This is a genomic window from Streptomyces sp. NPDC056061, assembly GCF_042266885.1.
In the GTDB taxonomy this organism is placed as follows: Bacteria; Actinomycetota; Actinomycetes; order Streptomycetales; family Streptomycetaceae; genus Streptomyces.
The window spans coordinates 267,223-324,893 of the sequence record NZ_JBHJWQ010000003.1 but is presented as its reverse complement, the minus strand read 5'-3'; the positions used below and the strand labels follow the sequence as shown (position 1 = coordinate 324,893).

The following is a 57,671-nucleotide window of genomic DNA, read 5'->3' as shown; positions in this document are numbered from 1 at the left end:
CGGCACAGAGGGCGGTACCGACGGCGAGCGGCAGCCACAACGGAGCACGCTGGAGCGCGGCCCCCCGCAGCGCCGAGACGACGAAGAAGACGGCCGGCTGTACGGAGAGCAGCAGGGCCGTGCCCACGGCGTCGAGCCCGGCGGCGTCCTGGAACCAGGACGACAGCACGGTCAGCGGCCCGAACGCGGCGAAGTAGTAGCCGAACGCCACCGCGACCACCGCGAGGAACCGAGGATGGCGGAAGAGTGCCAGGTCGACGAGCGGATCGGGCACACGGCGCTCGCACACCACGAAGGCGACCCCACCCGCGCACGCGACCAGCACCGCCGTCAACGGCTCCGGCCCCGCACCGTGTTCACCGAAGAGCAGCGCGGCGACCACCAGGGCCGTGAGGCCGGTGGCGAGCAGGGCGGCTCCGACGAGATCCACGCGGCGCCCGTCGCGCTCCGGGTCACGGGGCAGGAAGCGCACGGCCAGCACCACGCCGAGCACGCCCGGCGGGACGGCCAGCAGAAAGATCGACCGCCACCCCAGCGCTTCGGCCAGCAGCCCGCCCGACACGTTGCCGACCGCCGCCGCGAGCCCGGCCACCGCACCCCAGACCGCGAAGGCCCGATGCTGCTCCCGGCCGCTGTAGGAGGCCCGGATGAGCGGCAGCGTGGTCGCGAACATCGCCGCCCCGCCGACGCCCTGGGCGCCCCGGAACGCGATCAGCGCCCCGACGTCCGGCGCGAGTCCACAGGCGAGCGAGGAGAGCGTGAAGAGGACGAACCCGGCGACGAAGACCCGGCGCCGCCCCAGCACGTCACCGACCGCACCGGCGACGACGAGCAGCGCGGCAAGCGCGAGGGTGTACAGGTCGACGACCCATTGCAGGGCGGCGAAATCGGTGTGCAGCCCGTCGGCGACGGCGGGGATGGCCACCGTCACGATCGTGGCGTAGGCGAGCAGCAGAAAGGTGGCGAGACAGGAGACGACAAGGGGCAGCCGATGACGTGGATTCACGGGCACTCCTCGGACGAAAGGTCCTCGCAGTAGCTGTCCAGGTCCCGGCCCACGGTGTAGTTCACGGCGGGCAGCACCTCCACGCCCCGGGTGTTCCAGAACGGGACCTCACCGATCTTGTCGGCCTTCAGCGCGAACGACATGGTCAGCACGAGATCCGGCCGGCGTTCGAGGATCGCCTCCTTGGAAGGCAGTTGATCGGAGATCTTCGGCAGCTTCTTGATCCGGTCCGCATAGGCCGAGTACGAGTTGTCGAGATAGCCGACGCCCACGATCCGGTCCTCCAGCCCGAACTCGATCACCAGCTCGGCGAGCGCCTGCCCGATGACCACCACCCGCCCCGGACTCTTCTCGACGGTCTGCGTGAGCTTCTTGCCCTCGTCGTCGACGACATCGAGGGTGACCGGGTAGTGGCCGGACGGCGCCGCCGCGCCGGTGCGCGCGGGGGCGGGTTCCGCCGGGGCCGAGCAACCACAGAGCAACAGAGCCGCACCGACGGCGAGCGCGGTGCAGACGCGTATCGGGGAGACGTTCACGATGTCCTTTCGAGCCGGGCGTGGCGACGGCCACGGGCCCATGCTGAAAGGGACAAGAGCAAAAAACGTACGGAGCGCGGTCCCCCGAAATGTGGAGCGAACGCGCACCGCGCCCATTACACCCACCGCACCTACCCGTGCCTATCGGTGCCCACGTGCCTATCGGTGCCCACGTGCCTACCGGTGCCCACTGGTGCCGGCCGCGCCCACGGCCGCCGCGGGGCCTGGATCGATCCACGGCACGGGCAACCACACACGCACCTCTGCCACGAGGCATCCGCGCCCGCGCACGCCCTGCACGGCGTCCGGGCACCGCGCGCCCCTATGCAGCGTCCACGCCCCGCGCGGCCACGTCGGACGCGCCCAGGCCCCGCGCGCCCACCCCGCTCCGCCCCGCCCCGCTCCGTCCCACCCGGTACTGCCGCGGGGTCCGCCCGAACCGCTTCTTGAAGGCGTAGCAGAAGTTGCTGGGGCTGGAGTAGCCGACCCGCAGCGCGATCGCGGCCACGCTGAGGTCGGTCTCCATCAGCAGCAACGAGGCCCGGCGCAGGCACTCGTTGCGGTGATGGCTGAAGATCGTGTCCCCGTAGAGCTGCTTGAACCCGTGACTGAGCCGCTTGGGGTTCATCCGCAGGGCACGGGCCAGGGTCTCGCCGGTGTGCTGCTCGTGCAGGTTCTCCATCAACATCGCCGGGACCGTCCGGATGCGCTCGATCTCGTACTCCGCGAGCGGCAGTTGGGCCGGTTCACACGGAACGTCGTCGCGGGACACGATCCGAGCGAGGATCTCCATGACCTTCGCTTCGAAGTAGAGCGCCCGGAAACGGACGGGCAGCGTGCACACGAACAGGTCCCCGAAGGCGGCGGCGAGTTCGGGCGGGGCCTGACGGCCGAGATAGTGCGCGTCCCGTACGGCGGTCGGCATCCCCTCGACGCTCTCCTGCCAGGCCCCGGCCCCGACACTCCCGAAGAACGCCGCCGTCGCCGACCGCTCAGCGGCGACCGACACCCCCCGGTAGTGTTGCCCGGCCGGTCGCGTCAGCCGCCCGGCCGAGGCCCGCGAATGCGAGATGGACAACTGCCCCGCCCCGAAGACCGAGGCCCCCGTGCCCGCCTCTTCGAGCAGCATCAGGCCGTCGACGCAGTACTCCAACTCGAAGTACTCACCGCAGAGGTCGAAGTCGAGGACCAGCTCGTCGTGGAACGTCACGTCGTACAGGGTCAATGTGACCCCTTCGAGCAACTCGTACACCGTGATGTGCCCGTCCCCCACCTCGGGCCGCACCTCGTGCGCCACCGCCCCGCCCCCGAGCTCCCGCCGCACGGCGATGGCCGCGTAGAACTCGCGGTACTGCGGCTCCAGATCCGCGAACCCCCGCGCGGAAGCAACCGAAAACCGGCCCGCCATGCCTCACCCCCGGTCCACGAGGAAACGATCACCCTGCACAAGTAAGGGTACCCTTACTCGTGAGTGGCGCTACTGGCAGAGCCCTCCCGAATCGCCTCCGAACGACCCCGGACACCCCCGGACACCCCCGGACACCCCCGAGCGCCTCCGAGCGCCTCCGAAAAGCGGTCCGTCCGCGCGCTCGACCGCCCGGCGTGCTCGTGGCGCAGACACGATCACCGCTGCAACAGCGGCAGTGGGCGAAGACGCGCTCCGGGTGGGCGCGCAGTGCCCGCCGACTCCGCGGCCGGCCGCGGCGACACCCCGAGCCAGGTATCCGATCACTCTGCGAGCCAGTGCTGCGGGAGGTAGGTACGGATACTCAGGGCCGGTCCGAGTGATCGCGCGGACATCACGCTGAGCACCCGGCCAGTAACGTCTGCGTCACACACGCTCAACGAGAACAGCAAACACATCGCCAGGATCGTTGCCGGACATTCGGGCTCGATCACTACAGAGGCTCCACGGTGAAATACGCCCCAATTCGCATTGTCGCCCCCGTGCTCGTCATAGCATTCATGACAGGCTGCGGAGGAAGCGACGAAAATTCCCGTACCCCCCGAGGGAGTTCTGGCGTGAATATGCAAGAGGCGGCAGGTAAAGCCGACGCCCTGATCGGGACGACGCTCTCCTCCGTGAGTCCCCCGCTGGAATGGACACACGACGAGTTCGACAGCGGGATGTGCAAGGAAACTCCGGAACTGGGCGACGTCACCCGACGCGCAGCGGTCATGACCGAGGTTTCCGAAGAGCGCCGGGGGGCGCTGCTCGGCTACATCGAGCGGGCGTGGAAGAAGTCGGGTTACACCATCACCAAGGTCAACCCGGACAAGGACTTCCCCGCCATCTACGCCGACGCCGGTGACGGCGTACTGAAGATGATTTTGACCGTGGGCCACAAGGGCCAGTTCTTCCTGGACGTGCAAACGGCCTGCGTGGAAAAGTCGAAGGTGGCACCCCCGGCCACAGCGGCCAAGGGCACTGACTACTACGGGAAGAAAATCCCTGTCCCCCAGGTGAAGTCCATATTCTGGTCGTCCCGGGAACCGGCTCCTGCGCAATAGGACAGAAAGAACCCTTCGTGCTCCCGACCGGGCGCCGCTCCTCTCCGGATGCGGCGCTTCGGGCGAATCAGCCGACCAGGAACGGGCGGCGCGTGTACGGGGAACCCTTCGAGCGGCCCATGTCCTCGGCAGGGCATGGGCCACCGCCACGCTTGCCCGACACCGGGCGGCGCGGACGGTCGACCCACCAAGGCAAGGTCCTCGTCCACAGGCCCGCCTCGCGCGCCCGTGCGCGTCAGCACCTCCGCGCGGCGGTCCCCGGCAATCCGCACTCGACCGCACCGAGGCCGCACCGAGGGGTGATGGCAGCGGGTCGGGCGGCAACGACGGCACAACGGGTGTCCTCGTAACCGCCCGACCGGTCCGACGACCCACGCGGAAGTGGTGCCGTCAGCCTCTGCCGTCATGACATAGGCCGGATTCGAACCTGCAACCTTCTGAATCCGTAGCATCGGGCAGGCCGTTGGGCGGGGACTCCGCCTTCCCTCCGACTCATCGCTGATGGGCGCGATCAACAGCCTCTGTGTGCCGTCGTTGCCGTCAGCGCTGAGCGGTGGCGCCGGCCGACGCCGACTCGCAGCGTGCGCTCACGCTTCGGCTTCCCAAGCCGAAAGCTCCCCACGCCGTCGTCGCTGGCACGGGGCAACGCAACGGCCACCACGCTCCGATCAGCAACCGGCCTGCGGCTCCACGCCTCGCTATTCCTGTCAGGAGGTGAGGATCGAGATGCCGTCTCCGAGCAGTTTCAGCCCGAGGACGAGGAACAGGACCGCCATCACGGCGACATTGTGCTGAGCTGCCCAGTCCTTCCAGTTGCCGAGCGTGGTCCTGGCTCGCTCTCCCCCGAGCAGGAAAACCACCAGCGGGGCCAGCAGGCCGAGGGTGGCGATCACGACGAAGATCGCCAGAGATGCGATCTGCTGCCCTACCGGCAGGCCGGCCGAGCCGATCGCGGCCCCCGCGGCGATGGTCAGCGGGGCGTTCTTGGCGTTGAGCGCGGCCAGAGCCAGTCCGAGTGCGAAGATCTTGACCGGTGTGAGGCGGTCGATCGCGCTCATCCACTTCGGCAGCTGGGCCTGCGAGGGATCCTTCGGGCGTCGGTGCCACTGCCGGGCGCCGAAGAGGACGAGGAACAGGCCCAGGGCGAGCTTGAGTGCTCCCACCCAGGTGGCCGGATTCTTGTGCGCGGAGGCGCCTGCGGGGGAAGCGATCGCCAGCATCACCGCGCCCAGTGCCGAGAGTCCCACGATCCAGCCGATGGTGAAGAGGACTCCGTTCAGACGTCCCCGGGGCGTGGCGAGTATGAGGATGACGGCGATGATCGGGAGCGGGCTGACCGCGACGCCGGCCGCGAAACCCAGTACGTCGCCGAGAACAGCGCTCATGATTGCCTCCGGGTGGCGATCCGGTGGAGCGGGCTTGGCGGAAGCGGGTGATCCGGCCGTCGGTGCGGCGCAACGGGTTGCTCTGTGATCGGCTGCGCGTTGTCTTCACGGCTGTGGGGAAGTGGCTTCCCGAATAATGGCGACGACGGCGTACCCGGCACGTCCCACCTTTTCCATCTTCCTGTGCCTGGCCGAATCTGTCCTCGGGAGCATCTCGGGACGCGAGGGCCCGGGACCGGTCTGCCGTGCCTGGAGACCGCCTCTCCTTCTCACCACTGTGGCGGAGACGCGGCACGGAACCTAAGCGTCCCTGGTGGGGCGCATGAAGTGGTCAGGATGGACACGCTGGTGTCGGAGCTTCCCGGGAACCCGTCCCAGGTGAACGCATCGGCCAGAGCTGAAGGTGCGAGGCTGCACATCCACAGTGAGGATTGACGTGTGAGGGCGATGGCACCTCATGTCCGGGTGCTTGGCGACCCTCGCACCGATCCGTGGCAGGAGAGTTTCACGATGACTGCGAGGACAGGCGCAACCCAATCGGCTCACCTCGAACGCCCGGGCAGGTCGGATGGGGTCTGCAACGAGTTCACCGTCTTCACCAAGATCAAGCCGGGCCATGCGGATGCGCTGCGCAAGGATCTCGCCATGCTGTCCGACGCGGCGGACGACGAGCAGGTCCATGCGGCGTTGCGCCAGATCGGCACCCTGCACGACGCACGGCACGTGATCTTCGACAACGACACCCGGTTCATGTTCGCCAGCGTTTTCGACGGCTCCTGGGACAACTACATCGACGACTTCGCCCAGACGGTGGTCGGGGCCCGCTTCGACAAGGTTTTCTCGCACAGCGAAGGGTTCCCCGGCGTCAAGGATCCAGAGGTGAAGAACTGGTTCGTCGCCCACCAGGAGCCCGCGGGGGTCTTCGTCAGCGCCTATCCCGACCTGACCGTTCAGCAGATCTACAAGGACCACCGCGTGGACGACGCGTTCCAGGAGGTGCTGGACACCCCCCAGTTCCGGGCGGCACTGGAGAACCCGGCCAACGCGGAGTTGGTGGCCACGCCGGCCTTCCAGAAGCTGTTGGAGGAAGCCTCCGCCTAGAACCCGAACGCAACGAACCCTCAGGGCCGACTCCACCAGCGCAGGACCGCGTCGGCTGGTGGGAGTCGGTCATTGCGGGGCTGCTCTGGCAGAGATCGACATGGAGGAACAAACGATCATGAACGCGGCGGACAGCAGCAGTGCGGCCGATGTGCGCGTCGAGATTGACGACGTCCAGAGCGGGGCCCTGCGTCCACGGCCCGTCCCCTACCAGGGCAAGTACGTATTTCTGCGCGTCGATGACCGCCATGCCGGGCGCGCGCTGCTGCGGCGGCTGCTCCCATTGACCTCAGCTGGGCTGCCTGACGCGGACCGCAGCCAAGATGCCTGGGTGGCGGTGGCCTTCACCTATCAGGGACTGAGGGCCCTGGGCGTGCCGCAGGAGTCGCTGGCCAGCTTTCCGCAGGCGTTCCGTGAGGGCATGGCCGCCCGGGCGGAGCTGATCGGCGACGTGGGTGAGAGTGCGCCGGCCAACTGGGAGGCACCGTTCGGAACGGGCGATGTCCACATCGCGTTGAGCGCCCTCTCTTCCGATGCGGCGCAGATGGACAGGGAGCTGGAGCGGGCCCGTGCCGCTTACGAGGACATGTCCGGTGTCCAGGTGATCTGGCAGCAGGTGGTGCACCAGCTCCCGACCGGGCGCACCACCTTCGGTTTCCGTGACGGCATCAGCCATCCGAACATCGAGGGCGTCGGGCTGCCCGGCTCCAACCCGCAGGAAGTCCCCATCAAGGCCGGTGAGTTCATCCTCGGCTACCCCGACGAAACCGGCAGTCTGCCGCCCATGCCCAGTCCTGATGTGCTGGGGCGCAACGGGACCTACGCGGCAGTTCGCAAGATTCACACCAACGTGGCCGCCTGGCGCCGGTACCTGCGCGCGAACAGCTCCAGCGCCGAGGAGGAGGCGCTCCTGGCGGCGAAGATGGTCGGACGTTGGCCCAGCGGAGCACCTCTGACGCTGACGCCGGAGCACGACGATCCGGAGCTGGCGGCCGATCCGCACCGCGTCAACAACTTCCTCTACCGGGAGCACGACGACCGGGGATACCGGTGTCCCGCAGGTGCGCACATCCGGCGTGCCAACCCCCGCGATTCCACCATCATCGGCGACGCACGTATGCACCGCCTCATCCGCCGCGGCACCACCTACGGGCCGCCGCTGCCCGAGGGCGTGCTGGAGGACGACGGCGCCGACCGCGGCCTGGTCGGCGTCTTCCTCGGAGCCCACCTGGAACGACAGTTCGAGTTCATCAAGGCCGAATGGGTCAACGACGGCAACTTCATCGGCTACCCCGGTGAAAAGGACCCGGTAGCCGGACATCACGGCGGAACCGGCAGCATCACCATTCCGGAGAAGCCGGTCAGGCGTCGCCTGCAGAACCTGCCCAGCTTCGTGGTCACCCGTGGTGGTGAGTACTGCTTCGTACCAGGGCTGCGCGCTTTGCGCTGGCTCGCCGAACTGGAGGGCTGACAGCAATTCCAAGACCCTGAAGTGCGATCACGGTCTCCGAGAAGGAGAGGTCGAAGTCATGACAGCACAGTTCGTCCGCTACACACCGGACATCGAAGACGACGATCCACACTTCGACAAGAACCTGCAGACGGTGATCGGGAAGACCGAGAACTACATCGCCGAGTCGGTCAAGGCAGGCGGCACCGGACAGGCCCTCCGTGACGCCCACGCCAAGGGCTACGGGCTGGTCCGAGGGGAAGTGGAGATCCTGGACGGGCTTCCCCCCGAGTACGCCCAGGGCATCTACGCGACCCCGGGAACCCACGACGCGCTCATCCGCTTCTCCAACGGCTCGCCCCACGCCGGAGCCGACGCACGCCTGGGCGCCGCCACCGGACTGGCCCTGAAGATGTTCGACATCCCCGGCCCGACCCTGCTGGAAGACGAACCGGACACGGGCACCTTCGACTACGCCAACATCAACGGACCGATCTTCTTCTGCAACACAGTTGAGCACTACCTGTTCATCCAGGAACTGTTCCTGAACGCGCCGGCCTACTTCTCCCAGGGCCGACCCGGCACACATCGCTTCTACACCGAGTTCGTGACCGGAAAGGGAACCCTGGACCAGGACAACTGGGCGTGGGACGAGTTCCTGGCCTTCCTGCGCCTGGCAAAGACTCCTGCGGCAAACGTGCTGCTGTCGAGCTACTGGACGATGGGCGCGGTCCGGCACGGGGACTACATCGCCAAGGTGCGCATCACCCCCGACCCGTCCTCCGCCGCCGCGGTGGTCCGGCGCACCATCGACCCGGCCTCGGCAGCGGAGGTCTTCCGCCCGGCCCTGCAAGCCGAGTTGCAAGAGCGGCCCTACGCCTTCGACATCCAGGTCCAGCTCTGCACCGACCTGGAACGGATGCCGGTGGAGGACACCACCGTGGAGTGGCCCGAGCAGCTCTCGCCGTCCTTCACTGTGGCCAAGCTGCGCCTGCCGCAGCAGGACATCTCCGGCCCGGAAAACCTGGAGAAGATGGACGCACTGTCCTTCACACCCTGGCGGGTCACCGCCGAGCACGCGCCCCTGGGCAACATCATGCGGGCCCGCAAAGAGGTCTACCGGCACTCCTCCCTCCTGCGCCACAAGCTCAACCAGCAGCCACGCACAGAACCGTGCAGCGCCGACGAAGCGCTTGGCTCGGCCCACTGATGTGACGGTAAGCGCCCACCTTGGTCACCATCCCCCCGAGACCCCACCAACACAGTTGGAAAGCGTGTTGTGAGGGAGCTCGGCCATCCTCCGGCTGACCGGTGATGGTCGTGATCAACGGCCGCTGTGTGCCGTCGATGCGATCAGGGTTGCCGTCACCGAAACCTGAAGAGGTCAGCCGAGATAGGGCCGATCACGGTGCTCCAGGAAGTGACGGATCCGGAGCCGCTGCGTGTGGTGCATCGGCAGTTGATCGATCTCCTCCGGCTGGACGAACCGCAGCTCCGTGGATTCGTCCGAGATCGCGAGTCGGCCGCCGACCACGCGGGCGGTGAAGCAGACGTTGAACTGTCTGCGCACCTCACCGTCCGAGTAGGCAATGATGTGGCGAGGGTCGGTATACGTGCCCACGAGCCCGGTGATCTCTACATCCAGACCCGTTTCCTCCTTCACCTCGCGGACGGCCGCTCCCGGGAGTGAGTCGGTCATCTCCATGCCGCCGCCAGGTAGCGCCCAAAGATCGTTATCCTCGCGGCGCTGAAGGAGCACGCGCCCTTCGGCGTCGGTAACCACGGCGGACGCGGCGACCACCAAGCTGTTCGGCTCAGGTGCCGCCGGGTCGTCGTAGTACTCAGTCCGTGCCATCTCGTCCTCACCACGAAGTACGGCACGCCGATCGAGCCGGGGAACCTGACTCGGATGTTCGCCCTGCGGGCCCGTCGTGCCGGTCTCCGAGTGATTCCGCTCCGGAACACCAGGCACACGTGCAGCTCGCTCCTGGTGGCCCTCAAGATCCACCCGAAGGTGGCACAGCGCATCCTTCGCCATTCGCAGATCGCCATGACGACGGAGGTCTATGCCGAGGCGAGCGAGGAAGAGGTACGTACCGCGATCGGCAGGCTGTCCGACGCCATGGACGGCGCCACCGGCTGACGACGGCTGCCGGAGCGGTTGTGTACTTCGCTGCTGTACATCCCGACAACGCAAGAGGCCCGGACTTTCGTCCGAGCCTCTCACCTGTGTGCACTCGGCAGGATTCGAACCTGCAACCTTCTGATCCGTAGTCAGATGCTCTATCCGTTAAGCTACGAGTGCTTGTGCTTCCCGGTTTTTTCTTCCCGGTCGGCGTTGCGGGAACAACATTACATGACCTGCGGCGTAGCGCGAAATCCATTAGCCAAACCACCTCTGACCTGCACAAACGCCTCGTCGGCGGCGTGTGGCGTTTGCGGCCGGGGCTGCGCGGGACCGCTTCCGAACCACCACCGGACCGCATCCGTCCGGATGAGCCGCGGGCCCGGGCACGTGCCGGGGGACCGGCGGCGGGTACGCCGCGGAATGCGAGGGCTGGTACGCGCGGAAACGACTGTGGCCCGTACACGACTGAAGCCCCGTGCCGGTGGCACGGGGCTTCAGTCGTACAGCGGAGGCGGAGGGATTTGAACCCTCGATGGGCTTTAAGACCCAAACCGCATTAGCAGTGCGGCGCCATAGACCGGACTAGGCGACGCCTCCAGCACACCTCGCGCGGACGCGAACGGTGCGTGCAGATGATGACACAGTCGAGCGTCGTGTCACCAATCGCTGCCTACGGTACTAGGCAGCCGGGCGCGAGGGCAAAGTGCTTGGGGTGCGCAACGCCGTGGCGTGACGCGCGTTGGTGAGGGGGGAGGGAGGCACCGGCCTTCCGTTCCCCGATCTTCCGTTCGTTCCGCCCGATCCCGTCCTCGCCCCGAAGCACGCACGACTTCGCCGGAGGGCACAAGCACAGGAGCCCGCATGCTGCGCCGCCTCGCTCTCACCGCCGTCACATCCTTCGCCGTGCTGTCCGCCGCGACCCCTGGCGCCGCGGCCGCCGACGGACCGCACCCCTTCCCGCTTCCGTGGCCGCTGCACCTGACGCAGGGCGGCGATGACGCCCGCACCCGGCTGACGGTGGTGGCGGCGGATGTCGGGAATCCCTCGGCCGAGGGAACCTTCGAGCTGAAGTGCGAGCCCGCGAGCGGCAGCCACCCGGCGGCGGGGCGGGCCTGCGACCGGCTGGAGGAGTTGGCGGGCGAAGGAACGGACCCGTTCGCTCCGGTGCCGCGGGGCACGATGTGCACCCTGCAGTACGGGGGACCGGCCACCGCCCGGGTCACCGGCACCTGGCAGGGGCGGCACGTCGACGCGGCCTTCAGCCGGGCGGACGGCTGCGAGCTCTCCCGCTGGAACACGCTGCGGCCGGTACTCCCGGACGTCCGGTGAAACCGCCCGCCCGGCCGGCGGCACCCCGCCTCGTAACCGCCGTCCCGTCGCCGCCGTCCGGGCCTCCCGCGCGGTGTCGGCGGGCCGGCACGCCACGTCACGTACACCGAACCTTGGTGAGAGCTCCCCCGCATCCGCCACCCCCTACCCCTCCCCTGCCTTTAGACTCCTTCCGTGACAGCCCGCGGCCCGAGGGGCAAGATGGGGCCCGCTGTCAGCAAGGTGCGGTAATCAGGGAGGAAGCGTCGTCGTGAGCAGCAGGCCGTCCCGAGGCACTGCTCGCCTCGCAGCCATACTCGATGCCCTGCCCGACGGGCTGCTGCTCGTCAACTGCAACGGCACGGTCGTCAACGCGAACACCATCGCCCTGGAATTGTTCGAGACGCCGGGCACCGCGCTGGTCGGGCGCGGGCTTCTCGATCTGCTGCCGGAGTTCGACTCCCGGCTGATTCCCGGGTCGATGCGCCGGCCCGAGTCCGCCACCGACACGCGCGGCCGCACGAAGCCGACCAGGATGACCGCCCGCCGCACCGACGGCACCGAGTACCCGGCCGAGGTCAGCAGTGCCGGGCTGGAGGACGGTCACGCCGCGTACAAGGACTCCCCGGGCGGCTACGGCGGCGGCTACACCGGCGACGAACTCCTGATGATCGTCGTGCGGGACCTGTCGGGAACCGTCGACACCGAGGCCGAACTCGCCCGTTCGCAGCGGCAGACGGAGATGATCCTGCGGGCCGCCGCCGAGGGCGTCGTCGGCACGGACACCGATGGCCGGGTCGTCCTGGTCAACCCCGCCGCCGCGCAGATCCTCGGCTTCCGCGCCAGCGACCTGGGCGGCCGGGAGCTGCACACCCTGATCCTGCACTCGCGTGCGGACGAATCTCCTTTCCCGTACGAGGAGTCGCCGCTCGCCGACACCCTCAGGTCCGGGCGCAAGCACCGCGTCCGGGGCCAGGTCCTGTGGTCCAAGAGCGGGGCGCAGGTTCCGGTCGACCTGACCACCGCACCGGTCCGGGACGGGGACCAGTTGGTCGGCGCGGTCATGACGTTCACCGACCGCAGGCCCCACGAGGAACTTGAGGAACGACACAGGGCCGAGGTCGACGAACTGACCGCGAAGCACGACTCCGAAGTCACCGGTCTGGCGGAACGGCACGAGACGGAACTGGCCGACCGCGCCGAGCGGTACACGACCGCACTGGAGCAGCAGGGCGAGCGGCTGACGGCGCTGGCCGCCCGGCACACCCAGCTCACCGCCGTGCTCGGCGAGTCGTTGCGCGGCCCGCTGGAGGAACTGCGCGGCGAACTCTCCACGCTCGCCGCCGACCCGGCAGGCCAGTTGTGGCCCGAGGCCAACCAGATCCTGCACCACCTGGCCGCGGGTTATGCCCGGATGACCACGCTCGTCGACAACGTGCTCGGCTACCAGCGTCTGGACGCCGGCACGGAGGAGCTGACCAAGACGAACGTGCTGCTCGACTCGGTCGTCGCGGCCGGTGTCGACGCGGCCGTCGAGCTGATCGGTCCGGGGCGCGCCCAGTTCGCGGTGCACGCCCCGCCGATCGAGGCGGAGGTGGACGCGGCCCGGCTGGTGATCGCGCTCGCCCATCTGGTCGCGGATGTCGCCGGGGTCGACTCGACCGGCAAGGCCCGGCTGGTGCCGGGCGGCGGCCACGTCGACTCGACGGTCGTCGTCGCGGCGGCGCAGCGCGGTGAGGTCGTGCGGATCGAGGTGCGCGGACCGTTCGCCGGGGGCGACCCGGTGCACGAGCCGATCGTGCGCGGGATCGTCCGTGCGCACGGCGGCGTGCTGCAGACGCACGAGGTGCCGGGCATGAGCGGCAGCGCGTACGTACTCGAAGTGCCGTTGGGCGCGGGCTCGGGAACGGTGACGCCGGAGACGGCCGAGCCGGAGTCCGCACCCGTACCGATGTCGGCCGCGGGGCCGGAGTCCGGAGCGGATTCCGTACCGACGCCGGGTCCGGCGACCGGTCCGGGCGTGCCGGGCAGCGGTCGGCGACGGGCCCGCCGGGCCTCCACGGACGCGTTCCTGGAAAGCCCTGTGGGCGGTACCGGCGCGGGTACGGGTTCCGATGCCGGTTCCGGCGTCGGTTCCGGTTCCGGTGACACGGCCGGCGGCACGGTGCCCGGACCGACCGGGCGGCGGCGGGCACGCCACGCGCCCGGGGCCGAGGGGGCTCCGGAGACCCAGGGCGGTCGGGGCGGCCCGCACGACAGGATTCCCGCCCAGCAGGGCGAGGGTTCGGGGCGCAGGCGGGGGCGGCCGAGCCCGGCCGAGTCCGGTCTGCACGCACTCCCCGCGCAACTGCCGTCGCTGTCCCAGCAGGGGCCGGGACAGCAGGCACCGGGACAGCAGGCACCGGGACAGGGGCCGGGGCAGCAGAGCGCGGAACAGTCGGGTACGGAGCAGCAGGGGTCGCGGCAGGCGCTGGCGCTGCCCGCCGCACCGACTCCGGCTCCGGCTCCGGCTCCGGCTCCTTCGGAGGGTGCGGTGGTGACCGCGGCCGAGGGCGCGCAGGGGGGCGGCGACCGTCCGCAGCGCGGGCTGACCGTGCCGCCGCAGGGTGTTCCGGCCGGAGCACCGGTGCCCGTTCCCGTTCCGACGGGTGGCGCGCACCTGCCGGGCCAGGGGAGCCCCAACGGCGAGAGCCCGTCGGCCCTGGCGCTGCCTTCCGCGCCCTCCGCCAATACTCCGGTCGGCAGCGGAACGCGGACCGGTGACGACGCCGCTCCGGCGCCGCAGCCGACCGGGCGCCGGGCGCGACGAGCCCTGGCGGCCGCGCAGGAGCGGTCCGCCCAGGCCGAGTCGGCCGGGCCCCGCACGGCGTTCGCCCTGCCGCCCGCGGATGCGGATCGAGGCGCCTCCGCGCCTGCCGGGGCGGACGCCTCGCTCCCCGGCCGCCACGACGCCGCGCACCTGGCACCGGGCGACGACCACACCCCGCCCCAGCCGCACCCCGTGCCGACCGGACGGCGTCGGGCACGTCACGGCGACGCCCTCCAGCAGCCCGAGCAGGGCACCGGTCCCGGGAGCCCGGCCGCGGGCCACGCCCCGGAGCAGCAGATCGGGCGGCAGGACATCCTGCCGGAACACGACACCTCGGGTCGCGGCACGGCCCTGCCGTCCGCCCCGTCCGGGCGAGCCGTCGGCGGGCCGGGCAACCGACCCGCCGCCCACCCCGACGATCCGGACCGCCCCGCGGTCGGGCACACCACCCACGCCATGGGCTCCACGCCGGTGGCGGACGTCACCGAGGCCCCCGCGCCGGCGGGGAATCACGGCCTCGTGCCCGGTGGTCCGGACGGGCGACGGCAGCCGCTGCCCGCGGAAGCGCCGATGGCCGGTGTCTCGCCCGACTCGACGCAGGGGCGCGCGTTCAGCGTGCGGACGCTCGGCCAGGGCGTGCCGTTCGCCCAGCACATCGCGCAACAGCCGAACCAGACACCCGGCGGCGCCGGGCGGCGCCGCAAGCTCGCCGCCCCGCCGGAGGAGGAGCGCACCCCGCAGCCCGCGCCCCCGCAGCCGGCCGCGACACCGGCGCCGCCGGTGCCGTCCGGTCCGGGTGGTGCGTCGGCAGCGGTCGCGGCGTCGGCCCAGGGCGGCCACGCGCCGCACGGCGCGCACGGACAGTTGCTCCAAGCCCCGGAGGCCGAGGGGCGCGCGTACGCCATAGGCGCGCCCGACGAGGGTGCCGAGGGACCGGAACCGCTGGACGGACCGGGCGGAGCGGTCGAGGTCGCCAACCGTCCCTCGCCGCAGCCGGTCGACGACGAGCTGCCCCCGGAGCCGCTGGACAACCCGCGTCGGCTGCTCGTCTGGCCGGCCCCCGACGTCTCCACCCAGCAGGCGCTGAGCGACCGCGGCTACCGCCCGGTGATCGTGCACTCGCGCGAGGAGGTGGACGCCCAGATCGCGGCGTTCCCCGCCGCGCTGTTCGTCGACCCGCTCACCGGGCCGATCACCCGCAAGGCACTCCAGTCGCTGCGTCAGGCGGCGGTGGCAGCCGAGGTCCCGGTGCTGGTGACGGCCGGCCTGGGCCAGGCGTCGCGGGAGGCGGCGTACGGTGCCGACCCGGCCGTGCTCCTCAAGGCCCTCGCCCCGCGCGACAGCGAACAGCATCCGCCGCGGGTACTGCTGATCGAGGAGCACGAGGAGATCGCCCTGGCGTTGACGGAGACGCTGGAACGCCGCGGCATGCAGGTGGCGCGGGCCGCCACGGACAACGAGGCGGTGGCGCTCGCCGGCCGGATGCGGCCCAATCTGGTGGTGATGGACCTGATGCAGGTACGTCGCCGCCGGGCCGGGATCGTCGACTGGCTGCGCGCCAACGGCCAGTTGAACCGGACTCCGCTGGTCGTCTACACGTCCGCCGACATGACCGGATCGGACCTGCCGAAGCTCAGCACGGGCGAGACCGCTCTCTTCCTGGCCGAGCGTTCCACGAGCGACGAGGTGCAGTCGCGGATCATCGACCTGCTCGCGAAGATCGGCACCAACTGATCAGCACCGGCTGATCAGCACCGGCTGATCAGCACCGGCTGATCAGCACCGGCTGATCAGCACCGGCTGATCAGCACCGGCTGGTCGACGTCAACTGATTCGCGCCAACTGGTCCGCGCGGGCGGCACGCTTCCCCGCGTACCGCCGTATCGCCCGCGTTCCCGCGGACCGCCGTACCGTCCGCGTCACGGCCGGCTCGTCCCGTCGGTACGGGGGTGCGATCGCACCCCCGTACCGACGGTTCCGCCGTGGCACGCGACCGGCGGGTCAGAGGCGGGTGATGTCCAACTCGCCCTCCGCGTACCGCTTGCGGATCACCTTCTTGTCGAACTTGCCGACGCTCGTCTTCGGCACCGCCTCGATCACGGTCCAGCGTTCGGGCAACTGCCACTTGGCGATGCCGGACTCGGTGAGGAATTCCCGGAGCGCCGCGTAGTCGGCGGCGGCGCCGTCCTTGAGCACGACCGTCGCGAGCGGGCGCTCGCCCCACCTGTCGTCGGGGACGGCAACGACCGCCGCTTCGGCCACGTCCGGGTGCGCCATGAGCACATTTTCCAACGAAACGCTCGAAATCCACTCGCCCCCGGACTTGATGACGTCCTTCGCCCGGTCGGTGAGGGTGAGGAAACCGTCCTCGCTGATCACCCCGACGTCACCGGTCTTCAGCCAGCCGTCCTCGCTGAACTTGTCCTCGGGGCGCAGGGCCTCGCCGCCCGATCCCCCGTAGTACGCCGCGGCGATCCAGGGACCGCGCACCTCCAGCTCACCCGCCGAGGCGTTGTCCCACGGCAGGTGCTCACCGCCGGGGCCGACCAGCCGCGCCTCGACGCCGGCCGGGAAACGGCCCTGGGTGACGCGGTAGGGCCATTCCTGCTCCTCGGTCAGACCGGCGGGCGGGTTGGCCATGGTGCCGAGCGGCGAGGTCTCCGTCATGCCCCAGGCGTGGCAGAGACGCACGCCGAGCTTGTCGTACGCCTCCATGAGGGACGGGGGACAGGCGGCGCCGCCGATGGTGACACGGGCCATGGAGGTGAGGTCGCGCGGGTTGGCGAGCACCTCGGCGAGCAGTCCCTGCCAGATGGTGGGGACGGCGGCGGCATGGGTCGGCCGCTCGCGTTCGATCATGTCGGCGAGCGGTGCGGGCTGCAGGAACCGGTCCGGCATGAGCATGTTGACGCCGGACATGAACGTCGCGTGCGGCAGCCCCCACGCGTTCACGTGGAATTGGGGCACCACCACCAGCGTGGTGTCCTTCTCGGTGAGGCCCATCGACTCGGCCATGTTGACCTGCATGGAGTGCAGGTAGATGGAGCGGTGGGAGTAGACGACGCCCTTGGGCTCGCCGGTGGTGCCGGAGGTGTAGCACATGGCGGCGGCCTGGCGTTCGTCGAGCTCGGGCCAGTCGTAGGTGGTCGGTCGGCCGCCGATCAGTTCCTCGTACTCGTGCACCCGGGGCCGCGCGCCGTCGAGGAGCGAGCGGTCGCCGGGCCCGGTGACGATCACGTGCTCGATCGACCGCATGCGGGGGAGAACCGGCGCGAGCAGCGGCAGCAGGGAGCCGTTGACGATGACGACCTTGTCGTCGGCGTGCTCGGTGATCCAGATCAGCTGCTCGGCGGGGAGCCGCAGGTTGAGCGTGTGGAGGACCGCGCCCATCGACGGGATCGCGAGATACGCCTCGACGTGCTCCGCGTTGTTCCACATCAGGGTGCTTATCCGCTGGTCACCGTCGATGCCGAGTTCGTCGCGCAGGGCGTTCGCCAGCTGGGTGGCCCGCCGGCCGATCTCGGCGAAACTGCGCCGCTGCGGCTCGGGCTCGCCGGTCCAGGTCGTGACCTGGGACTTCCCGTGGATGGTCATCCCGTGTTCGAGAATGCGGGTGACGGTCAGCGGTACGTCCTGCATGGTGCTCAGCACGGCGTCCTCCCGGTGGGCGCTACGCGGCAGTAGGGTTCCGCTGATTCTGCGCGCATACCACTCGGTATGTCACTAGTTCGGGGCCACGAAATTCCAGGTCACGGGTTTTCATGGTCTGCCGACGACCGGGACATACGTGGTCACGGGACATGGGCGGCATGGGAGGTCCGTCACCGGACCGGGGTCAGCTCGGGGTCCTCCCTGAGCTTGCCGAGTGCCCGCGACACCGCGCTCTTCACCGTGCCGACGGACACCCCGAGCACCTCGGCCGTCTGGGCCTCGCTCAGGTCCTCGTAGTACCTCAGGACGACCATGGCCCGCTGCCGGTCCGGGAGCTTCAGCACAGCGCGCCACATCGCGTCGTGCAGCGTCTGGCGTTCGGCCGGATCGGGGGTGCCGAGCGACTCCTGCTCCGGCAGTTCGTCGCAGGCGAACTCGTCGACCTTGCGCTTGCGCCACTGCGAGGTCCGGGTGTTGAGCAGCGCCCGGCGGACATAGCCGTCCAGCGCCCGGTGGTCCTCGATCCGCTCCCAGGCGACATACGTCTTGGTGAGCGCGGTCTGCAGGAGGTCCTCTGCATCGCTCGGATTCGCCGTGAGCGAGCGGGCAGCACGCAGCAGGACGGGGCCCCGTGCGCGTACGAACGAGGCGAACGACGGATACGGCGCGTACTGGGGACGCGAGGCGTGCGGCGCCTGCGCGGTGTGCGCCGCCTGCGCGGCGCGCGGTGTGTGTACGGTGCGCGGCGTGTGCACGGCAGACGAGCCGTGCGGGACGTGTCCGGTGCCGGCGGCTCCCCCGGTGATGCCTGTGCAGACTGGCGTGGTCATGGCTCCACGCTAGAAGCGGGCGTCGCTCCGGGGATCGGCCCCAGGTCCCGAAACGGCGTCCGTCTCAGGGTGTAGGGGTGGGGCCCGCCCCACCTACTGGAGGTGGAGCCGTCGGGACGGGGGCTCAGGGTCACCGCGGGCACGGTGAGGGGTCGCGACGACCGGCCGGAAACGGACGGGCGGATACCGGTGTCCGCCGGGCGCGGACGGTCGGCCGCCGTCATCCGTCGGCGCCCAGGACCAGACCCGAGGTGGGGACGCCGGTGCCCGCCGTGACCAGGACGGTGGCCGCGCCGGGGACCTGGTTCACCGACGAGCCCCGGATCTGCCGAACGGCCTCGGCGATGCCGTTCATCCCGTGCAGATACGCCTCCCCGAGCTGACCGCCGTGCGTGTTCAGCGGAAGCGCGTCGGCGGCGACGAAGTCGGCCGCCTCCCCCGGGGCGCAGAAGCCGAACTCCTCCAGTTGCATCAGCACGAACGGCGTGAAGTGGTCGTAGAGGATGCCCACGTCGATGTCGGCCGGGGAGAGTCCGGAGCTCCGCCAGAGTTGTCGGGCGACCACCGCCGTCTCCGGCAGGCCGGTCAGACCGTCGCGGTAGAAGCTGGTCATCTGCTCCTGCGCCCGGCCCGCCCCCTGGGCTGCGGCGACGATCAAGGCGGGCGGCCGTCTCAGGTCCCGGGCCCGCTCGGTGCTGGTGACGACGATCGCCTGCCCGCCATCGGTCTCCTGGCAGCAGTCGAGCAGCCGCAGGGGTTCGACGATCCACCTCGACGCGGCGTGGTCGGCCAGGGTGATCGGCTTTCCGTAGAAGTACGCGGCGGGGTTCCGGGCGGCGTGCCGCCGGTCGGTGACCGCCACATGCCCGAAGGCGTCCGGGGTCAGCCCGTAGGTGTGCAGGTAGCGCTGGGCGGCCATGGCGACCCAGGAGGCCGGGGTGAGCAGCCCGAAGGGGAGGTTCCAGCCGAGTGCGGTGCCCTCCGCGGTGGGCTCGCGCTGCTGCACCCCGGAGCCGAACCTGCGTCCGGATCGCTCGTTGAACGCCCGGTAGCAGACCACCACGTCGGCCACCCCGCTCGCCACGGCCATCGCCGCCTGCTGCACGGTGGCGCAGGCCGCCCCGCCCCCGTAGTGCACGCGGGAGAAGAACGACAACTCACCGATCCCGGCGGCCTGGGCGACGGTGATCTCCGGGCTGGTGTCCATGGTGAACGTGACCATGCCGTCCACGTCGGCGGGGGTCAGCCCGGCATCGTCGAGAGCGGCCCGCACCGCCTCGACGGCCAGCTTGAGTTCGCTGCGCCCGGAGTCCTTGGAGAACTCGGTCGCCCCGATGCCCACGACCGCCGCCCTGCCGCCGAGCGAGTCGGCCCTGCGCAGACTCATGCCGCCCCCTCCGGTGCCGAGGGAAGGGCCCCTGCGGCCGGGGTCCGCGCCCCGCCGACGATCACGGCCACGGTTCCGGTGACGTGCCTGCCGAGGCCGTTGGTCCCGACGATCGACACCTCGGCCGTCCCGTCGTCACCGACCGTGGTGACCGTGCCGCCGAGCACCATGGTGTCCCCGGGGTAGTTGGGCGCGCCCAACCTGATGGCTACTTTGCGCAGCACGGTGGACGGGCCGAGGCGATCGGTGACGTACCTGCCGACCAGGCCGTTGGTCGTCAGGATGTTCATGAAGATGTCCGGGGCCCCGTTCTCCCGGGCGAGCTCCGCGTCGTGGTGCACGTCCTGGTAGTCGCGGGAGGCGATGGCGCCCGCCACGATCAGGGTGCGGGTCACCTCGATCTCCAGCGGCTCCAGTACGTCACCGGCCTGCATCCCTCCCCCGGCCTTCACCGCTGCACCGGCCTTCACCGCTGCACCGGCCTTCATCCCTCCGCCCGCCTTCATCCCTCCGCCCGCCTTCGTCTCTCCACCAGCCCCCGGGTCTCCACCAGCCCCCGGTTCTCCACCGGCTCTCGTCCCCTCACCGGCTTTCATTTCTTCGCCGCTTCTCACTCCGCCCCCTCCTCCGTCGCTGCCGCGCGTACCGGTTCCTCCGCCGGCGCCAGCAGTTCACCGAGTTCCTGAAGCACCTCGCTGCCGCAGCCCAGATGGGCATCGAGCTGCCGGCCCCAGAGAAAGTGCCGGTGCACGGGATGGTCGAGATCGGCCCCCGTCCCGCCGTGCAGATGCTGTCCGGCGTGCACCACCCGTTTGCCCGCCTCCGACGCCCACCACGCTGCGGTGAGCGCCTGGCGCCGGTACGGCAGGCCCGTGTCACGGCGCCACGCGGCCTCGTACGCCGTGACCCGTATCGCCTCGGTGTCCATATGGGCGTCGGCGGCGCGCATCAGCACCGCCTGCTTGGTGGAGAGCGGGCGCCCGAACTGCTCGCGGGTGTTCGTGTGGGCGACGGCCAGGGCCAGCGAACCGGCGCACACGCCGGCCTGCAGCCCGGCGAACGCGATCCGGCTCACGGCCAGGACCTCCTCGTACGCCCGCACATCCTCGCGCGCCCGCACCGCCTCGTACGCCGGGGTCGCTTCCGCCCGTCCTTCCTCGTGCGCCCCCGCACCACCGAGTCGCTCTCCGGGTGCCCCGTTCAGGACGAGTCGCGCCGCCGACCACGGCGCCGTGGTCTCCACAGGCTCCGTCGCCACACCCGGTCCGTCGGTCCGTACGATCCACAGCCGGTGCTCCGCGTCCGCGACCAGGACCAGGGACGCGTCCCGCAACCACGGCACGTACGGCACCGAGCCGCTCACCCGGCCCTCGCCGTCCGCCCGGATCCCGCCGCGCGCGGGGAACGCCCCGGCCGCGACCTCCGTACCGTCCCGCAGTGCGGGCAACAGCCGCTCCCGCTGTTCGTCCGTGCCGTGCTCGGCGACGGCGAGCAGCCCGTACACACAGCTCGACGCGAACGGCACCTGAGCCGTCACCCGGCCCTGTTCCTCCAGCAGGAGCACCAGGCCCAGCAGCCCGACCTCCTCCACCGCCGCGGTCAGTCCGGCCGTGCACAGTTCCTTCCACAGTTCGGGGTCGGTGCCCGTACCGGCCGCGACCAGGCGTTCGTGCGTCGACAGGTCGCGGAAGATCCGCGCCGCCAGCCCTTGCGCCGCCGTCTGCTCCTCCGCGGGGGTGAAGTCCATGTCAGCCCTCACCTCCACGAAAGACGGGGAGCACCAACTCGGGGTCCGTACGGAGGAATTCGAGCCGCACCGGCATTCCGATCCGCACCTTGCCGTACGGCACACCGACCACGTTGCTGACCATCCGCACCCCCTCGGCGAGTTCGATCAGCGCCACCGCGTACGGCCCGCCCTCCCCGGAGGCGCTGAAGGCGGGGAAGGGCGGGTGGTGCATCACCACATGACTGAAGACGGTGCCCTCGCCGGTCGCCTCGATCGTGTCCCATTCCTGGCAGCCGCAGGCGTTGCAGCCGGGCAGCCAGGGGAAGCGCGGCTTCCGGCACCCGGCGCACCGCTGGATCAGCAGCCTGTGCTCGGCGACGCCCTGCCAGAACCCAGCGTTGTCGCGGTTGACCACCGGCCTCGGACGCGGACGCGGACCACCGAAGTCCGCCCCCGCCCCGCCCACTCGCGCCTGCTCCTGCTCCCGGCCCCGATCCCGCGCCTGCTCCTGCTCCTGCTTTCGTGGCCGCTCCCGTTCCGCCTGTTCCGCCCGCCCTCGTTCCTTACGTGCCCGTTCCTTACGTCCCCGTTCCCTGTGTTCCCGTTCCCCCGTCCGCTGCTCCGCCGTGGGCCGTCCCACCGCCGCCGGTGCGTACTTCAGGATCCGGAACCGGTGCGTCCCGGCCAGCTCCCCCCGTACGCGTACGTTCATCCGCGTCGTCACGAAGTGGCCCGTCCCCAACCGGGTCGTCTTCCGTTCCGAGACCGACTCGATCAGCGCGTCGAACGTGATCCGGTCGCCGGGCCGGAGCGGCCTCAGGTACTCCTGCTCGCAATCGGTCGCGACCACGGAGGTGTACCCCGCGCCGTCGAGCAGGCCGAACAGCTCGTCATACGCCGCGGAACGGCCGGTGTGCCCCGACAGGCCGCCCATCGTCCACGCCTGGAGCATGGTCTGCGGGGCGATCGCCTCCGGGCCGGTGTAGGCGGGGTTGGTGTCGCCCATCGCCTCGCACCAGTGCCTGATCATCGGTTCGTTGACCGGATCCTTGCCGATGCCCGCGGACGAGGCGGGCCGCCCCTCGTACTCCTTGAGCCGCGTGCACAGCGCGTCCTCTTCCTCCGGCCCCTGCTTCTCCTGCCGCGTACGGGTCACCGCTTGCCCCTCTTCATGCCGAGCCGCATGGTCGCGACGATCTCCCGCTGAACCTCGCTCACCCCGCCCCCGAAGGTGTTGATCTGCGCGGCCCTGTTCATCCGCTCCAGTTCCCCGTCCCCCAGACAGCCGGGCGACCCGCCCCGCAGGGTGCCGGCCTCCCCGACGACCTCCTGGCAGATCCGGTACACCTCGACGGCGCTCTCGGTCCCCGCGAACTTCACGCCGCTCGCCTCACCGGGCGCCAGCGAACCCGCGCCGACATCCCCCACCAGCCGCCAGTTGAGCAGCCGGGTCGCCGCCAGCCGCGCGTACGCCTCGGCCAGCCGGGCCCGCACCCACGGCTCGTCGGCCGGGCGCCGGCCCGTCACCGGATCGGGGGTGCGGGCGAGGGCGAGGGCCGCACCGTAGAAGTCCTCGGCCTGCATCCCGATCGCGGCGAGGGCCACTCGTTCGTGGTTCAGCTGGTTGGTGATCAGTCCCCAGCCGCCGTTCTCCGCACCGACCAGATGCCCGGCGGGCACCCGTATCCCGTCGTAGTAGGTGGCCGTCGTGGTCAGCCCGCCCACGGTCTCGATCGGCGTCCAGGAGAAGCCCGGGGCGTCCGTCGGCACCAGGATGATCGAGATGCCCCGGTGTTTCGGCGCCTCCGGGTCGGTACGGCAGGCCAGCCAGATCCAGTCCGCCTTCTGCGCGTTGCTGGTGAAGATCTTCTGCCCGTCGATCACCCAGGAGTCGCCGTCCCGTACGGCCCTGGTGCGCAGGGCCGCGAGATCCGTACCGGCCTCCGGCTCGCTGTAGCCGATGGCGAAGACGAGCTCGCCGCTGAGGATCCGGGGCAGGAAGTACGCCTTCTGCTCCTCGGTGCCGTACTTCATCAGCGTCGGGCCGACGGTGTTGAGGGTGACCATCGAGACGGGCGCCCCCGCCCGGTACGCCTCGTCGAAGAAGACGAACTGCTCGTCGGGGCCGCGCCCCTGGCCGCCGTACTCGACGGGCCAGCCCAGCCCGAGCATGCCGTCCGCGCCGATCCGCCGCAGCAACCGCCCCTGTTCGCCGGGCTCGTCGGCGCCTGGACCCGTCGAGGCGCCCTCGCGTGGCATCAACATGGCGAAATAGGCACGGAGTTCGGCGCGCAACTGCCGCTGCCGCTCCGTCGGGGCGAGGTGCACGACGGCTGCCTCCCGGGCACGGGTGTACGGATCGGGGTCGGGTACGGGTGCACAGACTCGGGTCCAGGGTCCAGGGTCCAGGGTCCAGGGTCCGGGGTCCGGGGTCCGGGGTCCGGGTCCACGCCTGTGTTCACCAGCTCGCTTTCTGACTGTCGCTTTCTGACTGTCCGTCAGCTCCTTGAGGGCTGTCAAGGTGGACGACACCCGGATGCGCACCCCCACCGCCGCCGCCTCGGCAGCACGCGAACCGAGATTGGCCGTATTTGGTCTCTCGTCGCGCACGCGAAGCGCGTACCCATGAGTTCCCGCGCGGGCTCGGATGCCGCGTACGGGAACGTGCCCGCCGCGCGCGTACGGGCGCGGCGAAGGCCACTCCAGAAGCCCCACGCGCACAAGGGACTCAGCCACTCGACGCTCAGGCACTCAGTCGCATACGCACTCAGCCACTCACGCACCCAGGAAGCCAAGGAAACCCAGCCCACTCGGAAGACCAGCAGACTCGGGAACCCCACTGCCCACGCCGCCACCGCCACCCTTGCCACCGCCCCCGCCCCCGCCCGCAAGCGGCGTCGACCTGAGGGTGGGCAAACGGCTGCTGTGGGTGGGAGAGGCGGCCTATCCGGTACACAACATCACCCGGGTCCACACCTTCGAACTCCGGCCCAAGCGCATGGAAGCGTTCCTGAGCTTCTTGAAATGGCTCGCGGCCACGTTCGTGGCCTTCGTCTTGCTCCAACTGGCCAACGAGAACGGGTCGTCCGGCTACGAGGATCCGAACGAATCGGCCGACGTGCTGTGGGTCCTCGCCATAGGGATCGCGATCGGCCTGGTCGTACGTCTGGTGAAGGATCTGGCGGCGCAGTCCGAGTACGTGCCGGCCATCGAGACCGCCAGCGGCTGCAGCGCGCTGGTCGCCCTGCCCGACCCGAACCGTCTCCGCCGACTGGTCCACGCGATCACCTCCGCCACGAGCGCCCCGCAGGAACGGCACCGCGCCCTGATCGCCGTGGCCACCATCGCCTCGACCGTCGGAACGCTCGGCCAGCCGGTCGCCGACGCGGTCGACAAGGTCCTGGGGCTGCTGGGAATCCGGTAGGGCGCCGCCACACGCGGCCCTTCCGGCCCTCCGGCCCCCTCTGGCCTGAAGAAAACCCGTAACCCGGCACCTCTCCATGAATGCTCTGCGATGCCGGAGGCCGATCGAGAGGGGCCGCAGCGATGCAGTGGAGGATCCACAGGGGGAACGTCCGATCTACGACAACGAGTGGGTGAACTGTGGCTCACCGACATCGAGACACCGGACGGAAGCCGCCGGGAACACCACGTCGTCAAGCTGCGCCACCTGGCCGTCGCCGCGGTGGTCAACGAACGGCGCGAGGTCCTGATGATGTGGCGGCATCGCTTCATCACGGACACCTGGGCGTGGGAACTTCCCATGGGCCTGGTCGAGGAGGACGAGACCCCGGCCGACGCGGCGGCCCGCGAGGTCCTGGAGGAGACCGGCTACCGCTCCGGCCCCGTGAAACCGCTGATCTACGCCGAACCGGCCAACGGCATCACCGATTCCCAGCACCACCTCTTCCGGGCCGACGGGGCGACGTACGTGGGCCCGCCGACCGAGAAGAACGAATCGGACCGGATCGAGTGGATCCCGCTCGCCGACATCCGCGGCATGATCGACCGCCGCGAGATCGTCAGCAGCGGCTCCCTCGTCGGCCTGCTCTACCTGCTCATGGACGAATCGATCCGCTGACCGCCGACAGCCGACACCGCGACCAGGGACTCCGCGACCAGGGCCGGGCCAAAGTCACCTGACCCGGGACCCCCACACCGACGGAGTTCACAGCTGCGGAAGAAGGGCGGTCCGCACGACGAAGGGGCGCCTCCTCCGCCTCGGCTCGCGACCCTTCTCCGGGCTCGGCCGGGAGGACAAGGTGTGTGCTGAGCCGCGTTCTGTTCCGCCCAGCGGTGTCGCAGGGAACTTCGCTACGCGGTCCGCCGGATTTCCTCCTTCTCGGGAAGGAGATCGGCCAGCATCTCCCAGACCGGCTTGCTGCCGACGGGGCGGAGCACCAGGGGACTGTCCGGTCCCACCTGCCCCTCGTGCACGGGCTCAGCCGGGGATTCCCGGCGCCAGTAGCCCAGTGGGCCGCAGTCCCAGATGCCGAATCCGCGCACGGCGACAGTCGGTTGCGTGTCGTCCTGGCCGTGCCACGCCGAGGTGACACGCCAGTGCACGCGCAATTCGAGGAGCAGGTGGGAGAAGAGGGAGAGTGCCGGCTCTGTGAGGTCTCCCGCTTCCGCCAGGGCCTGCTGGATCCGCTCAGGGGTGTCCGCGTCTGCCGAGGGCGCCCCACTGCCCAGGGCCGTGAGCCCCGCGTCCATTACCCCGATCGTCGTCTCGATGCACGGCACACCCACATCCAGGGCGTCGCTCTGCCGCAGGTTCACCAACCGGGCCAGTGACCACACGAGCAGCTTCGGCTCAACCTGCGCGTACTCCACTTCGCTCTCCCCCGGCCACGACTCGTGCGAGAAGACGTGCTCCTGGCCGATCACCAGCCCGTGGTTCAGCGTGCCCTGCCGGCCGATCACCTCGGCGCCGATCGCCACCACGGGCTCGGCCAGGGTCTCCAGCAGTGGGACGAGCTGGACGGAGACCTGTCCCGCTTCACTCACGAGTCCGGAGGACTGGAGTTCGGCTGCAGTGGTGCCGTAACCGGCGGGAACCGGGACCCCGCCGGCCAGGTGGCTCAGCAGCGTCAGGTGGTCCTTGGCCAACCGGAAGCGGCAGCGGGCGCTGTCGTAGGAAGGCATGAATCAGGTCCTCACCGTGGTGTCGGCCCAGAGGTTGCAGACCGTGGAGAAGCCCGCGCGGAAGGCCCCGCCCATGGTCAGATGAGAACGGTTCGCACCGGAGAAGAGAACCGCAAGGGCGATGTCGACCGGTTCGGCGGGGCCGTCGATCAGAACCAGCAAGCGGTGTCGCTTCTTCCTGATCCCTGACTCGGTGACCGTGACGGCAAGTCCAGGGCGCGTGAAGAGGTACGACTTCCGGCTGACCGCTGTGCACCGGTATTCGATCCCGTGGTGCGTCATACGCAGGGCGCGCCCTTTTCGGCGTACCGCCCATCGGTTTCTCCGAGTCTTCACTTCGTCATCCCCAAGTCGGAGCTGGGCACCCGTCAGCCGCGGCTTGTTGTCAGAGATCGACCACCCGATCAGGAGCGCCGTCGGAATCGCGCCGCCTTGCACTTGGGCACCTGTTCCGCCGGTGGGGCCGAGATCCACCGGGTAGAGCACTTCGATTTCGCCGAACTCCCCGGAGGCGCCGGACAAGCAGCGCCCGCGCTCCTTGCGTACTTCTCTCATCTCGAACGAGGTGGTCAATGTCGCTCCTAATCAAACGGGTTGAGGAATTTGCCGACCCGTCTCGCGCCGGACGCTATCCCCTTCCCGAGGTCTTCGGCCTTGTCCCCCACCCAGTCGGTGGACGTGTTCCACGCGTCGGCGATGTTCTCCCGGTTCTCCCAGGCGAGGGCGCCGGCGTAGACGATGCCGGTGCCGGTGCCGGCGGCCAGGCCCACGGTGACCGGGTTCGGCGCGACCATCGCGGCGGTCAGGGTCGCGTTGAACGCGGTGCCCGTCAGGTCGGAGGCGAACTTGTCAGGATTGTTCGCGATCTTCTCGGAGTCGTAGGTGGAGAGGTTCGCGACACCGTAGAGCGTCGCGCCCGCGGACCCTACGATGCCCAGCCCCCGCATCGCGCCGGCCGTCTTGGCCGCATTGGCCAGGCCGCCGCTCTCCGCGACCGTGAGAAGGTTCGCCTGGCTGGCCGTGGGCCTGATCAGCGCGCCGTTCTTCATGTACGAGCCGTACTGCGCGGCCAAGGCATTGGATCCGCCGATGGCCGATCGCGCGGCGGGGAGAGGCTGTTCAGCACATTGGTGGCCCTGGACACGTTCGTGCTGCCGTTGATGAGCCGAGCAGTCAGTGTGCCCGGGGCGTTCAAAGGAACGCCGGGATTTCGGTAGGCCTGGATCAAGGCGAACGCGCCAGGAACCGTGACGGCGGTCGCCCTGGCGAAGGCGGCGATGGAGACGGTTCCCGATACATAACGGGAGTAGAGCCTGCCCCACTCCGCGTTGCCCGAGAGCCTGGTGACGATGTCGCCCTGGGCGCGCGCCGACCACATGCTCAGGGTCTCTGTTTTGGGATCCATCATCAGCGAGCTCAGATCGAGGGATATGTCGTCATCGTCACTCGGCGGGGCGGCTGCGACCATGTCCCCCTTCGCCTGGCCGTTGAATCCGCTGCCGAACGTCATATCGTTCGCGCTGCCGCTGACAACGTCCGTGACGACAGTCTCCAGCGACGCCTTGAGGTCCTTGTCCGCCTCGTCGAAGGACTTCACACACGCATCGATGTACTCAGCCCAGGACGCCTCGTTCTCCTTGACGCTTTGGAGAGCCTTGGCATCCGCCTGAAGGTCAGCACGCTGCTGGCTGGTCAGCCGATCGTAGTCATAGGTGACACGGCCCTGCTCCGACACCTTCATGCCCGCGTCCACGGCGTCCGTGCGTGCGAACTCCAGGATCTTCTTGAGCTCGGCGAATCGCTCGCGCCCTGCGCGCAACAGTTTGGCGGTGGCCTTCGCCTGGGTCTGCGCCGCCTGATACTCGTAGTGGGTCCCGGCGAACCGGCGGTCAGCGGCGCTTGCCGACACACCTGCCCAGGATGGGCCCATTGCAATGGACAGGACAGCGCTCTTGTTACCGCTCTTCGACCTTCTTGAGTTCTGCGGCCATGTCGTCCCACGCGGTTGCGGCCGTAGTGAGAAGGCCGAAGTCAGTGGTCATAACCTCGCGATAAGTCAGCAACGCGTATCCCCCGAGAGCATCGCCCAGTAGTGGGCATGCCAGACGCCCACCATCTGACCTTGTGTTCGGTCGACACTACCCCGATCTCCCCAAGGGGCGTCCGATGACCGGACGCCCCTTTCGCATGCCCCTGTATGTGCAGGTCAGCGGTATGCGACCCGATGGACCGTGGCCCACGCTTGGCCCGCACACCGTAATTCAACAAGGACACAGAGGCGATTCAAGCTGAGACAGCCCCCACGACGAAGGGGCGCCCCTGACACGGGACACCCCTTCTGACCTGCTACTTCTCTGACCTGCGTGCGGTGGGTGTGGGATTTGAACCCACGGTGACTCGCGCCACGACGGTTTTCAAGACCGTTCCCTTAGGCCGCTCGGGCAACCCACCCCGCGTCACCGGTCCCATCGGGCGGTGGCCTACGCGAGACAGCCTAGCCGGTCAGCTGTCGCCCTTGCGCTCCCCCAGGGTGACTTCGGTCGTGGCCGTCCTGCCGTCGCGCTGGTACGTCAGGGTCACGCGGTCGCCGGGCTTGTGTGTCCAGATCTCGCCGATCAGGGTCGGCCCGCTGTCGATCACGGTGTCGTTGAACTTCGTGATGACATCGCCCGCCCGGAGCCCCGCCTTGTCCGCAGGGCCGCCCTTCGACACGGCCTCCGTGCCGCCCGTGCCCCGAGCGGGAATGGCGGCGCCGCCGGCCCTCTCGTCCATGGCGACCGTCGCGCCGATCACCGGGTACACCGGCTGCCCGGTCTTGATCAACTGCTGGGCGACATTGGTCGCCTGGTTGATCGGGATGGCGAAGCCGAGGCCGATGGAACCGGCCTGGGTCTGGCCCATGCCGCTGCCGGTCGACTGGATGGCCGAGTTGATGCCGATGACCGCGCCGCGCGCGTCGAGCAGCGGGCCGCCGGAGTTGCCCGGGTTGATCGACGCGTCGGTCTGCAGTGCGCTCATGTACGAGTTGCTGCCGCTGGAGCCGTCGCCGGAGGCGACCGGGCGGTTCTTGGCGCTGATGATGCCCGTGGTCACGGTGTTGGACAGGCCGAACGGGGCGCCGATCGCGATCGTCGAATCGCCGACCGCCACCCGGTCCGAGTTGCCGAGGGCCAGCGGGGCGAGCCCCGACGGCGGATTCTTCAGCTTCAGCACCGCGACGTCGTAGCCACGCGCCCGGCCGACCACCTCGGCGTCGTACTTCTTGCCGTTGGAGAACGTGACGGTGAGACGACCGCTGTCGGCGGCGGAGGCCACCACGTGGTTGTTGGTGAGAATGTGGCCCTGCTTGTCGTACACGAAGCCGGTGCCCGTACCGCCGTCGCCATCACCGGCCTGCGCGTCGATGGTGACCACGCTGGGCAGCGCCCTGGCTGCCACGCCCGCGACCGTGCCCGGATCGCGCTTGAAACCCTGCGGGTCGGAGGAGGCCGAGATCGTGGTCGATCCGTTGGACGAGTTGTTCCGGTCGGCCGCCCAGTAGCCGAGGGCGCCGCCGATACCGCCCGCGATCAGCGCCGCGGCGGCCACCGCGGCCACCAGGCCGCCCATGCCCCGCTTGCGCGGACCCTGCGGGGAGTGAAGCTGGTCCGGAGCGCCCCAGACCGGGCCGCCACCGCCCGCGCCGACGTGCGCGTACGTGGGCACGGGGGGAGGGGGCGGGGGCCAGTTCGCCTCGGCGGCCGACTGGAAACCGGGAGGCGTCGAGGCCGGGACGGGCCCCATGGGCGCGGTCGTGGCCGTCTCGTCCGCCGGGGGGAAGGACGGCCCCGCCGCGGGCGGCTGCTGAGCGGCCGGCCCTTCGGGCGCCTGCGGGTGTGCCGGGGCGGGAGCGGACGCGGGCGGCCCCTTCGGGGCTTCCCGGGGAGCATCGGCCGGCACTGGAGGTACGGACGGAACGGACGGAACGGCCTCGCCCGCAGTGCCCTCGTTGCCCTCGTTCTCTGTGCTCACAGCTTTTTACTCCTCGATTCCACATCATGTTCGGCAAGAGATCCGCTGTGTACGTGTCCTGGGACAGCTTTTCCCACAGCACGTCAGGCCACTGTAAGCAGGACCTGTGCATCCGCACGGCAATCTTTACATCCGGCGAAACGGACTCCCGGCCACGGGTGTGCGCACCGGCGGCGCGTGGCACGGTCCCGCGCACACACCGTCACACGCGCACCTCTCGCGCACGCGCCGTCGCACGTACGCCTCTCCCCCTCACCGTCGCATATGCACCTCCCGCACACGGCCGCACGCGCTGCGTCCCGCGCACCACTCCCGTCGTGCGCACCGCCGCACCACTCCTGTCCTGAGGCGCAGGATCGCACTGCCGCTCCGGCGCAAAGCCGTGCACGGCATACGCCCCTCGGTGACACGATGGCGCCGTGACCCACGCACGGCAGCACTCCCGACACCATTCCATCCAGGTCATCGCCCACCGGGGCGCGTCCGACGATGTCCCCGAGCACACCCTCGCCGCCTACCGGAAGGCGATCGAGGACGGCGCCGACGCCCTGGAGTGCGATGTGCGGCTCACCGCGGACGGACACCTCGTCTGCGTGCACGACCGCCGAGTGAACCGCACCTCGAACGGCCGCGGCGCCGTCTCCGCGCTGGAACTGTCAGCGCTCGCCGCCCTCGATTTCGGCTCCTGGAAGGACCGCGAGGAGTCGGAGTCCCCCGACTGGGATCCGGTACCGGGAGAACTCACCTCGGTGCTCACGCTGGAGCGGCTGCTGAAGCTGGTCACCGAGACCCGCGCCGCCGGGCGCCCGCTGCAGCTGGCCATCGAGACCAAGCACCCCACCCGCTGGGCCGGCCAGGTCGAGGAACGGCTGCTGCACCTGTTGAGGCGCTTCGCACTCGACGCCCCGCCCGCCGACGGTCCGTCACCGGTACGGATCATGAGCTTCTCGGCGCGCTCCCTGCACCGCGTCCGGGCCGCGGCCCCCACCCTGCCCACCGTCTATCTGATGCAGTTCGTCTCGCCACGCCTGCGGGACGGGCGGCTGCCGGCCGGAGCGCGGATCGCCGGCCCCGGAATGCGGATCATCCGGAGCCACCCCGGTTACGTCGAACGTCTGCACCGTGCGGGCCATCGCGTGCACGTCTGGACCGTCGACGAACCCGAGGATGTGGAACTCTGCGTCAACCTCGGCGTTGACGCAATCATCACGAACCGCCCCAAACAGGTTCTGTCGCAGCTGGGACGTCGCTGAATTCCGTCACGAGGAGTACACCGGCGCATTCGAACCGTATTCGATCGTCACGAGTACGTCACCAGCGGACGACCAGGCGGTTTCCGGTCCGGTTCAGGGGGGCATCCACTCCGTGGCGTGGGGCAAAGGAGGTCTCGGGGGTGGCGTTGGTGGTGGCACAGGAAGTGCCCGCGTCGTCGAGCATGGCCGTACCCCATGGCCCTGCGGGCGTGGGACAGGCGCGGCACCGGATGCGCGAGCAGTTGCGCAGTCACGGGGTGCCGGATTCGGTCGTCGACGATGCTGTATTGGTCCTTTCCGAACTGCTCAGCAACGCCTGCCGGCACGGCAGGCCGCTGGGGCGGCACACAGATGTGGGGGACGGCGACATCCGCGCCGCGTGGCGCGTGGACGGAACGGGCGGGCTGACCGTCGAGGTGACGGACGGAGGAGGGCCGACCCGACCGGTTCCGGCCACACCGTCGGTGACGGCACGCGGTGGTCGTGGTCTCAACATCATCAGCGCGCTCGCCGAGGAATGGGGCGTACGCGACGGCTCCGCCGGCGAGGTCACCGTCTGGGCGCTCGTTCATGAAGGACATCGGCGAGCGGAGGAATCGGCGGGGACGGCCGGGGCACCGGGCGTGTCGAGTCTGCCGGGCGCTTCCCGCATGACGGGCATGCCGGGCCCGGCGGGCCGGACCGGCCGGGCGGAACTGGACCGGCTGGGTTTCGCGGGGGCCCTCGACGACGTGGGCTGAGAGCCGACGCCGGTACATGCCCCGGCCTGACCGGAAACCGGATCCGGAAGTCGGATCCGGAACCGGAAGCCGGGGCGAGAAGTCGGAGCCGGAACCGGAAGTCGGGGCTGGAGTCAGAAACCGGTTCCGGAAGCCGAGGCCGGTAACCCAGGTCGGAGCCAAGACCGAAGGTTCGGGTCGGAAGTCGGTCCGGGACACGATCCGGAACGCACCCGGCGCACGCCCAACACGCTCCGGGCACGCAGCCGACACGCACCCGGAGCGGACCGGAAGCCGATCCGGAACGCGGCCGAGCCCGATCCGGACGTGAATCGGGGCGGTTCCCTCCGATGCGGGCGGGGTGGCTCGTTCCGGCGCGGATCGGGGTCACCGCTCCGATGCGGGCGGGCTCGCGCCCGACGCGGTGCACGGGCACGTGTGTTCCGGACGCGGCACCGGCCGCTAGGCTCGCGGGCCAGACCGCACTGTCGCAATCGGGAGAAAGCCCACCATGGCCAAGAAGCGCCCTCAGACCAAGGCCGGGAAGCAACAACTCGCCGGGAAGCAGCAAATCGAGGACGGCGAGATCCCGGTGGTCGGGGCCCGCGAGCCCTGCCCGTGCGGTTCGGGCCGCCGCTACAAGGCGTGTCACGGCCGTGCCGCCGCCCAGGCCGTGACCGAGCTGGTCGCCCGTCCCTTCGAGGGGCTGGCCGGTGAGTGCGACTGGGTCGCCCTGCGCGAACTGGTGCCGGCCGCCACGGTCGAACTGACGCTCAGGGGAGGGCTCCCCGAGGGGGTGCCCTCCGTAACGCTGGCGACCGTCCTGCCGATGGCGTGGCCGGCCCTCCGCCGCGACGACGGCTCGGTACTGCTCGGCCTGCAGAACGACACCCCGTCCGGTGACCTCAGCCGCGATCTCGCGGACACCCTGCGGCAGGCGCTGGACGCCGAGCCCGGTTCACCGGTGACCGCCCGGCGCGCACCGGCCGACGGCCCGAGGCTGCAGGATGTGCTCGGTCCCGATGCAGCGTTCGAGCCCGTCGTGCACTCCGGTTTCGAGTTCTGGGTTCCGGACTCGGAGAACGCGACGCCCGAGGTGACCGCGTCCCTGGAGCGTGCGAACGAGGCGGCGATCCCGACGGCGCGGCTCTCCGGCGTGGAGGCCGCCTACTGGTGCGAGACCCCGGAGAAGAACCACCTGCGCTGGGTCATGCCGCACCCCGAGGAGCAGCTCCTCGACGCGCTCGCCCGGCTGCACGCCGCAGGCACCTCGTCACTGGGCGAGGGAACGCGGCTGGTCGGGTCCTTCCGGGCGCACGGGCTGATGGTTCCGGTGTGGGACCTGCCGAGCGCCATGGGCGCGGCGGAGTGCGAGAAGCCCGCAGTGGAGTTCGCGGAGCGACTGGCCGCGGCGCTCGCCTCGGACGCGCCGCTCACCGCCGAGGAGCGACGGGCCCGGGGCGGGCTCACCAACCGCCAAGTGACGCTCAGCTGACAGTGACGACCGCAAGACCGGCCGAGTGATGCCCGTCACAACTCGCCGTACTGACAGGTAAATCCCTGTCCGAATACGCGAGATCGAATTTGCGAATGGCAGATCTCTTGTTACCGTTCTAGAAGCCCGGTCGCTGGTGCATCCCCCGTCGCCAGCGACCGGGCATCCTCATTTCTCGGGACGGCGCGCGAGCCCGCGCGCACATCACCGGCACGCCCCCGCCGCCTTCCCCGATTCGTCGCACGCCCCCTCTCCCGGCGCCCTCGACTCCCCTCCGCGTGACACCCTCAACCGGGCACGCCACGCCCCGGTTTGCTGTCACACCCCACCCCGCCAGCCACTCCTCCCGCAACCTCGGCGCGCTGCAAGGGCCACCGAGGCGACCGACCCGACGAAGAGAACCACGCCGAGGGGACCACCCCCCTCGCCCCGCACCCCCACCCCATTGCTCGAATAAATCTTCGAATAATTCCGGGGAAGAGATTCGGAAGAGCCGTCAGAAATCCATCCACCGTTGGAACTTTGCAGCGGCAGACTTTGCATTTGCCCATACGGGGCCAACACGAGAGACATCTCGACGGAAGGCGGTGGCACCATCAGGCCCGCAGCGGACTCCGGCACGCACGAATGCCAATACCGGCCATTCGACCACCACCACTCGGCCACCGCCGTTCGACCACTGTGCTCGACTCACCGGGTTCATTCGGGTCGCTCGACCCGCTCGACCCCCTCGGCGTTCTTCGAGCGGAAGTCGCACAGCCCGAATCGTCAGCTGTTCCAGCAGGACATCAACAGTTGATGAAAGCTGCCGATATCTGCAACCTTCATCCGGATTCAGGACACTTCGGCGAATTCCGAACAGTTCGGCGACGCCATCGCCCCAGACGCCCACCACGGCACCGCGAAAGGGCGCGCCCGGACATCGGACACCTCAGGCGTCCCGGATACCCCGGACGCCCCGGACAGCCCGGACCCGGCACTCCGGGGCAGGGTCTGACGCCCCTGAAGAGCAGGGCCCGGCGACGCACCCCTTGCACGCGAGACCGGCGACAGCCGGTATGCGCGCCCCGCATCGCCGGGCACACAGGACTGGCAACACCCGGTGCGCGAGACCGGCAGTGCTCAGTACGCGAGCCGACTGCCTCCGTCGGACGCGCCGTTGCTCGCCTCGACCAGCGCGTCGAGCACCGTCCCCACATCCGGCAGCCACGGAACCGGGTCACAGGCGGCACGATCGCGACCGCGGGTGCCGCTCGCCCCGCGCCGGGAAGTCGGCGCGGGGCCCCGTTCCCAGCGCACCTGTCCCGTCCCCGTCCCGGACGGCGGAAGAACGAGATACCCGCCCTCGCTGTGGAAGCGCAGCGCACTGGGCACCCGGTCCTGGGCGTGCAACAGCTCGCCGAGATACTCAAGGGTGTACGGCGCAACCAGCAGCGACCACCGGGTCGGTGTCGCCACCACCGGGCCGAGCCGCACGCCCATCCGGTCCAACTCGGCCAGCGCCCGTGCGGCGGCCACCGCGGGCAGGCTCAGCGCGCAGGGGGCGCGTCCCCCGGTGGCCAACAGGATCGGAGCCGTCGGCCGGTTGGTCCACCACCAGCGCACCATGCGCTCATCAGTGGTCGCCGCGAGAAGACCGGGATCGAAGGGGTGCGCGCCGGGCACGACGCAATCGGGATCGGGGCAGGCACACCCGCGGCCGCGGCCCGCACGGCCGCCGGCCGCCTCCAGCCCCACGCCGGGGAGCACCGGCCACTGCCACGCGGTCGCACAGGTCAGGACCGCGTCGAGCGGGGCGGGCCGTGTCCCGCGCCGGAGCCTGCGTCGCCTTCCGAGGATCTCGCGCATGTGCGCTCGTTCCTTTCCGTTGAACGCCGAGGGTCCACATCACACCACGCGCCTGTCACACCACGCGCGCGTCACTGCACCGTGCGTACACGCTCTTCCGACCCGTTGTACGGGTGGGTCGTCGTACCGAGCGTGCGCTGAACCAGGTCGAGCTGAGGGGCAAGACGGGTCGGAACACAAACGTGGCGAGGAGAAGCGCACGTGTCGCGCATACCGCCCCGAGGTGCAATCCCGCCGCTCGGGGGTGGGGGCGTGGCCGTCACATGAGAGGACGTCCGGACCCGCTGCCAGGTTCCCGGGGCGATCAGAACTGCCCGCGGCCATCATCGTTCACGTACCCAGCATGCCCGAAATGACGCTCCCTATGGGACTTCACCCCGAGAACACCCCCTGTCGAGCACACCCAGTCGACCTCAAATAGCTACCGTCATGTGCATTTTTCGGCCAACTTAACTGACGCTCGGACACCGCAAATCCTGCGGGGACAATGCTGGACATCGCCTCACTTGTGCGTGTACATGTGGATGCTACGTGTACATGTGGATGCACTGATAGCGGCGCAGAATGACATGGGGGTTTGCGATGCTATTCCAAGAGACGCACCGGCGGGAAAGCCGACTGCCATGAGCGCCCCACACCTGCCGAAAGTGGCTGGAATCGATCCAACGGTTCCTGTTTCAGCGCACACTGCCGGTTCTCTCTCCGCGGTACCGACCGCCCCCGGAGCATTCATCCAGGACCGGCTGGCCGGCTGGGTCTCCGATCTCACCACGCTGCACGAACTCACCGAGCGGCTGGCCAGGACCAGCACGCTCGACGACGCGCTGCACGAGTTGCTCGACGCCGGTGCCGCCCTGGTCGGAGCCCGTCGCGGCCTCGTCGTCTTCGAACCGTCCGACCATCGCGGCCCCGTCAACACCATCGGTCTCGGGCTCGCGCACGCCGAACTCGGGCACATCGCGACAGTGCCGCGCAGCGCCACCTCCTACGGCCGAATCCTGGAGGGACTCCCGGACGCCGAGAAGGAGCAGACCACCCCCGATCTGCTCGGCGACACCACGCTGGATCCCAGGCGCCGCGAGGTGGCCGCCCGGCTCGGCTACGCCGCCAGCTACACCGTGCCGATCGCCGCTGGGGCGACCGGCAGACTCGGTGCCGCCGTCTGGCTGTACGACGAACCGGCCGAACCCCTGGAACGTCAGCGCCATCTCGTCGGCCTCTACACCGGTTACGCGGGCGAGCACCTGGCCAGGCTGCTGGAGCTGGAACGGGCCAGGGCCGATGTCGCCACCGTCACGGAGGAACTGCTGCCGACCCGCCTGCCCCGGGTCCCCGGCGTGCGGTTGGCGGCACGTCATCGCGCTGCGCCGCAGGGGGGCGGCGACTGGTACGACGCGCTGGCCCTGCCGGAGGGCGCACTCGGTCTCGCGGTGGGCTCGGTGGACGGTTCGGGACCGAGCGCCCTGGCAGCCATGGGCCGACTGCGGGCCGGCCTGCGGGCGTACGCCGTGATGGAGGGCGAGGATCCGGTCGCCGTCCTCTCCGACCTCGAACTGCTGCTGCGGCTCACCGAACCCGCCCGCTCCGCGACCGCCCTCTTCGCCTACTGCGAACCGTCCCGCCACAAGATCCTGCTGGCCGGTGCGGGCCACACGCCCCCACTCGTCATCGGCGAGCGGCGCACCGAGTTCGTCGAGACCACGGTCTCCGCCCCACTCGGCATGCTCGCCTGCTGGGAGGCGCCCAGCGTGGAGATCGCCCCGGCCCCCGGCGAGACCGTGCTCCTCTACACCGACGGGCTGCTGCGCCGCACCGGTGACGCGACGGACCGGGCGTTCGCGCGGCTCCACTCGGCGGCGGTACGCGTGCCGAAGGCGCTGCGCGACACCCCCGAGGCCGTCGTCGACCATGTGCTGAGGACCATGCTGCCGGACGGGCTCGACCTGGACGACGGGACCGAGGATGTCGTCGTCGTCGCCGCACGCTTCGACTGAAGCCGTGCCTCGTCCGGGGCCACGTGCTCCGACTCAAGCCCGCGTGCTTCGACTGAACCGGTGGGGAGACGCCGCGCCGCACCGGCCGGTACGCACCATCGCCCCTCCCGCCCCGCCCCACCCCGCCGGAAGCGGTGCACGCCGTGCCGCTCGGTGCGCGGAACGAACCGGAGGATCCGGAGGGGTACGGAGAATCCGGAGGGGTACGGACACGGCGCGGGACGTGTAACAGGTCTTCCGGCCCTGTGCCCCCTTCCGTACACCCGTACGATGGACGGGGTCCAGTGTCGTATCAAGGAGAGACTAGTCGTGGCTGAGGAGCTCACCCCGGAGAACCCGGAGACCGAAGCAGAAGAGACGATCAAGCAGCGGAAGAACGGCCTGTACCCGGGCGTCTCCGATGAACTCGCCGCGAACATGAAGTCCGGTTGGGCCGACACCGAGTTGCACGGCCTCGAACCGATCGCCCAGGCCGAGCACACCGCCGCCCGGCGCGCCGCTCTCTCCGCGCGTTTCCCCGGCGAGCGCCTGATCGTCCCCGCGGGCAACCTGAGGACCCGCTCCAACGACACCGAGTACGCCTTCCGCGCCTCCACCGAGTACGCGTACCTCACCGGTGACCAGACCCAGGACGGCGTCCTCGTCCTGGAGCCGACCGCGGACGGGCACGAGGCCACCATCCATCTGCTGCCGCGCTCCGACCGCGAGAACGGCGAGTTCTGGCTCGACGGCCAGGGCGAGCTCTGGGTCGGCCGCCGCCACTCCCTCGCCGAGGCCGAGCAGCTTCTGGGCATCCCGGCGAAGGACGTCCGTAAGCTCCCGGCCGCGCTCGCCGAGGCCACCGGACCGGTCCGCAACGTCCGCGGTCACGACGCCGGCATCGAGGCCGCGCTGACCGACAAGGTCACCGCGGAGCGCGACGAGGAGCTGCGTGTCTTCCTCTCCGAGGCCCGGCTGGTCAAGGACGCCTTCGAGATCGCCGAGCTGCAGAAGGCCTGCGATGCCACCGCACGCGGCTTCGAGGACGTCGTGAAGGTCCTCGACAAGGCCGAGGCGACGAGCGAGCGCTACATCGAGGGCACCTTCTTCCTGCGTGCCCGGGTCGAGGGCAACGACATCGGCTACGGCTCGATCTGCGCGGCCGGCGCGCACGCCACCACCCTGCACTGGGTGCGCAACGACGGCCCGGTGCGTTCCGGCGAGCTGCTGCTGCTCGACGCCGGTGTGGAGACCAATGACCTCTACACCGCCGACGTGACGCGCACCCTCCCCATCAGCGGCACGTTCACGCCGCTCCAGCGGAAGATCTACGACGCGGTGTACGAGGCGCAGGAAGCGGGCATCGCGGCCGTCAAGCCCGGCGCCGGTTTCCGCGACTTCCACGACGCGGCGCAGCGAGTGCTCGCCGAGAAGCTGGTGGAGTGGGGCCTGCTCGGTGACCTGTCCGTGGACAAGGTCCTGGAGCTGGGCCTCCACCGCCGCTGGACGCTGCACGGCACCGGGCACATGCTCGGCCTGGACGTCCACGACTGTGCCGCGGCACGCACCGAGACGTACGTGAACGGAACGCTGGAGCCCGGCGTCTGCCTCACGGTCGAGCCCGGCCTGTACTTCCAGGCCGACGACCTGACCGTCCCCGAGGAGTACCGGGGCATCGGCATCCGGATCGAGGACGACATCCTCGTCACCGAGGACGGCAACCGGAACCTCTCGGACAAGCTGCCTCGCCAGGCCGACGAGGTCGAGGCGTGGATGGCCCGTCTGAAGGGCTGATCTACACGGGCCTGCCGTCACGGGCCTGCGGTCACATGCAGGTCGTCACGGACTGACCGTCATGAACGGTCCCGCGGATCGGTCCTCGCGGACCGGTGGTCCGAGGTCCGGTGGGCAACGGTTCACGCGCCCGAGGGCGCCCGCTCAGGAAACCATGAGCAGGGCGCCCTCCCGCCATTTCAGCGCCTTGTCGAAGCTCACGACGGCGCCGTGCCCGGGCCGGTTGCCGAAGTGGACGTGATCGGCGAGCTGTTCGATCAGGCAGAGACCGCGGCCGTCCTCGGCGCTGAGCGGGGGGTAGGGCTGGGATCCATGCTGTTGTGCCGACGGGCGCAACATGCTCCGGGCGGGGAAGCCCGGCCCCGAGTCGGTGACTTCGATGCGGCACATCTCGCCGTCCAGATACGCGGTGACCCGGTACTGGCCGGGGGCCGACCCGGGCCGCTCGTCCCGAACGTCCCACGGGCCGCGTCCCGCGTTCCGTTCCTCCTGCGGCCGGTCCTCACGGTCCTCACGGGTTCCGCGGTCGCCGCCGTGCTCGACGGCGTTCGCACATGCCTCGGTGAGCGCGACCGACAGATCGAAGGAAATCTCCGGGTCCACCCCCGCGGTCTCCATCGTCCCCAGCAGGAAGCGACGGGCGAGCGGAACGCTCGCAGCCTCGCGCCGCAAGTGGAGGGACCACCAGATGCTCATGCTCCAGCCTCCTGGCTGCGGCTCGACTACCGATACGTATTGCCCTGCCGAACCCGTCGTAAGCACATACCGGGTGTGACACCGCTCATTCGGCGGATACCCGCATCCCACGTACGCGTGTATGCCGAACCGGACCGATTTTTCGGCGGTCGGCCCCGCCCTCCCGACGTCCCGGCCGTCGGGCCCCTTTCCGTCCTCGGGGCGTTGACCTGGCACATCGCCCGGCCCCGGGCGGGGAGGGCCCTCGCACGCACACGCGTCGGTTCACGGATCCGGGCCCTCGTGCAACGCGTCGGCTCGCAGACGCGGGGGCTCGGGCACGCATCGGACGGACGGTGACCTTCCGGACCTGCCGTGCCCAGGCGCGGGGCGCGGTGCGATGATGGGGCCCGCCATGTCTATGCCTGTCGCACGCGCCGGAGCCGGTCTACGGCTTCTGAGGGCCACGGTGTTCACCGCGGTCTGTGTCGTGCTGTCCGCGGCAGGTCACTCCCTGGCCTCCTGCGCGGCCGTCCCCCGGTGGACGCTGCTCGCCGGATTCCTGGGGGTCTTCGCGGTGGTGGCACCGCTCGCCGGACGCGAACGCTCGCTGCCGTCCATCGCCGTCGCCCTGGCCGGCGGGCAGATCGCCCTGCACTCCCTCTTCAGCACCGCCGCCCCCACCGCTTCGGCGGCGCCCGTGACCGGCGACGGGCCGTTGATCCGGTTCGCGGCAAGCCTCGTGTGCGGCATGGGCCCGGCCCAGTTGAACGCCGCCGAGGCCCACCGCATCGTCACCACCGCCGGCATCGACCCGGCGTCGGTGAGGGGCGGGTATCAGCACCTGGCCCCTGCGGTCGGCGGACACTCCGGCCCGCTTGCCGGGCTGCTGCCCGACCTGCCCATGCTGCTCGGTCACCTGCTGGCCGCCGTGGCCACCGGCTGGCTGCTGCGGCGCGGCGAGATCGCCCTGTTCGAACTGGCCCGGCTGTCCGCTCACGGAGCCCAACAGGTCGCGGCCGGGGCCCGGTTGCGCGCCCTGCGCGCCGCCCTCGCGCTCGTGGACGCCCTCCGTGCCGGGCTGCCCGGATCCACGACGACCGGACCGCGCACGCCGCGTATCGCGGTCGACGCTCCGCTCCCCGCCACCGGGGACCCGTTGCAGCACCTGGTGATCAGGCGCGGTCCGCCCGCCGCGTACGCACTCGCAGCCTGACGCGACACCCGCCTCCCTGCCGGTTGACCTCCCGGACGTCCGATCCCGTGGTCGCTCGGCACCCGGCCGCGCAGTCACCCGACGCACACCCCGACCGGCGCACGATTCGCCCGGCGTACCGCGCATCGGTGCACGCGCGCGGCGTGCGGGGAAGAGATGTCGCGATGCCGTCGCGCACGCGCGCGCCGGGCCACCCTTCCTACGTGCTTCCGTGGAGTGATCCCTGCCATGAACGTTTCCCGCATCGCCCTCGCCGGCGGTATCGCCGCGTCCACCGTGCTGCTCCTCGCCGGCCCCGCATCCGCGCACGTGTCCGTGCAGCCGCAGGGCGAGGCCGCCAAGGGCGGGTACGCGACCGTGAACATCAAGGTTCCCAACGAACGCGACAACGCCTCGACGATCAAGCTCGAAGTCAGCTTCCCGACCGACCACCCATTGGCCTCGGTCACACCGCAGGCCGTACCCGGCTGGGACATCCAGGTCACCACGAGCAAGCTGGCCAAGCCGCTGGAGATGCACGGCAAGAAGATCAACGAGGCGGTTTCCAAGGTCACCTGGACCGCCACCGGCGACAAGGACAACGCCGGTATCCGTCCCGGCTACTTCCAGCAGTTCCCGCTCTCCGTCGGCCAGCTCCCCGAGGATGCCGACCAGTTGGTGCTCAAGGCCATCCAGACGTACGACAACAAGGAAGTCGTCCGCTGGATCGAGGAGCAGAAGGAGGGCGCAGCCGAGCCGGAGAGCCCGGCGCCAGTCCTCAAGCTGACCGCTCCGGCCGCCGGTGACCACGGCGCCTCCGACGACAAGAACAAGGCCACGCAGGCGGCGGACGAGCAGACGACGGCCGCGTCGGACTCGTCCGACAGCGATACCACGGCCCGCGTCCTCGGCATCGTCGGCATCGTCGTCGGCGTCGCGGGGGTGGCCTTCGGCGTGCTCGCCGGGCGCCGCCGCGCCGCCTGACCGACGGCGGCCCCACGGGCCGTACCGCCTGCGGAGGGTGCGGTCCCGCGGGACACGCGGCGCCATGGCACCCCGGGGTCCATGGCGCCACCCGAGTCCGACGCTCCACCCGGGCCCGACGCCCCGTTCGCGCCGACCCGGACACCCTCAGCCACACCGCCCCATCCGTCCCACCGACCCACCGACCCACCAGGATTCAGTGCTCCATGCGTAAGAAATCAGTGCTGGCAGTGGCGTTCGCCGCCGCGGCGGCGCTCACCCTGTCCGCGTGCGGCGGCAGCGACGACGCTGCCGAGAAGCCCCTCGCCGATGTGTCCGTCCCGACCAAGACCAAGGCCGCGACGGTGCTCGACCAGCCGTTCACCAAGCCCGGCCTCGTCCTCACAGACACCCATGGGAAGAAGTACGACCTCCGTGAGCAGACCAAGGGCAAGCCGACGCTGATCTACTTCGGCTACACCAACTGCCCCGATGTCTGCCCGCTCACCATGAGCAACATCGCCATCGCCAGGAAGGCGCTGCCCAAGGCCGACCAGGACAAGCTCCAGGTCGTCTTCGTGACCACGGACCCCGAGCGGGACACCCCCTCCTCGCTGGGCACCTGGCTCAAGTCCCAGGACCCCTCCTTCATCGGTCTCACCGGCGACTTCCCGACCATCCAGGCGGGCGCGCGGCAGATCGGCATCGGCATCGACGCGCCGAAGAAGGAGAAGGACGGCACGGTCGTCTCGATGCACGGCTCGCAGGTCATCGCGTTCTCCCCGAAGACCGACAAGGGGTACCTCGTGTACGGCGAGGACACCTCGCCCGACGACTACGCCAAGGACCTCCCCGAGATCGTCAAGGGGGAGAACCCGTGAACCGCCGCACCGCCCTCGTAGGCGCCGCCGCCCTCGTCACCGGTCTGACACTGGCGGGATGCTCGTCGTCGGACGCCGCACCCGAGCTGAAGGTGTCCGGCGCGTTCATGCCGCAGCCCGTCGGCGACATGGCCGCGGGCTTCCTCGTCATAGAGAACAGCGGTGGCGCCGCCGACCGGCTCACCTCGGTCACCAGCCCGCTCTCGGACGACGTCACGATCCACGAGACGAAGAACAACGTGATGCGCATGGTGACGTCCTTCGACGTTCCGGCCGACGGCGAACTGAATCTGGAACGCGGCGGGAACCACATCATGTTCATGAAGCTCAAGCAGCAGCCCAAGCAGGGCGAGAAGGTGTCCGTGGAGCTGCACTTCGAGAAGGCCGACCCGATCAAGGTCGACCTTCCCGTGAAGGAGACCACCTACAACCCGAAGAAGCAGTGAGGGACTGACACGACATGACAGCCACCGCCCCGCACTTCGGAACGTCCCCGTCCTCTCCCTCGGCCCGTCGGCCACTCACCGCGGCCGCGCTCCTCGCCGCCCTCGTCGGCCTGGTATTCGGGCTGGTGCTGGCCGGCGCGGGCTCCGCGTCCGCACACGCCGCACTCACCGGGAGCGATCCGCAGGACGGGGCGGTGGTCGCCATCGCCCCCAAGAAGATCACGCTCACCTTCTCCGAGCAGGTCGCGCTCGGCAACGACTCGGTCCGGGTCCTGGACCCCGCCGGCAAGCGGGCCGACACCGGCACCGCCCCGCGCGACCTGGGCAGCGGCTCCACGGTGAAGTACGGCGTCCCGCTGCGCACCGGGCTGCCCGACGGCACGTACACCGTCGCCTGGCAGGCCGTCTCGGCGGACAGCCATCCCGTGTCGGGAGCCTTCACCTTCTCCGTCGGAGCGCCCTCGAAGACCACCGTCGTCCCCCCGACGGATGAGGCCGGGGGCGGTCTCGTCGGCACCCTCTACGACATCGCGCGCTACGCCGCCTACGCCGGTTTCATCCTGCTGGCCGGCGGAGCCGCCTTCGTACTGGCCTGCTGGCAGCGCGGCGCGGGCGCACGGCCCCTGCAACGCCTTGTCGTGCGCGGCTGGCTGATGCTCACCGTCGCCACCCTGGCCATGCTGGTGCTGCGCCACCCCTACACCGGCTCCGGGAAACTCGCGGACGCCTTCGACCTCGACGGGCTGAAGGCAGTTCTCGACACCAAGCCGGGCGCGGCACTCGTGTCCCGGCTCCTGCTGCTCGGCGCGTCCGCGCTCTTCATCGCCGTGCTGTTCGGGACGTACGCGCGGCGTGAGGACCGGCGAGAGAAGAAGGACCTCACCTTCGGGCTGGCCATCGGCGGTGCGGTGATCGCCGCCGGGATCGCCGGTACCTGGTCGCTCGCCGAGCACGCCTCGACAGGCATCCAGACCGGTATCGCCATGCCGGTCGACGTGCTCCACCTGCTGGCCGTCGCCGCCTGGCTGGGCGGGCTCGCCGCACTGCTCGTCGCGTTGTACCGGACGCCGGACGTCGAGGCGGCGGCAGTGGGGCGCTTCTCCCGGATCGCGTTCGGCAGCGTGGTCGTGCTCACCGCGACCGGGATCTACCAGTCCTGGCGCCAGGTCGGTACCTGGTCCGCACTCACCGGTACGGGATACGGGCAGCTGCTGCTCGCAAAGGTGGCACTCGTCGCCGTCCTGGTCGCCATCGCCTGGGGTTCGCGCCGCTGGACCGCCCGTTTGATCACGGGCGGAAGCGGTACGGGCGGAAGCGGTACGGGGCGCGAGAGGTCCGGCGAGGCCGATGTCGACACCACGGCCAAGAAGACCGGGAAGACCGGAAGGACCGGGAAGGCCAGAAGGACCGGGAAGGCCGGAAGGAACGGGGAGGTGGCACCCGGGGCGGCGACACCCGAGACAGCGACGGCCGAGGACTCGGCACGGGCGGCGCAGCTCGCCCGGCAGCAGGCCGCCGTGGCCACCGCCGAGAGGAAGCGGATCCGCGACGCCGACCCGGACCGCTCCGGTCTGCGCCGCTCGGTACTCGCCGAAGTCGGTGTCGCCGTCGTGCTCCTCGCCGTGACGACGGTACTGACCTCGACCGAGCCGGGGCGCACCGAGGAAGCGGCCCGGAGTTCCACGGCGGGTGCCGCCCCGGTGGCCGCGGGCCCGGTCGGTCTGACCCTGCCGTTCGACACGGGTGGTGAGAACGGCAGGGGAACGGTGCGCATGGAACTCGACCCGGGCCGCACCGGCGTCAATGAGCTGCACATCTGGGTCGACGGCGCCGACGGCAAGGCCATGGACGTCCCCGAGCTGAAGGTCGCCCTCACTCTGGAGTCCAAGGACATCGGCCCGCTCCCGGTACCCCCCACCCGGCTCGCCGAGGGCCACTGGACCGCGAGCGGCGTCCAGATCCCGATGGCCGGTGACTGGAAGGTCGCGGTGACGGTGCGCACGTCGGACATCGATCAGACGACCATCGACAAGAACGTGAAGATCGGCTGAGCAGGATCGTGAGCGGAAGCGACACATGGTGAGCGGGAACAACAGGAGGAAGACCTTGCCGGGCAGCCGCAAGGGCTCCACTGACAACCGGAAGGTCGCCACGGGCGGCACGAGTGGTGGAACCGGCACGCGCGGCGGGGCCGACACGTACGACGGGACCGCCGGTAGCGGCAGAACCCCGGGGAGCGACGGAACTGTCACGAACGGCGAGACCGTCGGGCGTGGCGAGACCGTCGGGAGCGACCGCAGCAGGAAGAACGGCGGAACCGGCGCGGCCACCGGGAAGGACGCGAACGGCGGGGCATCCCGTCCGGCCGGCCGTGCCCTCACCCGGCGGCGGCTGCTCGGCACCGCGGGCGCCACGGGTGCGGCGGGCCTGCTGGTCGGGGCGGCCGGAGGCGCGACGGGCCACGCCATGACCCGGCCCGAGGAGCCGACCGCCCTGACCGCGGTCGGTTCCACGGAAGTGATGTTTCACGGGAAACATCAACCGGGGATCACCACTCCGCTTCAGGCACGTGGCCACCTCGTCGCCTTCGACCTGGCACCGGGTGCCGGACGGAAGGAGGCCGCCGCCCTGATGCGCCGCTGGTCGGACGTGGCCCGGCTCCTGATGACCGGTGAACCGGCGGCCGGAGGCACGGCGGACGGCGCGGCCCATGACACCGGGATCGCGCTCGATGCCGGGCCGTCCTCCCTGACCATCACCTTCGGTTTCGGCCACACCTTCTTCGACCGCACCGGGCTGGCCGATCGTCGCCCGCCCGGACTCGACCCGCTGCCGCCCTTCTCCAACGATCGCCTGGACGCCAAGCGCTCCAACGGTGACCTCTGGGTGCAGATCGGCGCCGACGACGCGCTCGTCGCGTTCCACGCGCTGCGTGCCATACAGAAGGAGAGCGCCGGAACCGCCAGGGTTCGCTGGCAGATGAACGGCTTCAACCGCACCCCCGGCGCCACCGCCCGGCCGATGACCGCTCGCAATCTGATGGGCCAGATCGACGGCACCGGCAATCCGCAGCCCGCCGACAGCGACTTCGACCGGCGCGTCTTCGTCCCGGCCGAAACGGACGGCGCGTACGCGTGGCTGGCCGGCGGGTCGTACGCGGTCGTACGGCGGATCAGGATGCTGCTCGACGACTGGGAGAAGCTCCCGGTGGAACGGCAGGAGCAGGTCATAGGGCGACGCAAGAAGGACGGCGCCCCGCTGAGCGGCGGCACGGAGACCACCGCGATGGACCTCGACGGGGCCGGGCCCGACGGCAAGCTCCTGATACCCGACAACGCGCACGCCCGGATCTCCTCTCCCGAGAAGAACAGCGGTGCGGCCATGCTCCGACGCCCCTTCTCGTACCACGACGGCATCGCGGAGGACGGCACCCCGGACGCCGGACTGTTGTTCATCTGCTGGCAGGCGGATCCGCTGCGCGGCTTCGTCACCGTGCAGCGCAAGCTGGACCGGGGCGACGCGCTGTCGCCTTTCATCCGGCACGAGGCGAGCGGCCTGTTCGCGGTGCCGGGAGGGGCGGCGCGGGGCGAGTACGTGGGGCAGCGGCTGCTGGAGTCCTGAATGCGCCAAAGCGCACCGGTGCCGGGAGGGGCGCCGGGGGCTGTCCCGTAAACCTCGACGGGCGGGACGGCCCTTCGTGCCACGACCGGAAAGATCTGCGGGCCGGTGAACCTCGCCGGTCACAGCACTAGGGTGACCGTATGTCCGCCACGCGCTACGCCTACCTCGGCCCCGAGGGCACCTTCACCGAAGTCGCCCTCCGTACACTCCCGGAAGCCGCCACCCGCGAGCTCGTACCGATGGTCTCCGTACCGGCGGCTCTGGACGCGGTGCGCAGCGGGGCCGCCGCCGCGGCCCTCGTGCCGATCGAGAACTCCGTCGAGGGCGGCATCACCGCGACGCTCGACGAGCTGACCTCCGGCGAACCGCTGATGATCTACCGCGAGGTGCTGCTCTCCATCAGCTTCGCGCTGTTGGTCCGCCCCGGCACCGAGCTCTCCGACATCAAGTCGGTCACCGCCCACCCGGCCGCACAGCCGCAGGTGCGCAACTGGCTGACGGCCCATCTCCCGGATGCCGTATGGGAATCCGCGGCGTCGAACGCCGACGGTGCCCGGCTGGTGCAGGAGGGACGGTACGACGCCGCCTTCGCCGGTGAGTTCGCGGCGGCGACGTACGGTCTGGAACCGCTGGTGACCGAGATCCACGACGCGGAGAACGCGCAGACGCGCTTCGTCCTGGTGGGCCGCCCGGCCAGGCCCGCAGCACCGACGGGTGCGGACAAGACCTCGGTGGTCATCTGGCTGGGCGAGGACCAGCCCGGTGCGCTGCTCGAACTTCTGCAGGAGTTCGCGGTCCGCGGGGTGAACCTGATGCTGATCCAGTCACGCCCGACAGGCGCCGGCATCGGCAACTACTGCTTCGCCGTGGATGCCGAGGGGCACATCGCGGACCGACGGGTCGGGGAGGCGTTGATGGGCCTGAAACGCATCTGCCCGAAGGTCCGGTTCCTCGGCTCGTATCCGCGGGCAGGAGTGGATCCGCAGGACGTACGGCCCTTGCGACACGGTACGACCGACGCGGAATTCACCGAAGCCTCCGACTGGCTGGCCCGGAATCTCGACGGTCGGGTCTGACTCCGGTCCGGTGTCGGCTGCGCCCGGGGTGGCAGTACCTCGGGCGACAGTGCCCCGGGGCGGGGGCATGCCGGGGTGGTGGCTGTCGAGCCCCATATCCGGGTGGCGTGCTATCTACGGATCTTCGACATCCACAGAGTTATCCACAGAGATGGCTCTCAGCCTGGGGATAAGTCGACACCTCCAGGCGACATGATCGGCATATCGCCACAGTCACCCCAGGTGCATCCACAGGCCAAGAGATGAACTGGGCCGCCGGATGTCGACCCCATTCCGACGATCAACCCATCGAGGCCGGTATTTCCACCCGAACGAGCGCCCGAAGCGGGTTTGAAAGGAAAACCTGCACCCCTCGGCGTCTTGCCCGGCGTGCACCTCTCCGGTGTCCACAGAACTTCCTCACAACCTGTGGATAACTCCGACCGGCCTCAACGCCTGTGGACAAGCAGGACCCAACTCCCCCTCGACGGTAGGCAGATACGTCAAGACAGCCAGCACCCAATACCCCCTTTTGGAGGGATAAACTCTTTTCCATTGACCGCCGAACCGATCAACTGTCACGCATTGCACCCCACCTTTTACCAATTCAGGCAATTTGGACAAAAGGACACGCGTGGCAATATCGGTTCGAGCTGCAGAAGCGCGCACCGGTAGCCTGGAGGGGTGATTGACCTTCGCCTGCTCCGTGAGGACCCCGACCGTGTTCGCGCCTCCCAGCGCGCCCGTGGAGAGGACGTCGCGCTCGTCGACGCCCTGCTCTCCGCCGACGAGCGGCGCAGGTCGTCCGGCGTCCACTTCGACGAACTCCGCTCCGAGCAGAAAGCGCTCGGCAAACTCATCCCCAAGGCCTCGCCCGAGGAGCGCGCCGAGCTGCTCAAGCGGGCCGAGCAGCTGAAGGCCGAGGTCAAAGCTGCCGACGCGGCGCAGGACGAGGCCGATGCCGAGGCGAAGAGCCTGATGCTCAAGATCGGCAACATCGTCCACGAGGACGTGCCGGTCGGCGGCGAGGAGGACTTCGTCGTCCTGGAGACGCATGGCACAATCCGCGATTTCGGGGCCGAGGGCTTCGAGCCCAAGGACCACCTGGAGCTCGGCGAGAAGCTCGGCGCCATCGACATGGAGCGCGGTGCCAAGGTCTCCGGCTCGCGCTTCTACTACTTGACGGGCGTCGGCGCGCTGCTGGAGCTGGCCCTCGTCAACGCGGCGATCGCCCAGGCCACCGAGGCGGGCTTCGTCCCGATGCTGACGCCGGCACTGGTCCGCCCGCGTGCCATGGAGGGCACCGGCTTCCTGGGTCAGGCCGCCGAGAACGTGTACCACCTGGAGAAGGACGACTACTACCTGGTCGGCACCTCCGAGGTCCCGCTCGCGGCGTACCACATGGACGAGATCATCGAGGCCGACAAGCTGCCGCTGCGCTACGCGGGCTTCTCGCCGTGCTACCGCCGCGAGGCCGGTACGTACGGAAAGGACACCCGGGGCATCTTCCGCGTCCACCAGTTCGACAAGGTCGAGATGTTCTCGTACGTCGACCCGGCGGACGCCGAGGCCGAACACCGCAGGCTCCTGGACTGGGAGAAGCAGTGGCTCACCGCCCTTGAGCTGCCCTTCCAGGTGATCGATGTCGCCACCGGCGACCTCGGCGCCTCGGCCTCCCGGAAGTTCGACTGCGAGGCGTGGATCCCGACGCAGGGCAAGTACCGGGAACTGACGTCCGCGTCGAACTGCGACAGCTTCCAGGCGCGTCGCCTGTCCGTCCGGATGCGCGACAACCAGGACGGCAAGAAGGTTCTCCAGCCGCTGGCCACGCTGAACGGCACGCTCTGCGCCGTGCCGCGCACGATCGTGGCGATCCTGGAGAACCACCAGTTGGCCGACGGTTCGGTGCGGGTGCCCGAGGTGCTCCGGCCGTACCTGGGCGGACGCGAGGTCCTGGAACCGGTCGCCAAGTGACCTTTCCGTACAAACTCGTCGCGACCGATCTCGACGGAACGCTGCTGCGCAACGACGACACGGTCTCGGAGCGCACCCGGACGGCTCTGACCGCGGCTGCGGCGGCCGGTGCCGCGCACATCATCGTCACCGGCCGCGCGGTTCCGTGGACCCGGCACATCCTGGACGACCTCGGCTACGAGGGCCTCGCGGTCTGCGGCCAGGGCGCGCAGGTGTACCACGCGGGCGAACACAGGCTGCTGACCTCGTTGACGCTGGACCGGCAGCTCGGCGGTCTCGCACTGTCCAAGATCGAGGCGGAGGTCGGCCCGCTGGCACTGGCGGCGAGCCGCGACGGGCTCGACGGCGAGGTCGTGATCGGCCCCGGCTACCGCGTGCAGGAGGGGCCTCTCCCCGCTGTCGTCGCGGAGGATCCGGCCGAGTTGTGGGCGGCTCCGCTGAACAAGGTCTACATCCAGCATCCCGATCTGGACGACGACGCACTGGCGACGGCCGCGCGAGCGGCCGTCGGCAATCTGGTGAACGTGGTCATGGCAGGTCCGGGTGTGGTGGAGATCCTGCCGTTGGGGCTGAGCAAGGCGACCGGGCTCTCGCTGGCCGCACGCCGGCTGGGCGTGAAGGCCGCGGACACGCTTGCCTTCGGGGACATGCCGAACGACATCCCGATGTTCGCCTGGGCGAAGCACGGTGTGGCCATGGCCAACGCTCATGAGGACCTGAAGGCCGTGGCGCAGGAGATCACCGCGTCCAACGAGGACGACGGCATCGCGGTGGTGCTGGAGCGGCTGCTCTAGGCCGTGACCGGTGTGACCGGTGAGGCTTCTCCGTAAGGGCACGGCCCGTACACGTACGGGCCGTGCCCTTACCCGGAACCGGGCGTCGGCGTGCGATGACACGGCTTGCCTCCCCGGGCGTCCTGCCCCGATCGGCAACGGCGGGGTATCGGTGACTACTCCGGTACCGGCCTCGGGACCGCCCCGCCGGGAACTCTACGAACTCTCACTGTCGGTCATCGTCGCGCTCCTCTCCCGGTCGGTGAGGGGCGTATCGGCATGCGGCGGCGAGTTTCCGCCCCCTTCACACCGCACCGATATGTGCCTCGCGCCCCATGGCGGCGTCCCACCACCGTCCGGGCGCGGCCTCTCGGCACCATCCGTTCTCCGGACGTCACCGAAAGACCGCTCGCCCCGTCGCGTCAGCGGTGTTCGTCCTCCCGGCTCCGCTTGTCGGTGCGGCACCCCAGGTCCTTCAGATGGCGGGCGAGAACGTCCACCCTGCCGTCGATCCGGACGATGTCCTCCGCCATGTGGCCGAGTCTCACACTCATCGCGCCAACGATCTGGTGCGTGGCATCCAGCCTGCGGTCGAGAGCACCGAGCCGGATCGACATCCGTTCGAGAACGGGCCCGAGCTCCTGGAGCGCGTCACCCACGCCGACGAGGCAGCTCTCGACCCGGGTGACGCGTTGTTCGAGCGAGGCACACCCCGCACGCAGATGCCGCTCCGCGTCGAGCAGATACGTACGGACGCATCGGGCGATGTCGCTGTCGCGAAGAAGCATGGCGACGTTGAGCACGGTCCTGCGGGTGTAGAGCGTGAGTCGGGCGGCGGCCTGTGGATAACTCCCGCCCGGTTCCCCTCCCTATAGGGACAACATGTCCCTATGGAATTCTCGCAGTTCAGAGCCGCGCAGCACCCTGAGCCCGTTCTCCGTGAACTCGACTCGATGCCGCTGGACCACCTTCTTGACGACCTCTGTGGATACTTCGAAGTAACGTGCCACGTCCTCTGTGCGAAGGTGAATTCCATCAGGGAGCATGACAAGGCTCTTCACCTTGTCGAGGACGTCCACACGCCCCATCTGCTCGACGCGCAGCGCACGTGATTCGAGCAGGGCGACTTCCGCTGGCATGGACATGCCTTTCAGTCGGGAAACCGGCGATGACCGACCCAGTCCCGGGCCTGAGGGGCGGAGGACGCTCACGGTTGCCACACACTCAATGACCGACCCGGCAGGCGATCTCCCGCCGGCACCGGCAATCCCCTGTTTCACGAAAGCCACGACGTCTCGGATTCCAGTTGCCTCCACGCACCCCGCACAACGAGCCGATAACCGTACAGTCACGCACACTTCTGTCCGACATGCGTCAACCCCCGCCCGGAGGACGAGGGTTGACGACGGACCACCGGACGACGACGGTGATCGGTGTGCGACTGCGGGCGCGACGACGGCACAGGAACCGGTCAGGAGCTCGAAAGGCCCCGGACCAGGAAGCGGCAGGGAACCGAGCACCGAGCCGCCGGCCGGCCCCCGCCCACAGCCCGGCCCCCGCCCCCGCTCACTCCTCCCCGGCCAGCTTCAGGGTGCGCAGCTTCTGCCCCGCGTACCAGGTGGCGCCCACGGTGACGGCCACCAGCAGGATCGTCGCGGTCGGCAGTCCGACATCGGAGGTGATCGTGCCGGCCTCGCCGATCTTCTCGGCGACCGCGAGGGACCACTGCTGCACGCTGAGCGTGCGTGCCCCGGGCACCAGGCTGCCGAACAGCGCCTCCCACACCAGCGCGTAGACGAGTCCGAAGACCACCGCGTGCCGACTGATGGTGCCCAGCAGCAGGAACAGCGAGCTGTACGCGATCGACGCGACCAGGGCCGCGACGGTGTACGCCACCGCGATCTGCTGGCCGTTGCCGTTGAGGATCAGGCCCGCGATCAGCGTGGGCAGTGCGGAGAAGACCATGGTGACCGCGATGGACACGATCAGTTTGGTGAAGATGATCGTGGGCCGCTTCACCGGTTTGGACAGCAGGTAGACGATCGAGCCGTCGTCGATCTCGGGGCCGATGGCGCCCGTTCCGGCGATCACACCGATCAGCGGCACCATCGTGGCGATGGCGAAGCCTCCCAGCACGTTCGCCGCGACCTGGTCGTCGGCTCCGGCGAACGCCCGTACCGCCACCGCGATGGCCACCAGCAGCACCGGCAGGACGAACATGATGGCGGCCCGGCGCCGGCCGAGCAGGGCCCGGTAGGTGAGCCGGGCGACTGTGGGGTCGTACATGACGCTTCACAGCTCCTTTCAGGCCACTACTCAGGCCGCTACAAGATAGGAAAAGACCGATTCGAGGGACTCGTCGGACGGCGAAACGGTCAGCAGGCGGATTCCGTGCTCACGCGCGACCCTCGGCAGCAACTCGGTGAAGCGCCCGAAGTCGACGGCCTGGATGCGCAGGGCCCGCTCGCCCAGGTCCACCTCGATACCGGCCGTCGACGGGTCGGCGATGAGCGCGGCAGCGAGGGCGCGGTCGTCGCTGGAGCGCACGAGATAGCGGTGCGGGCGGTCCGTCATCAGCCTGCGGATCTTCCGGAAGTCGCCGGATGCCGCATGCCGCCCGGCCACGATCACCTCGATGTGCGAGGCGAGTTGTTCGACCTCTTCGAGGATGTGCGAGGAGAAGAGGACCGTCCGCCCCTGGGCGCCCATCTGACGCAGCAGTTCCATCAGCTGCATCCGCTGGCGCGGGTCCATCCCGTTGAACGGTTCGTCGAGCAGCAGCACCGACGGCTCGTGGACCAGGGCGGACGCCATCTTCACGCGCTGGCGCATGCCCTTGCTGTATGTGGAGATCTTGCGGTCCTGCGCGTACTCCATCTCGACCGTGGCCAGCGCCCGCTGCGCCTCCGCGTCGCCGAGCCCCTGGAGTTCCGCGTTGGCGACGACGAACTCGCGGCCGGTCAGGAAGTCGTACATCGCCTCCCGCTCCGGCACGATGCCGATCTCCTTGTACACCGCCTCGTTCCGCCAGATCGCCTGCCCGTCGAGCGTGACGGTGCCCGTGGACGGAGCGAGGAAACCGGCCATCATGTTGATCAGCGTGGACTTGCCCGCGCCGTTGGGTCCGAGCAGTCCGGTGACGCCCGGCCCCACCGTCATGCTCACGTCGTTGACGGCGACCACATTCCCGAACCAGCGCGAGGTGTGGTCGATCTCGATGGTGGTCACAGCCCGACCTTCCGGTAGCGGCGCATCAGTACGCCGTACGAGCCGACGACGAGCGCGAGAACAACGATCAGATAGAGCACTCCGAGCCCCGTGCCCGGCCCCTCGCTGCCCGGGAAGGCGGACGCGGCCCCGAGGAACGCGGTCTGCACGCCGTCGACCAGCGTGATCGGGGAGAACAGCCCCAGCCACGCGACGGCGCCCTCGGAACCCGTCCCCCAGGCGATGGCCTGCACGGTGGAGACCGCACCGTAGGAGATGGTCAGCACGGCGATCACCGCGGCGACGCCGAAGCCGCGGCGCGGGGTCAGCGCGGCCATGACCAGTCCCAGCCCGGCAAAAAGCACGGAGAGCAATGCCACCGACACCATTCCCTGCCCGAACCCCTTGGTCTGCGTGGCGAAGTCGAACTTTCCGAGCAGCGCACCCACATAGAGGATGACGAGCGGTGCGCCGGTGAGGATGAGGAGCGCGGACGCCATGGCGGCGAACTTCGCGACGACGTAGTCGACTCGTTCGATCGGACGCGAGAAGTACAGCGGCACGCTCTTGAAGCGCAGGTCGCGCGAGACCGACTGCGGTGCCTGCGCGGCGAGGAACAGGCCGATGACGGCCTGGAGGTAGATCGCGAACGACGTGTACTTCATCGGCAGGGCCGTGGACCCGGGCGTGGCGATGGCGACGGCGACGATGATCGCCGCGATGATGCACATCACTCCTGAGAGCAGCATCGGCAGCACTTTGGACTTGGCGGAACGCCCCAGTCCGAATGCTCCTCGCAGAGACTGCGAGTACAGCGAACGCCGGGCGTATCCGCGCCCCAGCCGCGGGCCGTCGTAGGAGCGGTACCCGATGTTGTGGATCCGGGACGTCTCGCCGCCACCGGCGGCCGCGGTCCCGGTCTGCATGCTCGTCACGACCGCTCCCCTTCTGCTTCGAGGCCCTTGTGCTGCGGGGTTCCGGCAGCCGTGTCCGGGTGCGCGTGCGCGTGCGCGGCCGCGGACGGTGCGGCCGCCTCGGTCCGGGTCTCCCCCTCGGAGTGGAAGACCTCGGCGATGTGGTGGCGCCGCTGTTCCATCCGCACGAGACCGAGCCCGAGCCCGGCGACGCTGTCGCGGACGATGTCGTACGTCTCCTCGCCGGTCGCCTCGATCAGCAGAATGTGGCCCGCGCCGGGCAGCCCCTGCCCGTCGAGACCGTCCTGGCCCACGAGACCGACGCCCGCCCGGACGAGGGCCCTGCGCAGGGCGTCCGTACCGTCCGGGTGGGTGTCGCTGTCGGTGACCTCGACCGCGAGGGTCGTGGTGGTCTGGGTGAAGTCGCTGGTGGAGCTGGAGCGCAGCAGGGCGCCGCCGTCGATGACGACGACGTGGTCGCAGGTGCGTTCCAGCTCGCCAAGGAGGTGCGAGGTGACCAGGACCGAGATGCCGAAGTCCGCGTAGACGCGGCGGATCAGGCCGAGCATCTCGTCGCGGCCGACCGGGTCGAGGCCGTTGGTCGGCTCGTCGAGCAGCACCAGCTGAGGGTCGTGCACCAGCGCCTGGGCCAGCTTCACGCGCTGCTTCATGCCGGTCGAGTAGCCGCCGATGGGGCGGTAGCGCTCCTCGTAGAGACCGACGTGGCGCAGGGTGTCGGCGGTGCGCTCGCGCGCGGCCGTCGGCGGCAGGCCGGACATTCGTGCCATGTGGACGACGAACTCGGTGGCCGAGACGTCCGGCGGCAAGCAGTCGTGCTCGGGCATGTAGCCGACGCGCTCCCGGATGGCGGCGCCGTGGGTGGCGACATCGAGACCGAGCACCGCGGCCCGGCCCTCGGTGGCGGGGGACAGACCCAGCAGGATCTTGATCAACGTGGACTTGCCGGCTCCGTTGGAACCCACCAGCCCGGTCACACCGGGTCCGATGTCCAGGGAGAGCCGGTCAAGCGCGGTCACCCGTGGGAACCGCTTGCTCAGGCTTTCGGTCGCGATCACAGTCACGCGTTCGACGATAGTGGCGGGGACCACACCCGACATCAGCCCTGGCGGCTGGATCGCCGTCAGACTCCAGGCGTACGAGCCCGTAGGGGGCCCACCGCACGGTGGAGCCCGGGGATCTCGCTCGCCTCCCACGGGTCCGGCGTGCGCACGTTGTCCACAGGTCTCCGCACACCCCCTTGACGTAGCCGTCGGACATTGTCACATTCATCAGTGTCACGTTACGGACACGTACCGCACACGGCAGGGAACGGACGGTGGCATGACTCCGGCAGTGAAGGACGAACGATCCCCGGAGCTACGGGGGTTCAGAGACGTGCAACGGCTCGCGTACGCCTGCGCCGAGGCGGTCGCCGGACGGCTCGCGCCGGGAGTGACCGAGCGGGAGGCGGCCAGAATGCAGCGCGACTGGTTGCGCGAGCGCGGGGTCCGGGACTGGTTCCATCTGCCCTTCGCCTGGTTCGGCGACCGTACGGCCTTCACCGGCTTCAAGGTGCCCCTGCAGTTCTTTCCGACCAACCGCGCGCTGGAGCCCGGGATGCCGTTCATCCTCGACATGGCCCCGGTGTACAAGGGATTCACCGCCGACATCGGATACTCCGGCTGCCTCGGACCGAATCGCCTGCACGACAAGCTGATGGCCGATCTGGAGGTCCATCGCGAGCTGATCCTGCGCGAGGTGCGGGAGCGGCGTTCACTGCGGGAGATCTATGAGGACGTCGACCGCCTGATGATCAGGCAGGGGTATGCGAACCGGCATCGCGCGTACCCCTTCGGCGTCATCGCCCACAAGATCGATCGTGTCGCCGAACGTCGCTG

The 57,671-nt window shown here is 69.8% G+C and carries 45 protein-coding genes, 3 tRNA genes and 3 pseudogenes (2 of these 51 only partly in view); 24 read left to right on the top strand and 27 right to left on the bottom strand.

Features of this window, described 5'->3' with window-relative positions:
- The 3 genes from ACFC79_RS07485 to ACFC79_RS07475 all read right to left on the bottom strand — a co-directional run.
- Positions 1–1,006: the 5' portion of an MFS transporter gene (locus ACFC79_RS07485; RefSeq protein WP_376236433.1), read on the bottom strand. The gene continues 500 nt to the left of window position 1, outside the view; the window shows 1,006 of its 1,506 coding nt (coding positions 1–1,006); its start codon is at positions 1,004–1,006; its stop codon lies off the left edge, out of view.
- Entirely contained in the window at positions 1,003–1,542 is a 540-nt protein-coding gene (locus ACFC79_RS07480) for a hypothetical protein (RefSeq protein WP_376236430.1), read from the bottom strand. Before ACFC79_RS07480 ends, ACFC79_RS07485 begins: the two co-directional genes overlap by 4 nt.
- 322 nt (positions 1,543–1,864) lie before the next feature.
- Entirely contained in the window at positions 1,865–2,950 is a 1,086-nt protein-coding gene (locus tag ACFC79_RS07475) for a helix-turn-helix transcriptional regulator (protein WP_376236429.1), read from the bottom strand.
- A 620-nt stretch (positions 2,951–3,570) separates the two neighbouring features.
- Between ACFC79_RS07475 and ACFC79_RS07470 the strand changes: the two genes are divergently transcribed.
- Complete coding sequence (locus ACFC79_RS07470; protein ID WP_376236698.1) at positions 3,571–4,053, top strand: hypothetical protein; 483 nt, start codon at positions 3,571–3,573, stop codon at positions 4,051–4,053.
- 707 nt (positions 4,054–4,760) lie between these two features.
- Here the strand turns inward: ACFC79_RS07470 and ACFC79_RS07465 are convergent.
- Positions 4,761–5,438, bottom strand: coding sequence for a GAP family protein (locus ACFC79_RS07465; RefSeq protein WP_376236427.1), 678 nt, complete (start codon positions 5,436–5,438; stop codon positions 4,761–4,763).
- A gap of 510 nt (positions 5,439–5,948) precedes the next feature.
- Here ACFC79_RS07465 and ACFC79_RS07460 point away from each other — a divergent pair.
- From ACFC79_RS07460 to ACFC79_RS07450, 3 genes are all read left to right on the top strand, one after another.
- On the top strand, positions 5,949–6,539 hold the full coding sequence (locus ACFC79_RS07460; protein ID WP_376236425.1) for a hypothetical protein: 591 nt from the start codon (positions 5,949–5,951) through the stop codon (positions 6,537–6,539).
- A gap of 118 nt (positions 6,540–6,657) precedes the next feature.
- Positions 6,658–8,010 (top strand): Dyp-type peroxidase, encoded by a 1,353-nt coding sequence (locus ACFC79_RS07455; RefSeq protein ID WP_376236424.1) that lies wholly within the window; start codon positions 6,658–6,660, stop codon positions 8,008–8,010.
- 58 nt (positions 8,011–8,068) lie between these two features.
- Complete coding sequence (locus ACFC79_RS07450) at positions 8,069–9,199, top strand: catalase family protein (protein ID WP_376236421.1); 1,131 nt, start codon at positions 8,069–8,071, stop codon at positions 9,197–9,199.
- A 174-nt stretch (positions 9,200–9,373) separates the two neighbouring features.
- Here ACFC79_RS07450 and ACFC79_RS07445 read toward each other — a convergent pair whose 3' ends face one another.
- Positions 9,374–9,844 (bottom strand): NUDIX hydrolase, encoded by a 471-nt coding sequence (locus tag ACFC79_RS07445; RefSeq protein ID WP_376236419.1) that lies wholly within the window; start codon positions 9,842–9,844, stop codon positions 9,374–9,376.
- Between ACFC79_RS07445 and ACFC79_RS07440 the strand changes: the two are divergent.
- Positions 9,845–10,132, top strand: a pseudogene (locus ACFC79_RS07440) (site-specific integrase); the annotation flags it as partial.
- An 89-nt stretch (positions 10,133–10,221) separates the two neighbouring features.
- On the opposite strand, the gene ACFC79_RS07435 reads toward ACFC79_RS07440, so the two are convergent.
- Positions 10,222–10,294: transfer RNA gene (locus ACFC79_RS07435), tRNA-Arg, on the bottom strand.
- A gap of 329 nt (positions 10,295–10,623) precedes the next feature.
- Positions 10,624–10,714, bottom strand: a tRNA-Ser gene (locus ACFC79_RS07430).
- Between the two features lie 264 nt (positions 10,715–10,978).
- Between ACFC79_RS07430 and ACFC79_RS07425 the strand changes: the two genes are divergently transcribed.
- Together ACFC79_RS07425 and ACFC79_RS07420 are read left to right on the top strand one after the other, a co-directional pair.
- Positions 10,979–11,446 carry an SSI family serine proteinase inhibitor gene (locus ACFC79_RS07425; protein ID WP_376236417.1) on the top strand — a complete coding sequence of 156 codons (468 nt, stop codon included), beginning with the start codon at positions 10,979–10,981 and terminating at the stop codon, positions 11,444–11,446.
- A 250-nt stretch (positions 11,447–11,696) separates the two neighbouring features.
- On the top strand, positions 11,697–15,968 hold the full coding sequence (locus tag ACFC79_RS07420) for a PAS domain-containing protein (protein WP_376236415.1): 4,272 nt from the start codon (positions 11,697–11,699) through the stop codon (positions 15,966–15,968).
- Between the two features lie 267 nt (positions 15,969–16,235).
- On the opposite strand, the gene ACFC79_RS07415 is transcribed toward ACFC79_RS07420, so the two are convergent.
- The 7 genes from ACFC79_RS07415 to ACFC79_RS07385 all read right to left on the bottom strand — a co-directional run bounded on the left by ACFC79_RS07415 (position 16,236) and on the right by ACFC79_RS07385 (position 24,159).
- Positions 16,236–17,885: a long-chain fatty acid--CoA ligase gene (locus tag ACFC79_RS07415; protein WP_376236413.1), complete on the bottom strand. Its 1,650-nt coding sequence runs from the start codon at positions 17,883–17,885 to the stop codon at positions 16,236–16,238.
- Between the two features lie 170 nt (positions 17,886–18,055).
- Complete coding sequence (locus tag ACFC79_RS07410; RefSeq protein WP_376236411.1) at positions 18,056–18,715, bottom strand: SigE family RNA polymerase sigma factor; 660 nt, start codon at positions 18,713–18,715, stop codon at positions 18,056–18,058.
- Between the two features lie 220 nt (positions 18,716–18,935).
- A complete protein-coding gene (locus tag ACFC79_RS07405; protein WP_376236408.1) occupies positions 18,936–20,102 on the bottom strand; it encodes a lipid-transfer protein in 1,167 nt (388 codons plus the stop codon).
- Entirely contained in the window at positions 20,099–20,536 is a 438-nt protein-coding gene (locus ACFC79_RS07400) for a MaoC family dehydratase (protein WP_376236695.1), read from the bottom strand. Before ACFC79_RS07400 ends, ACFC79_RS07405 begins: the two co-directional genes overlap by 4 nt.
- A gap of 176 nt (positions 20,537–20,712) precedes the next feature.
- Positions 20,713–21,849, bottom strand: coding sequence for an acyl-CoA dehydrogenase family protein (locus ACFC79_RS07395; protein WP_376236406.1), 1,137 nt, complete (start codon positions 21,847–21,849; stop codon positions 20,713–20,715).
- A gap of 1 nt (position 21,850) precedes the next feature.
- Complete coding sequence (locus ACFC79_RS07390; protein ID WP_376236404.1) at positions 21,851–22,987, bottom strand: OB-fold domain-containing protein; 1,137 nt, start codon at positions 22,985–22,987, stop codon at positions 21,851–21,853.
- Positions 22,984–24,159, bottom strand: coding sequence for an acyl-CoA dehydrogenase family protein (locus ACFC79_RS07385; protein ID WP_376236402.1), 1,176 nt, complete (start codon positions 24,157–24,159; stop codon positions 22,984–22,986). Before ACFC79_RS07385 ends, ACFC79_RS07390 begins: the two co-directional genes overlap by 4 nt.
- A 580-nt stretch (positions 24,160–24,739) precedes the next feature.
- Here ACFC79_RS07385 and ACFC79_RS07380 point away from each other — a divergent pair.
- Together ACFC79_RS07380 and ACFC79_RS07375 are read left to right on the top strand one after the other, a co-directional pair.
- Entirely contained in the window at positions 24,740–25,255 is a 516-nt protein-coding gene (locus tag ACFC79_RS07380; RefSeq protein WP_376236400.1) for a DUF6232 family protein, read from the top strand.
- 122 nt (positions 25,256–25,377) lie between these two features.
- A pseudogene (locus ACFC79_RS07375) lies at positions 25,378–25,912 on the top strand (NUDIX hydrolase).
- Positions 25,913–26,145: 233 nt separating this feature from the next.
- Here the strand turns inward: ACFC79_RS07375 and ACFC79_RS07370 are convergent.
- The 6 genes from ACFC79_RS07370 to ACFC79_RS07345 form a co-directional block, all read right to left on the bottom strand.
- Positions 26,146–26,976 (bottom strand): histidine kinase, encoded by an 831-nt coding sequence (locus ACFC79_RS07370; RefSeq protein WP_376236398.1) that lies wholly within the window; start codon positions 26,974–26,976, stop codon positions 26,146–26,148.
- Between the two features lie 3 nt (positions 26,977–26,979).
- On the bottom strand, positions 26,980–27,549 hold the full coding sequence (locus ACFC79_RS07365; RefSeq protein ID WP_376236397.1) for a hypothetical protein: 570 nt from the start codon (positions 27,547–27,549) through the stop codon (positions 26,980–26,982).
- 8 nt (positions 27,550–27,557) lie between these two features.
- Complete coding sequence (locus tag ACFC79_RS07360; RefSeq protein ID WP_376236395.1) at positions 27,558–28,025, bottom strand: hypothetical protein; 468 nt, start codon at positions 28,023–28,025, stop codon at positions 27,558–27,560.
- On the bottom strand, positions 28,022–28,885 hold the full coding sequence (locus tag ACFC79_RS07355) for a hypothetical protein (RefSeq protein ID WP_376236393.1): 864 nt from the start codon (positions 28,883–28,885) through the stop codon (positions 28,022–28,024). The genes ACFC79_RS07360 and ACFC79_RS07355 overlap by 4 nt, the downstream gene beginning before the upstream one ends.
- A gap of 457 nt (positions 28,886–29,342) precedes the next feature.
- A tRNA-Ser gene (locus ACFC79_RS07350) sits at positions 29,343–29,427 on the bottom strand.
- Between the two features lie 51 nt (positions 29,428–29,478).
- Positions 29,479–30,987, bottom strand: a complete 1,509-nt coding sequence (locus tag ACFC79_RS07345; RefSeq protein WP_376236391.1) for a S1C family serine protease — start codon at positions 30,985–30,987, stop codon at positions 29,479–29,481.
- A gap of 419 nt (positions 30,988–31,406) precedes the next feature.
- Here ACFC79_RS07345 and ACFC79_RS07340 point away from each other — a divergent pair, with 419 nt between their 5' ends.
- The 3 genes from ACFC79_RS07340 to ACFC79_RS07330 all read left to right on the top strand — a co-directional run bounded on the left by ACFC79_RS07340 (position 31,407) and on the right by ACFC79_RS07330 (position 34,454).
- A complete protein-coding gene (locus ACFC79_RS07340) occupies positions 31,407–32,240 on the top strand; it encodes a glycerophosphodiester phosphodiesterase (RefSeq protein ID WP_376236388.1) in 834 nt (277 codons plus the stop codon).
- Between the two features lie 140 nt (positions 32,241–32,380).
- Positions 32,381–32,980 (top strand): ATP-binding protein, encoded by a 600-nt coding sequence (locus ACFC79_RS07335; protein WP_376236385.1) that lies wholly within the window; start codon positions 32,381–32,383, stop codon positions 32,978–32,980.
- 490 nt (positions 32,981–33,470) lie between these two features.
- Entirely contained in the window at positions 33,471–34,454 is a 984-nt protein-coding gene (locus tag ACFC79_RS07330; RefSeq protein ID WP_376236383.1) for a DUF5926 family protein, read from the top strand.
- A gap of 1,122 nt (positions 34,455–35,576) precedes the next feature.
- Here the strand turns inward: ACFC79_RS07330 and ACFC79_RS07325 are convergent.
- The gene (locus ACFC79_RS07325) at positions 35,577–36,302 is read right to left on the bottom strand and encodes a bifunctional DNA primase/polymerase (protein ID WP_376236381.1); all 726 of its coding nucleotides are present in this window, start codon (positions 36,300–36,302) and stop codon (positions 35,577–35,579) included.
- Positions 36,303–36,949: 647 nt separating this feature from the next.
- Between ACFC79_RS07325 and ACFC79_RS07320 the strand changes: the two genes are divergently transcribed.
- Together ACFC79_RS07320 and ACFC79_RS07315 are read left to right on the top strand one after the other, a co-directional pair.
- Complete coding sequence (locus tag ACFC79_RS07320; protein ID WP_376236378.1) at positions 36,950–38,296, top strand: PP2C family protein-serine/threonine phosphatase; 1,347 nt, start codon at positions 36,950–36,952, stop codon at positions 38,294–38,296.
- Between the two features lie 309 nt (positions 38,297–38,605).
- Entirely contained in the window at positions 38,606–40,069 is a 1,464-nt protein-coding gene (locus ACFC79_RS07315; protein ID WP_376236376.1) for an aminopeptidase P family protein, read from the top strand.
- A gap of 144 nt (positions 40,070–40,213) precedes the next feature.
- Here ACFC79_RS07315 and ACFC79_RS07310 read toward each other — a convergent pair whose 3' ends face one another.
- The gene (locus tag ACFC79_RS07310; protein ID WP_376236373.1) at positions 40,214–40,765 is read right to left on the bottom strand and encodes an ATP-binding protein; all 552 of its coding nucleotides are present in this window, start codon (positions 40,763–40,765) and stop codon (positions 40,214–40,216) included.
- Between the two features lie 394 nt (positions 40,766–41,159).
- Here ACFC79_RS07310 and ACFC79_RS07305 point away from each other — a divergent pair, with 394 nt between their 5' ends.
- The 9 genes from ACFC79_RS07305 (at position 41,160) to ACFC79_RS07265 (ending at position 51,673) form a co-directional block, all read left to right on the top strand.
- Positions 41,160–41,960, top strand: a complete 801-nt coding sequence (locus ACFC79_RS07305) for a hypothetical protein (protein ID WP_376236371.1) — start codon at positions 41,160–41,162, stop codon at positions 41,958–41,960.
- Between the two features lie 228 nt (positions 41,961–42,188).
- Complete coding sequence (locus ACFC79_RS07300; protein ID WP_376236369.1) at positions 42,189–42,923, top strand: YcnI family protein; 735 nt, start codon at positions 42,189–42,191, stop codon at positions 42,921–42,923.
- A gap of 206 nt (positions 42,924–43,129) precedes the next feature.
- Entirely contained in the window at positions 43,130–43,783 is a 654-nt protein-coding gene (locus tag ACFC79_RS07295; protein WP_376236366.1) for an SCO family protein, read from the top strand.
- Positions 43,780–44,229 carry a copper chaperone PCu(A)C gene (locus tag ACFC79_RS07290; protein ID WP_376236363.1) on the top strand — a complete coding sequence of 150 codons (450 nt, stop codon included), beginning with the start codon at positions 43,780–43,782 and terminating at the stop codon, positions 44,227–44,229. Before ACFC79_RS07295 ends, ACFC79_RS07290 begins: the two co-directional genes overlap by 4 nt.
- Positions 44,230–44,243: 14 nt before the next feature.
- On the top strand, positions 44,244–46,280 hold the full coding sequence (locus tag ACFC79_RS07285; RefSeq protein ID WP_376236362.1) for a copper resistance protein CopC: 2,037 nt from the start codon (positions 44,244–44,246) through the stop codon (positions 46,278–46,280).
- Between the two features lie 55 nt (positions 46,281–46,335).
- Positions 46,336–47,850, top strand: coding sequence for an iron uptake transporter deferrochelatase/peroxidase subunit (efeB, locus tag ACFC79_RS07280; protein ID WP_376236359.1), 1,515 nt, complete (start codon positions 46,336–46,338; stop codon positions 47,848–47,850).
- Positions 47,851–47,990: 140 nt separating this feature from the next.
- On the top strand, positions 47,991–48,926 hold the full coding sequence (gene pheA, locus ACFC79_RS07275) for a prephenate dehydratase (RefSeq protein ID WP_376236356.1): 936 nt from the start codon (positions 47,991–47,993) through the stop codon (positions 48,924–48,926).
- Positions 48,927–49,589: 663 nt separating this feature from the next.
- On the top strand, positions 49,590–50,879 hold the full coding sequence (gene serS, locus ACFC79_RS07270; RefSeq protein WP_376236353.1) for a serine--tRNA ligase: 1,290 nt from the start codon (positions 49,590–49,592) through the stop codon (positions 50,877–50,879).
- Positions 50,876–51,673, top strand: coding sequence for an HAD family hydrolase (locus tag ACFC79_RS07265; protein ID WP_376236352.1), 798 nt, complete (start codon positions 50,876–50,878; stop codon positions 51,671–51,673). Before serS ends, ACFC79_RS07265 begins: the two co-directional genes overlap by 4 nt.
- Positions 51,674–52,074: 401 nt before the next feature.
- Here ACFC79_RS07265 and ACFC79_RS07260 read toward each other — a convergent pair.
- The 5 genes and pseudogenes from ACFC79_RS07260 to ACFC79_RS07240 form a co-directional block, all read right to left on the bottom strand.
- A pseudogene (locus ACFC79_RS07260) lies at positions 52,075–52,791 on the bottom strand (hypothetical protein).
- Positions 52,792–53,218: 427 nt separating this feature from the next.
- Positions 53,219–53,938, bottom strand: a complete 720-nt coding sequence (locus ACFC79_RS07255) for an ABC transporter permease (RefSeq protein WP_376236349.1) — start codon at positions 53,936–53,938, stop codon at positions 53,219–53,221.
- A 30-nt stretch (positions 53,939–53,968) separates the two neighbouring features.
- A complete protein-coding gene (locus ACFC79_RS07250) occupies positions 53,969–54,880 on the bottom strand; it encodes an ABC transporter ATP-binding protein (RefSeq protein WP_376236346.1) in 912 nt (303 codons plus the stop codon).
- Positions 54,877–55,785 (bottom strand): ABC transporter permease, encoded by a 909-nt coding sequence (locus ACFC79_RS07245; protein WP_376236692.1) that lies wholly within the window; start codon positions 55,783–55,785, stop codon positions 54,877–54,879. The genes ACFC79_RS07250 and ACFC79_RS07245 overlap by 4 nt, the downstream gene beginning before the upstream one ends.
- Positions 55,786–55,790: 5 nt before the next feature.
- Positions 55,791–56,891 (bottom strand): ABC transporter ATP-binding protein, encoded by a 1,101-nt coding sequence (locus ACFC79_RS07240; RefSeq protein WP_376236343.1) that lies wholly within the window; start codon positions 56,889–56,891, stop codon positions 55,791–55,793.
- 223 nt (positions 56,892–57,114) lie between these two features.
- On the opposite strand from ACFC79_RS07240, the gene ACFC79_RS07235 reads away from it, so the two are divergent.
- Positions 57,115–57,671, top strand: partial view of a M24 family metallopeptidase gene (locus ACFC79_RS07235; protein WP_376236341.1) — the 5' portion only. 295 nt of this gene lie beyond the right edge of the window; the window shows 557 of its 852 coding nt (coding positions 1–557); it begins with the start codon at positions 57,115–57,117; the stop codon falls past the right edge of the window.

Coding starts and splice junctions, on each gene's coding strand:
- ACFC79_RS07475 (WP_376236429.1), bottom strand. CDS start 2,950: ATGGCGGGCCGGTTTTCGGTTGCTTCCGCGCGGGGGTTCGCGGATCTG.
- ACFC79_RS07470 (WP_376236698.1), top strand. CDS start 3,571: ATGCAAGAGGCGGCAGGTAAAGCCGACGCCCTGATCGGGACGACGCTC.
- ACFC79_RS07465 (WP_376236427.1), bottom strand. CDS start 5,438: ATGAGCGCTGTTCTCGGCGACGTACTGGGTTTCGCGGCCGGCGTCGCG.
- ACFC79_RS07460 (WP_376236425.1), top strand. CDS start 5,949: ATGACTGCGAGGACAGGCGCAACCCAATCGGCTCACCTCGAACGCCCG.
- ACFC79_RS07455 (WP_376236424.1), top strand. CDS start 6,658: ATGAACGCGGCGGACAGCAGCAGTGCGGCCGATGTGCGCGTCGAGATT.
- ACFC79_RS07450 (WP_376236421.1), top strand. CDS start 8,069: ATGACAGCACAGTTCGTCCGCTACACACCGGACATCGAAGACGACGAT.
- ACFC79_RS07445 (WP_376236419.1), bottom strand. CDS start 9,844: ATGGCACGGACTGAGTACTACGACGACCCGGCGGCACCTGAGCCGAAC.
- ACFC79_RS07425 (WP_376236417.1), top strand. CDS start 10,979: ATGCTGCGCCGCCTCGCTCTCACCGCCGTCACATCCTTCGCCGTGCTG.
- ACFC79_RS07410 (WP_376236411.1), bottom strand. CDS start 18,715: ATGACCACGCCAGTCTGCACAGGCATCACCGGGGGAGCCGCCGGCACC.
- ACFC79_RS07405 (WP_376236408.1), bottom strand. CDS start 20,102: ATGAGTCTGCGCAGGGCCGACTCGCTCGGCGGCAGGGCGGCGGTCGTG.
- ACFC79_RS07400 (WP_376236695.1), bottom strand. CDS start 20,536: ATGCAGGCCGGTGACGTACTGGAGCCGCTGGAGATCGAGGTGACCCGC.
- ACFC79_RS07395 (WP_376236406.1), bottom strand. CDS start 21,849: ATGGACTTCACCCCCGCGGAGGAGCAGACGGCGGCGCAAGGGCTGGCG.
- ACFC79_RS07370 (WP_376236398.1), bottom strand. CDS start 26,976: ATGCCTTCCTACGACAGCGCCCGCTGCCGCTTCCGGTTGGCCAAGGAC.
- ACFC79_RS07360 (WP_376236395.1), bottom strand. CDS start 28,025: ATGAAGAACGGCGCGCTGATCAGGCCCACGGCCAGCCAGGCGAACCTT.
- ACFC79_RS07330 (WP_376236383.1), top strand. CDS start 33,471: ATGGCCAAGAAGCGCCCTCAGACCAAGGCCGGGAAGCAACAACTCGCC.
- ACFC79_RS07325 (WP_376236381.1), bottom strand. CDS start 36,302: ATGCGCGAGATCCTCGGAAGGCGACGCAGGCTCCGGCGCGGGACACGG.
- ACFC79_RS07310 (WP_376236373.1), bottom strand. CDS start 40,765: ATGAGCATCTGGTGGTCCCTCCACTTGCGGCGCGAGGCTGCGAGCGTT.
- ACFC79_RS07305 (WP_376236371.1), top strand. CDS start 41,160: ATGTCTATGCCTGTCGCACGCGCCGGAGCCGGTCTACGGCTTCTGAGG.
- ACFC79_RS07300 (WP_376236369.1), top strand. CDS start 42,189: ATGAACGTTTCCCGCATCGCCCTCGCCGGCGGTATCGCCGCGTCCACC.
- ACFC79_RS07295 (WP_376236366.1), top strand. CDS start 43,130: ATGCGTAAGAAATCAGTGCTGGCAGTGGCGTTCGCCGCCGCGGCGGCG.
- ACFC79_RS07285 (WP_376236362.1), top strand. CDS start 44,244: ATGACAGCCACCGCCCCGCACTTCGGAACGTCCCCGTCCTCTCCCTCG.
- pheA (WP_376236356.1), top strand. CDS start 47,991: ATGTCCGCCACGCGCTACGCCTACCTCGGCCCCGAGGGCACCTTCACC.
- ACFC79_RS07255 (WP_376236349.1), bottom strand. CDS start 53,938: ATGTACGACCCCACAGTCGCCCGGCTCACCTACCGGGCCCTGCTCGGC.
- ACFC79_RS07245 (WP_376236692.1), bottom strand. CDS start 55,785: ATGCAGACCGGGACCGCGGCCGCCGGTGGCGGCGAGACGTCCCGGATC.
- ACFC79_RS07240 (WP_376236343.1), bottom strand. CDS start 56,891: ATGTCGGGTGTGGTCCCCGCCACTATCGTCGAACGCGTGACTGTGATC.